At 41.5% G+C, this 57671-nt stretch carries 56 protein-coding genes and 1 pseudogene (1 of these 57 cut by a window edge); 12 read left to right on the top strand and 45 right to left on the bottom strand.

What is annotated here, in order from left to right; all coding sequences use genetic code 11:
• Positions 1-20: 20 nt before the first annotated feature.
• The 6 genes from ACPUYX_RS01755 to ACPUYX_RS01730 all read left to right on the top strand — a co-directional run bounded on the left by ACPUYX_RS01755 (position 21) and on the right by ACPUYX_RS01730 (position 5846).
• Positions 21-245, top strand: a complete 225-nt coding sequence (locus ACPUYX_RS01755; protein WP_426378026.1) for an acyl-CoA thioesterase — start codon at positions 21-23, stop codon at positions 243-245.
• Between the two features lie 377 nt (positions 246-622).
• The gene (locus ACPUYX_RS01750) at positions 623-2545 is read left to right on the top strand and encodes a sigma 54-interacting transcriptional regulator (RefSeq protein WP_426378025.1); all 1923 of its coding nucleotides are present in this window, start codon (positions 623-625) and stop codon (positions 2543-2545) included.
• 317 nt (positions 2546-2862) lie between these two features.
• Entirely contained in the window at positions 2863-3045 is a 183-nt protein-coding gene (locus ACPUYX_RS01745; protein WP_426378024.1) for a hypothetical protein, read from the top strand.
• Between the two features lie 219 nt (positions 3046-3264).
• Positions 3265-4545 carry an ATP-grasp domain-containing protein gene (locus ACPUYX_RS01740; protein WP_426378023.1) on the top strand — a complete coding sequence of 427 codons (1281 nt, stop codon included), beginning with the start codon at positions 3265-3267 and terminating at the stop codon, positions 4543-4545.
• Between the two features lie 4 nt (positions 4546-4549).
• A complete protein-coding gene (locus tag ACPUYX_RS01735; protein WP_426378021.1) occupies positions 4550-4843 on the top strand; it encodes a hypothetical protein in 294 nt (97 codons plus the stop codon).
• A 106-nt stretch (positions 4844-4949) separates the two neighbouring features.
• Positions 4950-5846 carry a succinate--CoA ligase subunit alpha gene (locus tag ACPUYX_RS01730; protein WP_426378020.1) on the top strand — a complete coding sequence of 299 codons (897 nt, stop codon included), beginning with the start codon at positions 4950-4952 and terminating at the stop codon, positions 5844-5846.
• Between the two features lie 245 nt (positions 5847-6091).
• On the opposite strand, the gene ACPUYX_RS01725 is transcribed toward ACPUYX_RS01730, so the two are convergent.
• The 6 genes from ACPUYX_RS01725 to ACPUYX_RS01700 all read right to left on the bottom strand — a co-directional run bounded on the left by ACPUYX_RS01725 (position 6092) and on the right by ACPUYX_RS01700 (position 11527).
• Positions 6092-6556, bottom strand: a complete 465-nt coding sequence (locus ACPUYX_RS01725; protein ID WP_426378019.1) for a glyoxalase/bleomycin resistance/dioxygenase family protein — start codon at positions 6554-6556, stop codon at positions 6092-6094.
• A gap of 12 nt (positions 6557-6568) precedes the next feature.
• Positions 6569-7345 carry an ABC transporter ATP-binding protein gene (locus ACPUYX_RS01720; RefSeq protein WP_426378018.1) on the bottom strand — a complete coding sequence of 259 codons (777 nt, stop codon included), beginning with the start codon at positions 7343-7345 and terminating at the stop codon, positions 6569-6571.
• On the bottom strand, positions 7346-8143 hold the full coding sequence (locus tag ACPUYX_RS01715; protein ID WP_426378017.1) for an ABC transporter permease: 798 nt from the start codon (positions 8141-8143) through the stop codon (positions 7346-7348).
• Between the two features lie 102 nt (positions 8144-8245).
• A complete protein-coding gene (locus tag ACPUYX_RS01710; RefSeq protein ID WP_426378016.1) occupies positions 8246-9256 on the bottom strand; it encodes an ABC transporter substrate-binding protein in 1011 nt (336 codons plus the stop codon).
• A 62-nt stretch (positions 9257-9318) separates the two neighbouring features.
• Positions 9319-10431, bottom strand: coding sequence for a histidinol-phosphate transaminase (hisC, locus tag ACPUYX_RS01705; protein ID WP_426378015.1), 1113 nt, complete (start codon positions 10429-10431; stop codon positions 9319-9321).
• A complete protein-coding gene (locus ACPUYX_RS01700; RefSeq protein WP_426378014.1) occupies positions 10421-11527 on the bottom strand; it encodes an iron-containing alcohol dehydrogenase family protein in 1107 nt (368 codons plus the stop codon). Before ACPUYX_RS01700 ends, hisC begins: the two co-directional genes overlap by 11 nt.
• A gap of 392 nt (positions 11528-11919) precedes the next feature.
• Between ACPUYX_RS01700 and larA the strand changes: the two genes are divergently transcribed.
• The 3 genes from larA to ACPUYX_RS01685 all read left to right on the top strand — a co-directional run bounded on the left by larA (position 11920) and on the right by ACPUYX_RS01685 (position 15074).
• Positions 11920-13197 (top strand): nickel-dependent lactate racemase, encoded by a 1278-nt coding sequence (larA, locus tag ACPUYX_RS01695; RefSeq protein WP_426378013.1) that lies wholly within the window; start codon positions 11920-11922, stop codon positions 13195-13197.
• Positions 13198-13408: 211 nt separating this feature from the next.
• Positions 13409-14830, top strand: coding sequence for a sodium:solute symporter family protein (locus tag ACPUYX_RS01690; RefSeq protein WP_426378012.1), 1422 nt, complete (start codon positions 13409-13411; stop codon positions 14828-14830).
• A gap of 70 nt (positions 14831-14900) precedes the next feature.
• Positions 14901-15074 (top strand): hypothetical protein, encoded by a 174-nt coding sequence (locus tag ACPUYX_RS01685; protein WP_426378011.1) that lies wholly within the window; start codon positions 14901-14903, stop codon positions 15072-15074.
• 27 nt (positions 15075-15101) lie between these two features.
• On the opposite strand, the gene ACPUYX_RS01680 is transcribed toward ACPUYX_RS01685, so the two are convergent.
• The 24 genes from ACPUYX_RS01680 to ACPUYX_RS01565 all read right to left on the bottom strand — a co-directional run bounded on the left by ACPUYX_RS01680 (position 15102) and on the right by ACPUYX_RS01565 (position 40404).
• Positions 15102-16235 (bottom strand): sensor histidine kinase, encoded by a 1134-nt coding sequence (locus ACPUYX_RS01680; protein ID WP_426378010.1) that lies wholly within the window; start codon positions 16233-16235, stop codon positions 15102-15104.
• Entirely contained in the window at positions 16183-16872 is a 690-nt protein-coding gene (locus ACPUYX_RS01675) for a response regulator (protein ID WP_426378009.1), read from the bottom strand. Before ACPUYX_RS01675 ends, ACPUYX_RS01680 begins: the two co-directional genes overlap by 53 nt.
• Positions 16873-16947: 75 nt before the next feature.
• Positions 16948-17565 carry a peroxiredoxin family protein gene (locus ACPUYX_RS01670; protein ID WP_426378008.1) on the bottom strand — a complete coding sequence of 206 codons (618 nt, stop codon included), beginning with the start codon at positions 17563-17565 and terminating at the stop codon, positions 16948-16950.
• A gap of 18 nt (positions 17566-17583) precedes the next feature.
• Positions 17584-18300, bottom strand: coding sequence for a cytochrome c biogenesis CcdA family protein (locus tag ACPUYX_RS01665; RefSeq protein WP_426378007.1), 717 nt, complete (start codon positions 18298-18300; stop codon positions 17584-17586).
• Positions 18301-18353: 53 nt separating this feature from the next.
• Entirely contained in the window at positions 18354-19004 is a 651-nt protein-coding gene (locus ACPUYX_RS01660) for a hypothetical protein (RefSeq protein WP_426378006.1), read from the bottom strand.
• A gap of 225 nt (positions 19005-19229) precedes the next feature.
• On the bottom strand, positions 19230-21299 hold the full coding sequence (locus ACPUYX_RS01655; protein WP_426378005.1) for a tetratricopeptide repeat-containing glycosyltransferase family 2 protein: 2070 nt from the start codon (positions 21297-21299) through the stop codon (positions 19230-19232).
• Between the two features lie 71 nt (positions 21300-21370).
• On the bottom strand, positions 21371-22489 hold the full coding sequence (locus tag ACPUYX_RS01650; RefSeq protein ID WP_426378004.1) for a polysaccharide pyruvyl transferase family protein: 1119 nt from the start codon (positions 22487-22489) through the stop codon (positions 21371-21373).
• Positions 22486-23985, bottom strand: a complete 1500-nt coding sequence (locus tag ACPUYX_RS01645) for a glycosyltransferase family 2 protein (RefSeq protein WP_426378003.1) — start codon at positions 23983-23985, stop codon at positions 22486-22488. The genes ACPUYX_RS01650 and ACPUYX_RS01645 overlap by 4 nt, the downstream gene beginning before the upstream one ends.
• Positions 23982-25241 (bottom strand): radical SAM protein, encoded by a 1260-nt coding sequence (locus tag ACPUYX_RS01640; protein ID WP_426378002.1) that lies wholly within the window; start codon positions 25239-25241, stop codon positions 23982-23984. The genes ACPUYX_RS01645 and ACPUYX_RS01640 overlap by 4 nt, the downstream gene beginning before the upstream one ends.
• Before the next feature lie 106 nt (positions 25242-25347).
• Positions 25348-25503 (bottom strand): hypothetical protein, encoded by a 156-nt coding sequence (locus tag ACPUYX_RS01635; RefSeq protein ID WP_426378001.1) that lies wholly within the window; start codon positions 25501-25503, stop codon positions 25348-25350.
• Between the two features lie 30 nt (positions 25504-25533).
• Positions 25534-25866: a class I SAM-dependent methyltransferase gene (locus ACPUYX_RS01630; RefSeq protein WP_426378000.1), complete on the bottom strand. Its 333-nt coding sequence runs from the start codon at positions 25864-25866 to the stop codon at positions 25534-25536.
• A gap of 68 nt (positions 25867-25934) precedes the next feature.
• Positions 25935-26213: a TylF/MycF/NovP-related O-methyltransferase gene (locus ACPUYX_RS01625; protein WP_426377999.1), complete on the bottom strand. Its 279-nt coding sequence runs from the start codon at positions 26211-26213 to the stop codon at positions 25935-25937.
• 552 nt (positions 26214-26765) lie between these two features.
• Positions 26766-27050, bottom strand: a complete 285-nt coding sequence (locus tag ACPUYX_RS01620) for a hypothetical protein (protein WP_426377998.1) — start codon at positions 27048-27050, stop codon at positions 26766-26768.
• Between the two features lie 79 nt (positions 27051-27129).
• Positions 27130-27951 (bottom strand): radical SAM protein, encoded by an 822-nt coding sequence (locus tag ACPUYX_RS01615; protein WP_426377997.1) that lies wholly within the window; start codon positions 27949-27951, stop codon positions 27130-27132.
• Between the two features lie 30 nt (positions 27952-27981).
• Complete coding sequence (locus tag ACPUYX_RS01610; RefSeq protein ID WP_426377996.1) at positions 27982-28803, bottom strand: radical SAM protein; 822 nt, start codon at positions 28801-28803, stop codon at positions 27982-27984.
• The gene (locus tag ACPUYX_RS01605) at positions 28796-29893 is read right to left on the bottom strand and encodes a polysaccharide pyruvyl transferase family protein (protein WP_426377995.1); all 1098 of its coding nucleotides are present in this window, start codon (positions 29891-29893) and stop codon (positions 28796-28798) included. Before ACPUYX_RS01605 ends, ACPUYX_RS01610 begins: the two co-directional genes overlap by 8 nt.
• A gap of 195 nt (positions 29894-30088) precedes the next feature.
• Positions 30089-31144 carry a glycosyltransferase gene (locus tag ACPUYX_RS01600; RefSeq protein WP_426377994.1) on the bottom strand — a complete coding sequence of 352 codons (1056 nt, stop codon included), beginning with the start codon at positions 31142-31144 and terminating at the stop codon, positions 30089-30091.
• 762 nt (positions 31145-31906) lie between these two features.
• Entirely contained in the window at positions 31907-33013 is a 1107-nt protein-coding gene (locus tag ACPUYX_RS01595; protein WP_426377993.1) for an FkbM family methyltransferase, read from the bottom strand.
• On the bottom strand, positions 33010-33981 hold the full coding sequence (locus ACPUYX_RS01590) for a glycosyltransferase family 2 protein (protein ID WP_426377992.1): 972 nt from the start codon (positions 33979-33981) through the stop codon (positions 33010-33012). Before ACPUYX_RS01590 ends, ACPUYX_RS01595 begins: the two co-directional genes overlap by 4 nt.
• Before the next feature lie 94 nt (positions 33982-34075).
• Complete coding sequence (gene rfbF, locus ACPUYX_RS01585; RefSeq protein WP_426377991.1) at positions 34076-34873, bottom strand: glucose-1-phosphate cytidylyltransferase; 798 nt, start codon at positions 34871-34873, stop codon at positions 34076-34078.
• 544 nt (positions 34874-35417) lie between these two features.
• The gene (locus ACPUYX_RS01580; RefSeq protein WP_426377990.1) at positions 35418-37322 is read right to left on the bottom strand and encodes an FtsX-like permease family protein; all 1905 of its coding nucleotides are present in this window, start codon (positions 37320-37322) and stop codon (positions 35418-35420) included.
• Positions 37309-38073 carry an ABC transporter ATP-binding protein gene (locus tag ACPUYX_RS01575; RefSeq protein WP_426377989.1) on the bottom strand — a complete coding sequence of 255 codons (765 nt, stop codon included), beginning with the start codon at positions 38071-38073 and terminating at the stop codon, positions 37309-37311. The genes ACPUYX_RS01580 and ACPUYX_RS01575 overlap by 14 nt, the downstream gene beginning before the upstream one ends.
• Positions 38074-38958: 885 nt before the next feature.
• On the bottom strand, positions 38959-39834 hold the full coding sequence (locus ACPUYX_RS01570; protein ID WP_426377988.1) for a hypothetical protein: 876 nt from the start codon (positions 39832-39834) through the stop codon (positions 38959-38961).
• 108 nt (positions 39835-39942) lie between these two features.
• Positions 39943-40404, bottom strand: coding sequence for a hypothetical protein (locus tag ACPUYX_RS01565; RefSeq protein WP_426377987.1), 462 nt, complete (start codon positions 40402-40404; stop codon positions 39943-39945).
• A 144-nt stretch (positions 40405-40548) separates the two neighbouring features.
• Here ACPUYX_RS01565 and ACPUYX_RS01560 point away from each other — a divergent pair, with 144 nt between their 5' ends.
• The 3 genes from ACPUYX_RS01560 to ACPUYX_RS01550 all read left to right on the top strand — a co-directional run bounded on the left by ACPUYX_RS01560 (position 40549) and on the right by ACPUYX_RS01550 (position 43174).
• Positions 40549-41415 (top strand): AraC family transcriptional regulator, encoded by an 867-nt coding sequence (locus ACPUYX_RS01560; protein ID WP_426377986.1) that lies wholly within the window; start codon positions 40549-40551, stop codon positions 41413-41415.
• A gap of 62 nt (positions 41416-41477) precedes the next feature.
• Positions 41478-42428: an ABC transporter ATP-binding protein gene (locus tag ACPUYX_RS01555; RefSeq protein WP_426377985.1), complete on the top strand. Its 951-nt coding sequence runs from the start codon at positions 41478-41480 to the stop codon at positions 42426-42428.
• Positions 42428-43174 carry an ABC transporter permease gene (locus tag ACPUYX_RS01550; protein WP_426377984.1) on the top strand — a complete coding sequence of 249 codons (747 nt, stop codon included), beginning with the start codon at positions 42428-42430 and terminating at the stop codon, positions 43172-43174. The genes ACPUYX_RS01555 and ACPUYX_RS01550 overlap by 1 nt, the downstream gene beginning before the upstream one ends.
• Here the strand turns inward: ACPUYX_RS01550 and ACPUYX_RS01545 are convergent.
• From ACPUYX_RS01545 to urtC, 15 genes and pseudogenes are all read right to left on the bottom strand, one after another.
• A pseudogene (locus ACPUYX_RS01545) lies at positions 43161-44334 on the bottom strand (ABC transporter permease). The gene ACPUYX_RS01550 and the pseudogene ACPUYX_RS01545 sit on opposite strands and share 14 nt — an antisense overlap.
• Positions 44335-44338: 4 nt before the next feature.
• On the bottom strand, positions 44339-45016 hold the full coding sequence (locus ACPUYX_RS01540; RefSeq protein WP_426377983.1) for an ABC transporter ATP-binding protein: 678 nt from the start codon (positions 45014-45016) through the stop codon (positions 44339-44341).
• Positions 45013-45927: an efflux RND transporter periplasmic adaptor subunit gene (locus ACPUYX_RS01535; RefSeq protein WP_426377982.1), complete on the bottom strand. Its 915-nt coding sequence runs from the start codon at positions 45925-45927 to the stop codon at positions 45013-45015. The genes ACPUYX_RS01540 and ACPUYX_RS01535 overlap by 4 nt, the downstream gene beginning before the upstream one ends.
• 394 nt (positions 45928-46321) lie before the next feature.
• Positions 46322-48994, bottom strand: coding sequence for a PEP/pyruvate-binding domain-containing protein (locus tag ACPUYX_RS01530; RefSeq protein WP_426377981.1), 2673 nt, complete (start codon positions 48992-48994; stop codon positions 46322-46324).
• A 40-nt stretch (positions 48995-49034) separates the two neighbouring features.
• Complete coding sequence (locus ACPUYX_RS01525; RefSeq protein ID WP_426377980.1) at positions 49035-49661, bottom strand: TetR/AcrR family transcriptional regulator; 627 nt, start codon at positions 49659-49661, stop codon at positions 49035-49037.
• A gap of 400 nt (positions 49662-50061) precedes the next feature.
• Entirely contained in the window at positions 50062-50937 is an 876-nt protein-coding gene (locus ACPUYX_RS01520) for an urease accessory protein UreD (RefSeq protein ID WP_426377979.1), read from the bottom strand.
• Positions 50937-51548, bottom strand: a complete 612-nt coding sequence (gene ureG / locus ACPUYX_RS01515; RefSeq protein WP_426377978.1) for an urease accessory protein UreG — start codon at positions 51546-51548, stop codon at positions 50937-50939. The genes ACPUYX_RS01520 and ureG overlap by 1 nt, the downstream gene beginning before the upstream one ends.
• A 74-nt stretch (positions 51549-51622) precedes the next feature.
• Entirely contained in the window at positions 51623-52303 is a 681-nt protein-coding gene (locus ACPUYX_RS01510; protein WP_426377977.1) for an urease accessory protein UreF, read from the bottom strand.
• On the bottom strand, positions 52300-52731 hold the full coding sequence (locus tag ACPUYX_RS01505; protein ID WP_426377976.1) for an urease accessory protein UreE: 432 nt from the start codon (positions 52729-52731) through the stop codon (positions 52300-52302). The genes ACPUYX_RS01510 and ACPUYX_RS01505 overlap by 4 nt, the downstream gene beginning before the upstream one ends.
• Positions 52732-52749: 18 nt before the next feature.
• Complete coding sequence (gene ureC, locus ACPUYX_RS01500) at positions 52750-54444, bottom strand: urease subunit alpha (protein WP_426378304.1); 1695 nt, start codon at positions 54442-54444, stop codon at positions 52750-52752.
• 60 nt (positions 54445-54504) lie between these two features.
• On the bottom strand, positions 54505-54858 hold the full coding sequence (locus ACPUYX_RS01495; protein WP_426377975.1) for an urease subunit beta: 354 nt from the start codon (positions 54856-54858) through the stop codon (positions 54505-54507).
• Between the two features lie 51 nt (positions 54859-54909).
• Positions 54910-55212, bottom strand: a complete 303-nt coding sequence (locus ACPUYX_RS01490; RefSeq protein ID WP_047809854.1) for an urease subunit gamma — start codon at positions 55210-55212, stop codon at positions 54910-54912.
• A gap of 27 nt (positions 55213-55239) precedes the next feature.
• Positions 55240-55932: an urea ABC transporter ATP-binding subunit UrtE gene (gene urtE, locus ACPUYX_RS01485; protein ID WP_426377974.1), complete on the bottom strand. Its 693-nt coding sequence runs from the start codon at positions 55930-55932 to the stop codon at positions 55240-55242.
• The gene (urtD, locus tag ACPUYX_RS01480; RefSeq protein WP_426377973.1) at positions 55920-56681 is read right to left on the bottom strand and encodes an urea ABC transporter ATP-binding protein UrtD; all 762 of its coding nucleotides are present in this window, start codon (positions 56679-56681) and stop codon (positions 55920-55922) included. Before urtD ends, urtE begins: the two co-directional genes overlap by 13 nt.
• A gap of 35 nt (positions 56682-56716) precedes the next feature.
• A protein-coding gene (urtC, locus tag ACPUYX_RS01475; protein ID WP_426377972.1) for an urea ABC transporter permease subunit UrtC crosses the window boundary here: on the bottom strand, positions 56717-57671 show its 3' portion. It continues 155 nt past the right edge of the window; only the last 955 of its 1110 coding nucleotides appear in the window; the start codon falls outside the window, past its right edge; it ends in the stop codon at positions 56717-56719.

Genomic DNA, 57671 nt, shown 5'->3' with positions numbered 1-57671 from the left:
TCTTGAAAGGAATTGAAGCTATGGCAGAAAGACCATTATCTGAAGCCAATTTAGTAATGAGTGTTGTTATGCAGCCCAGTCAAGCCAACTATGTAGGTAATATCCATGGGGGAGAAATAATGAAGCTAATGGATTCTGCGGCCTATGCCGTCGCCCGAAAGCACTCTCATACGAACGTGGTAACTGCAAGAGTTGATGAGATTCAATTTCATCTGCCTATTTTTGTTGGGGAATTGATTAGTTAGTTCAAACTGAAGAAGAAAAAGAACTATTCGAACTAGGTAAACGAAGATACCAATATTATAAGTCAAAAAAGGATGAAGTTTCCTAGATATCTCATCCATCCATGTATCTTTCTTATTGTAATCTATATTGCTTAATAAACAAAGCAGAAAACTATCCCCTTTTGTTGCTGCATAAGCGGTATTTCCTAAATACCTCTGTATGAAAAAAGGAAAAATTAATTATTGAAAAAGAATTATAGATATGATACTTTCAATTCATATCTATTTTTAATAGAACTGACGTTGTAGCCCATAATATGAGTAGATATTCAATTTGTATATTCGTATAATGAAACAACGTATCATAATGAGAAACATATGCTTTTGGGAGGGATTGTATGGATAATAAAAGTGATTTGGATCAACTCAATCTTGCCCTAATTGCTAGTTATCCAAAACTATCTAAGGTCTTCGAAAAAACAGCTAAACGCGAAGACATAAAGTATGTCAATTTATGTGCTGCCTTCGAGGAAGCTGCAAATCTTGCGAAGGAAATTGAACCTAAAGTAGATGCAATTCTGAGTCGAGGAGGTACTGCCGAGTATATTAGACAAGTGGTGGATATCCCTGTTATTTCCATTCCGATTACCCAGTTTAATATCGTTCGGTCTATGTATCAAGTTCCAAAAGAAGTAAATGATATCGCTTTTTTTAACTACGGGCGAAACATATATGGCATACGAGATATTGAAGCGATGTTCAACAAAACTCTCCATGAATATATATATTTGAATAGACAAGATATTATAAAGGCAGTAAGCGATGTTAAAGAGCGTGGTCTAAAAGTAATTATCGGCGGCAACGTTGCCGTTCAATTAGCTCAAAAAGAAGGTTTAGAGGGAATCGAGGTAGGTTCTGGAGAAGAAACTGTTTACCGCTCAATCCTTGAAACGAAACACGTCGTTCAAGTGCATCGACTTGTCAGAAACCAAGCCATTCGCTTAAATGCAGTCCTGAATTCTATCGCTGAGGGAATTATTGTCACGGATGAACAAAATCGAATTGTCACCTTCAACCCCTCAGCAGAACGGATTTTCCGTTTGCCTAAAGAAGATGCCCTTGGAAAACAGGTTTTAGACATCGTTCCCAATACCGGAATTCCTAATGTCTATAAGAATGGCGAGCCGGAAATCGCTTATCTCCAAAAGATCAATGGAGGGATAATAACGGCTACTCGCCAACCCATTTTTCTCGATGACAAGCCAGTCGGGGTCGTAAGTACATTTCAAGACGTTACGAAAGTCCAGAACTTGGAGCAACAAATTCGCAAGCGGATTTATCATAAAGGATTTATAGCTAAGCATTATTTTGATGATATTCTGACAAACAACCCCAATATGCTTGAACTTAAAGAAATGGCTGCATTGTATGCGACAACCCAATCTTCCGTCCTGATCGAAGGCGAATCCGGAACCGGTAAGGAACTATTTGCTCAGAGCATTCATAATTCAAGCCAACGTGCCAGTGGGCCTTTTATCGCTGTGAATTGTGCTGCTATTCCTGAACATTTACTGGAAAGTGAACTATTCGGTTATGAAGGTGGTGCCTTTACAGGCGCTAAAAAGGAGGGAAAGCAGGGTTTATTTGAACTGGCTCACAACGGAACAATCTTTTTGGACGAGATTGGCGAAATACCGAAATCATTGCAAGCCAGGTTATTGCGAGTCTTGCAGGAAAAAGAAATCATGCATATTGGCGGCGATAAAATTATACCTGTTGACATTCGAATAATCAGTGCCACGAATAAGAACCTCGAAGAAAAAGTCAAGCACGAGGAATTCCGCAATGATTTATATTATCGTTTGAAGGTTTTTGGAATAAAACTCCCCCCCTTAAGAGAGCGCAAAGAAGATATTCCTTTACTAACGGGGGTCTTCTTCCAAAAATTCAGCAAAGAACTCGATGCCAAAACCGTAAACGAGTTGTTGCCCTTATTGCTTGAATATACGTGGCCTGGAAATATCCGGGAACTGCGTAACGTAATCGAACAATTGTCGTTATTAGTTGATCATTTTAAAAACACACCTAGTTGGGTTGGAATATTAAACAAAGTATTAAATAAAGAGAGCAGGAAAGACAACGGTACGCTTTCGCTGCAAGTCAATCTTGATAATGGCCTTAAAGATGCCTTAGATCAAGCCGAAAAACAAATTATTGATTTGATGTTAGCACAGTATGCGAACGACCGAAATCTGGCAGCCCAAAAGTTAGGTATTGGGCGCACCACTCTTTGGCGAAAACGTAATGAATTTAAAGACTAGTTATTATTTGTTCCAAAGGTGAAATGACGAATTTCATCTTTGGAACATTTCTTTTTAATGGGGACATAAATCAGATCATTTTAAACTATCTATATTCCCCTGAAAAATATTATTTCTAATGAAAACTGTAACTAATGATTATCTCGCAACCTACGAATATCAAAGGATTGTAAGCTGCCCTATTGGAGCAGATGACCCCAATAGGGTTTTTGGGGGAAGTCCATTTAAAATTTTGGCATCAGAATTGCAATTCTTAAGCAGCAGTAATTTAAGTGAGTTATTCACTTATTAATACCCCAGAAGGAGGGATAAAGAAAATGAACTTCGATGGTTTCTGTCTTCAATGTCTATGTGCAAGTTGTGCAGACAGAGGTGCCTGCGAAATCCTTCATCCAAGTACGGAAGATTTTTGCATGTATTATTGTCAGGGCGGTGAATTTTCGGTCATCTCATGTGTCCACTACAAAGAAAAAGCAGCGAATCCACCGCCAAAAGAGTAATAGTATGTACAATCTTTAAAACGCTGTTTTGTTTTCACTTTAATAAACTATTTACTTCAACAAATTAACATTACTTTGATAAATGTCAGTTACTATCCAGTTTTAGAGAACATTTGTTCAATGATTTATGAAAGTTCCAATATTGTTCACTTATTAACAGTCAAGGGTATTGACATCGGAAAATCAAAAATCAAAATTATACGTTTTGGAGGAGAAATTATGGCAAGATTCTTAGAGTATCAAGGTAAGGAATGGCTTTCTAAAGCCGGTATACCTGTTCCCAAAGGCCGTTCAGCTGCTACGCCCGAAGAGGCAAAGCAAGCTGCCGAATGGATCGGCGGTCCTGTTGCCGTTAAAGGTCAGGTCCAGGCAGGAGGACGCGGCAAAGCAGGGATCGTAAAATTGGTGAATACTCCGGAAGAAGCAGCTAGTGCCGCCGCCGAAATCTTGGCTAAGACGGTCAAAGGATTACCTGTGCGTCAGGTACTTGTTGAAGAAAAACTTGATATCAAAAAGGAATTTTACGTCTCACTCGTGATTAATGGGGCGAGAGAAGCTCGATCCCCCATGGTCATGTTTAGTACCGAGGGCGGCATGGATATTGAAAGTGTCCCCGAAGAAAAGATAATCAAAATGTTTGTCAATCCAGTAAACGGATTGCAAACTTATGATGGAGTTGATTTAGCAAGTCAAGCAGGAATCCCGGCCAAAGACTTGAGTAAATTTGCTTCCTTCTTTGCCAAACTTTCGCAAACGTATAAAAAATACGATTGTCAAACTCTCGAAATTAATCCTTTAATCATGACAGGAAACGGTGAACTTATTTGCGCTGATTGCAAGATGGAAATCGACAATAGTTCAGTGAGCCGGCACCCGGAATTTGGGATTAAGATCGCCCGGGATCTTCCTGGAGAACCGACAGAACTTGATTATATTGGCTGGAGTATCGAGGAGACAGATGCCCGGGGAACAGGATTTCTGATGAATATGGGGTATGACGAAGTTAGTCCTTACCATATCGGTTATCATCCCATTGGAGGCGGCTCTGCCATGATGGGTCTTGATGTTTTAAATCAAGTTGGCTTAAAACCTGCCAACTATGCTGATACCAGCGGAAATCCCGTAGGTTCTAAGATTTACCGGGTGGCAAAATGCGTCCTTTCGCAGCCAAATATTGATGGTTATCTCCTTGGAGGCTTCATGATGGCCAATCAAGAACAGTGGCATCATGCACACGCCATCGTCAAAGCTCTCCGCGAGATTCTACCGCTTCAAAAACCGGGTCTTCCCTGTGTTCTTCTACTCTGCGGCAATCGGGAAGACGAGTCCTTGGAAATCCTCAGGACCGGCCTGGCAGATTTAATGACCCCGGATGGACCTGGAAAGAGAATCGAAATATACGGAAAAGAACACGTTACGGATACGAAATTTATCGGAGAACGGCTCTTAGCCTTAAGCCAAGAATACAGGGCAGAGAAAGATGCCAGGAAGGTAGGATAAAATCATGATGGAATTTGCAGAGAAAAGCTGTACGATTAAAATTGACACCAGTAAGTGCCCAAGTTGCGAAACAAAGGCCTGTGCCGAAGCTTGTAAGAAATTTGCCAGAGGCATATTAGAAATTGATGTTGAAGGCAGGGCCTCTGTCAGCCGGCGCAGTCAGGAAGAGATTTTGCGCCTGGGTACGGAATGCTTGGCCTGTGAGTTTGCCTGTCACTTTAAAGGCAAGGACGCAATTCGAATTGAGATTCCGATTAATGGATTCGATGAATATCTTCAAAAGCGTCAACAGGCCTAAGTGAACTCGTTTAGCTAAAGCTGAACATCAGGGCTTTAAAACTGAATAAAGCTAATCTAAAACATCAGACTTTGTGATAAGATTTTAGGAAAATGAGGGATAGAATATGGGCATTTTGATAAGTAACGATACGAAAGTCATTGTCCAAGGGATTACCGGACGTGAAGGATCAGTTCGTACAAAATATATGAAAGAATATGGAACTAAACTGATTGGAGGAACGAGCCCCGGCAAGGCGGGTGAAGAAATCCATGGAGTTCCCGTCTATAACACGGTCAAAGAAATTGCGCGTGAACACGGTGAAATAGACTTCAGCGTACTCTTTGTCCCTGGAAGGGGGCTAAAAACCGCTGTTATGGAGGCGGCAGATGCTGGAGTTAAATACATCATTCCTTGTGTTGAGGGAACGCCAATTCACGATATAATGGAAATGATAGCTTACGCTCAAATGAAAGGTTCACGCGTCATTGGACCGGGGTCTATCGGAATTATTACTCCTGGAGAGGCGGTTGTCGGTTGGCTCGGGGGCAACGTCGACTGGGCTAATAAATTTTTCCAAAGGGGAAACATTGGAGTATTTTCCCGCAGCGGAGGACAGTCAGGGACGATTCCCTGGGTCTTGCGGGAAGGCGGTTTTGGCGTAAGTACCGTGGTGCATACCGGTACGGAACCGGTACTTGGAACGTCCATGGCAGATCTTCTTCCTTACTTTGAAGCTGATCCGGAAACAGCAGGGGTTGCTGTCTATGCTGAAATTGGGGGATCACAAGAAGAGGAATGTGCTGAAGTAATTGCCTCAGGCCAGTTTACTAAGCCCTTCGTTATTTATGTAGCCGGTGCCTGGGCTCCAGAGGGACAGCGCTTTTCTCACGCCTCCAATATTGTCGAGCGAGGACGGGGTTCGGCCAAAAGCAAAATAGATGCAATTACAAAAGCAGGCGGCTATGTTGCTGAAACTCCAACGGATATTCCTAAAATCTTAAGGGAGAAGATTAAGGCTTAATGCTGCCCTTAATTTTCAATAACATCAACCACTACTACGAAACTTGAGATGTACAAAACCTTAATGTACAGGGGGGGTTAAACTGCATAAACGCCCCTCATTAAACAAAACCCTGCATAAATAGTGGTTCGAATCCACTTATATGCAGGGTTTCATTTATAAAAACGGATAGATATTCATTATGCAAGGGTCCCGTTCTTTATTTATAGTATGTTCCAAATAGCAAGAGGACGCCGTAGCGTCCTCTAAATAGTGATACATTTCTTTACAAACTCTCTAGGATGCTGAATAATTTTCGACGTTTCTTCAATTGAATAGCCCTTAGCAAGATAACGTCTGGCAATAACCGCCATGGACTCACCGATTTCAATCATGTGATAGTCAGGATCATATATACGAACTACTCTTTGCTGCCATTCATATTTCTTCGGCAGATGAACGTATTCAATTGACTCATAAGCACTAAGCTTAGCAATAAACTCCTCAAAATCCTCAACCTCAAAATACAATTCCATATTATTTGATTTTTTAATAACTGATCCTGACGATAAGTTCGTCAACCAGGCAAAATCCTCCTGAATAGCGAAACCGCCGCTAAAGGTTACATTTTTGCCCAAATCAAGAACAACTTCTTGATCAAATAGGTCTTTATAAAACTGTTTAGACTTTTCAACGTCCTTTACAGCTAGAAGAGCTAGCTTAAACTCCATCCCTATCACTCCCTACTTAAGGGCTTTTAAAGTTTCTTCACGTATAAGATCGAGTAACTGTGTTTTAAGATTTAAGAATTCTGAACTGCTCTTAATATTATAATCGCGAGGCCTAGGCAGATTTACAGGAATGTTCTCTTTTAAACGTCCAGGCCTGGCTGTCATGACATAAACGGAATCTGCCAAAAAGATAGACTCTTCCACGTCATGAGTAATAAAAAGAATCGTCTTCTTAGACTCTTCCCATACCTTGAGCAGGATCTCCTGCATAATGCTCCGAGTTTGAGCATCCAAGGCACCAAACGGTTCATCCATTAAGAGTATTTCAGGATCATTCGCTAGCGCCCGGGCAATCGCCACCCGCTGTTTCATCCCCCCGGATAATTGAATCGGATAGTGTTTTTCAAACCCACTTAACCCAATAAGCTCAAGATAATGTTGAGCCACTTCTTTACATTGTTTGCGCGAAGTTCCCTTGAGTCTCAAGCCAAACGTGATATTATCTTCCACGGTTAACCATGGATAAAGGGTATAGGACTGGAAGACCATACCCCGGTCAGAGCCAGGACCTTTAACCTCATGTCCATCAAGATAGACCTTTCCCGAACTTGGTTCTTCAAGGCCCGCCACAATCCTTAGAATGGTGGATTTCCCGCACCCTGAAGGACCAAGAATCGTGATAAACTCGCCTTCTTTTACCTTAAACGACGTACGATCGAGGGCAACCATTTCTCCACCTTTGGTCGAAAATACTTTGCCTACCTGGTCAATGACAAGTTTATGATCCAACTACACTCCCTCCTTTCTCATCCATGAAAATGAAGCCCGATAGATGAACTTGAAGATTATGTCCGTCACTAGACCTAGCAAACCGATAATTATGATTCCCACAAAAATTTTATCTGATCTTAAAAATCTCGAAGACTGCATAATCATGTAGCCTAAGCCACTCGATGCCCCAACAATCTCAGCCACGACTAAATACGTCCACGCCCAGCCAAAAGTAATCCGTAGAGTATCCACGATACCGGGAAGTGATGCCGGGAGAATCACTTTACTAAAGATTTTCGCTTTACTTGCTCCCAGCGTATAGGAAACTTCGATTAATTCATTTTGAACATTCTTAGTCACATCCATAACCATCAGCGTTAACTGAAAGAAAGTTCCAAAGAAAATAACGCTCATTTTTTCCCCTTCATCTAAACCAATCCACAAAATGAACAAGGGAATGAACGCTGAAGCCGGCATATAACGAATAAAACCCATTAAGGGCTCTAAAAATCCTTCCATAATTCGCAGCGTTCCCATCAGGATTCCTAAGGGAACACCGATAATTGCCGCCAACAAAAATCCTAAGGCCACCCTTGTAAAACTAATCCCAATATCCTTGAAAATATCCCCTTGAGAAAAAAGACTGATGGCTGTGTTGATGACCTTACCAGGGCTAGGAAGAAAGAGCGGATTCACAATTCCAGAATAACTAAGCAGAGACCAAGTCAAAACAAATAAAATAAATGCTAAAAGCCCCGCTGAAGAATATAACCCTTTAGAAATTTCCTTTTTCGGGGCAAAAATATTTTTCCACATCACTACTCCCCCTTTCACAGTATTTATCCAATCATAATGCTCCCACTTCTTAACTACATTAAATAAGGAGGCCCTTGCGGGCACTCCTTGTTTAATTCATTCCTATAGTCCTTCGACAAACTTGGAATTGATAATACTTTCTGGAGTAATGGCTTTATCGATTACCTTTTGTTCTAAGTAAAAATTAATGTCGTTCTTAGTAAACTGATAAATAGAACCGGGGTTTGCACTCGTTCCAAATAATTTTTTGTTGTCATCTTTGTTAAAGAACTTGAGTCCGGGAACTGTCGAGGTAAACTCTTTTAAATCGATTTTTAGGCCATCAGCCATGATTTTATCCGATTCGTCTTTGTGAGCTTGCCAATAGTCCATTGCGTCTGACATGGCAGCAACAAAGGCCTTTACATCATCGGGTCGTTTTTCAACGACATCTTTTCTAAAGCTAATGCTGTCCATAATAATTCCCGGAAGCTCCTTAGTAGTAACTAACAGTTTACCGTTGGCGCTTGCTCCTTTAGAAAGCCATGGTTCCCAAGTAACCGCTGCATCGACTTTTCCCGCCATAAAAGCTGCTCCGGCATCTCCTGCTGACATAGGTACTACAGTGACATCTTTATCTGTTAGACCAGCTTTTTTCAGCTCAGTCATCATTAATAATTGACTAGTTGAACCAACTTCGTAAGCGACTTTCTTACCTTTTAAGTCGGCAGGGGAATTTATATCTTTCTTAACCAGAATTCCGTCCCCACCGTTCGAATCATCGAGCATCCATACAACTTGAACAGGAATTTCAGATGCAGCTAAGGTAACCTGAACATCTTGAGCTGTCGCCATGCCATCAACCTTACCACCGGCTAAAGCTTGCTTACGCTCAGCTAAACCGTCAACAATGCTTAACTCAACATCAACTCCATGTTTTTTGAAAAGTCCCTTTTCCTGAGCCAGGAATAGAGGGCCATAACCGGTCCAGGTCGGCAAGGTTATTTTTAAGGGAGCTTTTTGGGCCGTTGCCTGCCCTTCTTCAGTTTTCCCATTAGAAGCGCTTGAAGCGCCACAACCTGCTAAACTCAGCATCAGAACCAAGGTTAAAACCAGAGCCATAATCTTTTTCATATCGTTTCTCCTTCCGCTTTGGACGTTTACTAAATAAAATATCATATTTTTAAAACTGGCATTTACACTTCGGATATGATTTCTTTTAAGGCTTTAACAAAAGCAAGGACTCCCTCACGCCTCCCTACAGACACCCGAATATATGTATCCAGCCCGTAACCCTTTAATGTCCTTATAATGACTCCATACTCAGCTAATTTTTGAAAGATTAGGTTACTATCCTTTTTGGTATCCACGAAGACAAAATTAGTATTGCTTTTTTGATAAGGTAACCCCAAGGATTCAAAGGCCTCATACATCAGCTCTTTTCCCTCGTTATTGAGGGTCCTTGCTTCCTGAAGATGTTCTATGTCCTCTAAGCTTGCTAAGGCTCCCGCCTGGACAATGGCATTGACATTAAAGGGCGGACGTACATGGTTAATGGCCTCAATCACTTCCGTTGTTCCAAGTCCATACCCAAGGCGCGCACCGGCTAAAGAATAAGCCTTGGAAAAGGTTCGGACTATAAAAAGGAACTTATGCTCCGTTAAATAACGAACGCCGGATTCAAACTCATGTGAAACAGCATATTCCTGGTAGGCTTCATCAATAACGACCAGAATATGATCTGGTACTTTACTTAAAAAATTCACAAAATCTATTTTAGAGATTATAGTACCCGTCGGATTGTTGGGATTGCACAAAAAAATAGCCTTTGTCTTTAAGGTTATTCTGCTAAGAATATCTTCTAAATCATAAGAATGATCTTCTTTCATTTCAGAAAAAACCGGTTTAGCTCCCATTAGATTCGTTGCCGCCAGGTACTGAATGAAACTCAATTTCGGGATAATGACCTCATCCTCAGGCTCCAAAAACGTTTGAGCTATAAGTATGATCATTTCATCAGCACCATTGGAAAGGATAACCTGCTTTGAGTTAATACCCTCGATCTCAGCAATCTTCTTCATGATCGATTCCCCTGCTGAGCTGGGATAAAGGTTTAAATTACTCAGAGAATCCGTCATCGCTTGAATCGCTTTGGGAGACGGGCCTAACGGGCTTTCATTAAAGGATAACTTATATACTGTCTCCCGACCAAGAACCGTTTTAATTTCTTCGACTGGCAAATCTGCCAGCTCGCACGTATAAGGTGTCAACTTAGGATATACCTTGCGGACGATGTTTTTAACATCCATTGAATTGTCTCCTCCTCCCCAGTTCATCCGCTCGGCGAATTCCAGCGATCACCATTTGGGGAGTCACTTCAAAGGGCATATTAGCCATATCCTCAATCTCGACAGTAACATTGCCAAGGATTTGCCATTGTTCTTCTGAGATATGAGAAGATTCAATTCCCATCTCGCCTAAGGTGCAGGGTAAATTTACCTGTCGAAGGTAAGCAATGACGTCCTGTATCTCTTCATCCGGACAACCTTCCATAGCTAACTGCGTTAAAATTCCGAAGGCAACAATTTCCCCGTGATACACCTCATGAATCTCCGGAAAAATAGTGAGTCCCGAATAGACAGCATGAGCTCCAGCAGTCCGGCAATCATCTCCGCCATAGTTACTGATACTGCCGCTCACAGCGATGATAGCATCGATAACATCGTCAAGTTCTTTGGAAACAACTCCCTTACGTATCGACTCGGTCGCTTGTTTTCCTTCCTTTAATAAAAGTTCATAAACAAATCGGGCTAACTCAACGGCACTACCATTAAAAGCATTTGGTACCGCTTTTTGATTTGAAGCCTTGGATTCAAACCATTTTGCTAACGTATCGCCGATCCCGGAAATCAGATATCGTACAGGTGCATTACGAATAATTTGAGTATCCACTAAGATCAGATCTGGATTCTTGGAATTACGACTGATCTCCAGAAATTCTCCCTTATCATCATAAAGAATGGATATACAAGTTCCTGCGGCGCAAGTCGAAGCAATCGTGGGAATTGCAATCACCGGAAGATCCAGCAGATATCCCAAAGCTTTAATGGTATCAAGTGCCTTACCGCCGCCAGCAACAAGAAGAACATCGGGATGAAACTCCTCAACTTGATTTTTTAGGCTGTAAATATTCCGCTCACTACATTCTCCACCATACCAAATAGGAGGAAGCATCTCAAAGCCATGCTGTGTTAGTTCTTTCGTTATCGGAGCAGATACGATCGATAACGATGTTTTGCCGCCAAACAAGCATACCTTTTTGCCAAAAGGACCTACATGGTCTCCAATTTGGTCGATCAAACCTTCTCCGCGAATATATTTACCATGCCCGAACACTATTTTCATTTTTATGTCCCTGACTTTCGCGAAATTTTATGCATTCGGTTGTATTTTTACTCGCATTCCATTTTAGGAGGATTCTGCCAGCCTGTCAACCATTAATTTGTAGTCTATGTCCAGTTTTAGCGATGGCATTGAACAACCGAGTAAGGCAGCCTCTTTACAGATCGCAACCCCCTCGGTTATCTTGTTATCTTATTATTTAGACGTTACCAAACCTTTGGCTTTAGAATTCTTTCTTGTGCTGATTTCTTTGGACAAAAAAGAATGAAATATGGTTTAATTTGCAACAAAACTGTTGTATAATAGCAATAATACTCATCAGTTATCGTATGGTAATTAAATTGACCGAAATCTACACCCTATGGGGTGTTATGTTTTTAGGAGGTATGGAGACGTTGCATAGCTACAGACTTAAATATGGTGAGACAGGAATTGAGGTTCAACTTCCGGAAGAAAATTTAATTAAGATTCTTAAAACACAGGACCTAACCCCAGTTAGTAATATTGATCAAGAAGTTAATAACTTGCTGGAACAGCCAATAGACTCTAAGCCCTTTAATGAGCTCTTCCAGGCAGGAGATAAGGTAACCATTGTTGTAAGTGACATCACTCGTCTTATTCGGCTCTCACAATATTTGCCTCCTGTCGTTGATCGACTTAACCAACTGGGAATTCCCGACAAAGATATTGTTGTCCTCGTGGCTACCGGAACTCATCGAGGAGGAACACCGGAGGAAAAGAAGCGAATTATTGGCGAAAACTTATTCAAGCGATTAGAAGTTATTGATCACGATTGTGATCATTCAGAGATGGTGTATGTTGGAACGACCTCCCGCGGAACTGAGGTAGAAGTGAATAAGCTGGTCATAGACCGGAAGGTCATTTTAACCGGTGGAATTGTCCACCATTTGATGGCAGGCTTTGGCGGAGGCCGCAAATCTGTTGTTCCCGGAGTATCAAGCCGCAAAACCATTGCTCAGAATCATTTGCATTCTCTTGACCCCGAAGCAGAACAATCCAATCCGCTGATCGGAGTAGGAGCAGTTCTCAATAATCCCTTACACTTAGATATGGTTGAATGCACAGAGTTTGTAAATCCTGATTTTCTTATCAATTCTATTATTGATACTAATGGAGATATCGCCAAGCTTGTCGGAGGGCATTGGCTTACCGCTTGGGAAGAAGGATGCCGATGGGCGGACGAAAAGTTTGGAGTTTCAATCCCTGAACTAGCGGATTTAGTCATTGCGAGCTGTGGAGGATTTCCTAAGGACATCTCTCTTTATCAATCAACGAAGTCATTATTCAATGCAGCTTTGGCCGTTAAACCAGGAGGAACTATTCTCTTGCTTGCTGAATGCCGCGAAGGAGCTGGAGCAGACGAGTTCTTTAGCTGGAGTAATCCTTTAAAAAATGGTAGTCTTGATCCCGAACTGCGCAGGAATTTCACCATACCAGGTTATATCTTCTATGCTGCTGTTGAATCTACCCGTAAGGCTAAAGTAATTCTCTATTCTTCAATTGCCCCCGAGCTTGTGGAACCAATGGGTATCCTTGGTACCAACTCTCTGGATGAGGCCTTTAAGCTAGCTGATATTGCAAACCCAAAGTATAAAACAATAATTATGCCTTATGGCGGAAGCACCATACCCTTAATTAATTCAAATGGTTAAAGTCACCTAATTTAGGGTACGGCGAAAATAAACCACAAACGGGCTTTAAACTTTCGATAATGGTTTGAAAATTTATCCAATTTTTTAAACCCCATTTCTATAAGTGGAGGTGGATTCTTCGTTAACTTCAGGTGAGGTAGGGTCCCCATGGTAAGGCCCCGATGTTCAGCTTAAGCTGACGAGTTCACTAAGATAAAGGAGGATGGTAGGAATGAACGTGCCCATGATTATTGTTGGACTCTATATCGTTGCTTTGTTTGCGATTAGTGCTTATGCTCGTAGACTTGCCGCAAAGGGGAAGGACGGGTATTTACTGGCAGGACGTCAGTTGACAACTCTTCTTGTGGCCGTATCGATTACTGGTCTCGCCATTGGGGGAGCATCAACGATTGGTGTTTCTGAACAAGCTTACTCAGTGGGACTAGCTGCAGGTTGGTACAATGTTGCTTGGGGACTCGGGGCTATTATTATGGGATTTGTAGCGGCGGGACATTATCGCAGGCTTAATATTACTACAGTTCCCGAAATGTTTGAGCGATTCTATGATGCTAAAGGCAGAGTCATTAGTGTAGCGAGCCAAATCACCATTCAACTCGTCATCACTTCACTCCAATACCTTGCCGGAGGAGCGATTCTTGCCTCCATGTTACCCTCAATCTTTACCCTGAAAAGTGGTATGATTATGAGTGCCATCGTGTTTATCGGCATTACCTTTGTTGGTGGAATGTGGTCTGCGGGGTTAGCTAATATTTTAAGTGTACTCCTCATATATATCGGAATTACAGTCGCCGCGATTTTTACCGTAATTAGTCAAGGAGGAATCCATCAGCTTGCCCTAAAACTTCCCCCAAATGTTCCCTATTTTCATCCGGTAGCAGGCCTGGGTTGGGGTATCATTGTTGGCTGGCTTGCTGTAATGATTACCATGGGGATGTCAACCCAAAGTATCGTCCAAATCTCTTGTGGAGCTAAGGATATAAAAACTGCACGCCGAGGCTTTGTCATCGGTGGGATGCTGATGATTCCAATTGGCTTTTTATCCGCACTTATTGGAATGGCTGCCAGAGTTGCCTATCCTTCGATGAGTGCTACCTTAGCGATGCCTAAAATTATTATGAGTTTAAACCCCCTTCTCGCTGGAATTACTCTTGCAGCATTATGGGCGGCCGATGTGTCGACGGCAGGAAGCTTGTTGCTTGGTTCGGCAACCTTATTCGCACAGGATATCTATAAACGTTTTATTAACCCCAATGTCAGCGAAAAACAATATGCAATGATCACTAAAGCATCGGTCATCATCCTTGGTCTCCTAACCTTCTTCTTAGCTATGAATGTCGCAGGAATATTAAAAACCCTCATGGTTGGCCTTAGTCTCACAACAGCCTTCACTGTGGTCTTCTTATTTACTATTTTTGCCCCAGGGCTTGCACGTAAGAATTCAGCTTTCTTTACCACTTTAGTTGGAATCATAGTCATTGTCCTATGGCAGCTGGTTCCGGCCATTCGTGTTGTTTCCAATGTCATTTATTTTGAGTGGATTGCCTGTGTCGGCACCTATTTACTTACGGCCTTAATCGATTCCAAGTCGGCAAATATAAATCCGGAATCCTTAGTGACAACTTCAAAAATGTAGCATTAAGAGACTCGAAACAAAACCTCCTATTGCAGTTTCTAATTCTACAATAGGAGGTCTTTTTCTTTCAATGTCCGTATTTAGGGGTTCAGTTCAAAACTGTCGGTCTGTTTATGTAAACAAATTTCTATCACTAAACCCTCAACATCCTAAACGTTTGCAATCAGGAAATAACCCCGCCACTTCTTGTAATACGGTTCCCATTGACATTCTCAGCGGACAAGCACCTAACGTAAAAGGATGATCTTCTAAGTTAAGAAATATTCATCGCCTAGTTCTCCTCTGCTTCATTTGCCAATTGAACCGTAAACCAGAAAGAATGTTCATCTTCTCTCGAAGTTAAACCGACCTCTCCCCGGTGTTGGTTAATAATTTCTTTAACGATCGCCAGCCCAAGGCCCACTCCTCCTGTCTTGCGATTACGTGAGGAGTCCAAACGGTAAAAACGCTTAAACACCTGATCAGCTTTGTCTTCAGGAATGGGTTGACCCAAATTGGTCACCACCACTTTATAAACATGGTTCTCTAGTTTCCCCGCGATTTTCACCCAGCCGCCCCGATCATATTTCTGAACATTTTTCAGCAGATTGGCGATAACCTGTTTAAGGCCCTCTTTATTTCCTAAAATATTGGCAGCTTGGATATTCGCTTCTACTTTTATTTGCCGCTGATCCAATTCAAGTTCAAAGCCTTTTAACGCTGAGGCAATAACATTTTCTACAGGAATTATCTGCAGTTCATTCCACCCCAGTCTTTTGGATTCCCAAATATTTAATTGATGAAGTTCTTCCACCAAGCCGGTCAAATGCAGTGCTTCCTCATGCAATGAATGGTATAGTTCCTGGTTCCCCTGAATCACGCCAGTGTCTAAAGCTTCCAGATACCCTGTCAAGTTAGTAAGCGGTGTCCTCAGTTCATGCGCTATATCGCTCACCATTTTCTTTCGAAGTTCCTCTGTCTGCTGCAGCTTAACAGATAAATGATTAAAGTCAGAAATAAGGCGGCCTATTTCATCATCCGCTGAGATTTCTGGACAAGGATAAAACTCCCCTCTGGCCATCTTTTGAGCAGTAACTCCCAAGTTCTGTAACGGTAAGATTAACTTTCGCACCAGAAAATAGTAAAGGATACAAGCCACGATGACTGCCAAAATAATTGCCCGTATTAAATAAAATTGCATAGTCTGGTCAAATAAACTACCTGATGCTCCGCCCATAACTTGATACTGCTTAGTCAGCAAACAGGCAAAATCCTTTACAGAAACGCCTGCCAGCCAAATAACAATAGCAATTACAAGCAAATTAATCAGAATTAACTTAAGCAGAATACTCCTTCGCCAAAAAAACAGGCCCTTAGTAGGCAACAAAACGATACCCCATTCCCCTGACCGTTTCAATGATTTCATGGTTACCATCATATCTGAGTTTTTCCCGCAATTTCCCGACATGCACATCGACTGTTCTTTCTGTAACGATTTTTTCCTGATGCGGATAAAGTTCGTCCACAATTTGTTCTCTGGTTAAGATCTGGTCGGGATGACTCATAAGAAAATACAATAAGCGAAATTCATGGTGCGTCAAAACAAGGGATTCTCCTTTGTAATGAATTTCTCCCTTTAACGGTTTCAGAGTCAGTCCCCTGTAAGATATTTTCCTGCAGTTCTGGGCGGTTCGCCGCAAAACGACCTCGACTCTTGTCACCAATTCTTGTGGACTGAAAGGCTTTGTGACATAATCATCCGCGCCCATTTTTAATCCCTGAATACGTTCTGCCTCTTCGACTTTAGCCGTTAACATAATAATTGGCACAGCGCTTCTCAAGTCTGTTCGGATCATAGTACAAACTTCTTCTCCGCTCAACTTGGGCAACATAAGATCGAGAATCAGCAAACAGGGATCTAATTGTTTAAACATTTCCAAAGCCTCTTCCCCGTCTTCTGCTTCCAAGGCTTCATACCCTTCTCTTTTCAAGTATACTTTAACCAATTGGCGGATTTTAGCATCGTCTTCAACAATAAGTACAGATTTCCCCTTTGGTGTCATGAACACGCCTCCATCCGTTCAGCAGTGAATCTTAACCACGATACTATATCTCTATAAGGCCTAAAAACAACTGCCTTATTTTATGGTACCCAACATTTCTTGCAGAGAATCATTGGTCATAGGTCCGACAATTTTATCACGGATTATCCCCTGAGAATCCAGGATGAAGCTGGCAGGGATTGACGATATATTATATAAGCGAGCTGCATCTCCGCTTTTATCCAGAAGTACCGGGAATGTTATACCATCTGCCTTCATAAATGAGGTAACCTCTGCCAGACTCTTTTCTGCTGAAGTTAAATTGACGGCGAGAATTTCAAACCCCGTATTTTTATTCTTGGCATAATAGTTTTCCATTTCCGGCATCTCCAAGCGGCAGGGGGGACACCAGCTTGCCCAAAAGTTGACAATGACCTTCTTCCCTCTCAAACTGGAGAGCTTCACGGTTTCCCCATTTACACTCTGCAGTTCAAAATCCGGTGCCAGGTTCCCATTTTCCAGGCCAACAGTCAACGACTGTCCTTGATGTGTATTTGTTGACGCTCCCGCAGAAGTTGAAGCGGACTTTGCGTTCTCTACACTGGCTGAATTGGCCGCTGGCGAATCTTGACTCTTATTCTTATTCCCTTCCACATCATACATCCCCCAAATCACTAATCCAATCAAAACTACAATCGCTAAATATTTTTTCATTGTCAATCTTCCTTCCAACTAATATATAAAAAAGCTAAAGCTGGTCAGCCAGGCACTAATCTTTTGCAGTTGATCTGTATATAACAATAGGCCCATACCAATGAGAATCCAACCATTAATTTTGGAAAGCAGTCCCAAACTCCGATTGATTTTTTTTACGAACCGTAAAGAATAGGTAATGATCACTGAAATCGCCAGAAAGGGAATGCCTAAACCCAACGAATAAACAAAAAGCATCATCATCCCACTATAAACGGTATTGGCAGAACCAGCCAAAAGGAGAATCGAAGACAAGGCTAAACCAACACAAGGGGTCCAACCAGCTCCAAATGACATACCCAAAATAAAAGAACGCCAAATATTTTTTTCCCCTGTTTGTTTAGCTTCCCAGCGTTTTTCCCTCATCAGAAAACGTAGCTTTAGAATTCCCGCCATTTGTAATCCAAAAATAATAATTAGGAGTCCGCTTATTTTTTGAATAATATCCCGGTTATGGCTGAAAATCTGGCCCAAGGCACTGGCCGAAGCTCCCATTATCACAAAGATTATACTAAATCCCAGAATAAAACTGAAGGAACGGGCCAGCAACAATCCCTTGGATACCTCGATCTTATTATTTCCAAGTGTTGAACCGGTAAGATTAGCGACATAAGCTGGAATCAGCGGAAATACACAGGGCGATAAAAACGATAACATCCCTGCCGTAAAAGCAAATAGCACTGAAACATTCTCCACAAAACTTCACCCCCATGTTGGTATTTATACAAAGATCGTCCCCTAATATTCATCTAGTTTAAAGAAAGCCTTTTCTTCTCAACAACCCAATCAATACTAAGACTAAGTATAGCGACGCTTAAATAGAGAATTTGCTCTTGAGAAAACCCCCGCCAATAATTATGGTTGAGCGGGTTCAAAAATTGAATAAACACTTGCCCCAGACTAAACCATAACAGACCCTGATTTAGCTGCTCAGGTTTGCCGATTGTCCTGCTCCTCCGAAATATTAGCAAAAGAATAAGTAAAGAAAGGACAAGTTTGCTCCCATGAACCCATGCCATTTGTCTAAGTAAAACCAAATCCAGCAAAGCATACATTGCTGTAGCAGCCAAAAAACCTATACTTAATAAATCCCCGTAAACCCAAATTGAATCGTGTTCCTTCTGCGCACGAAAATAAATATAGATACTTGCAATTGCCACCGCTAACCAGATTCCATGCTCCCCTCCCGAAAAATAGAGTAAAGCTAGAGGGTTGGTGATAACAGTTATCGGTTCGAAAAGAATCAAGCTTAATTTCCATACCACAAGTGCAATAATTAGACTGTTTTCAATAGTGTCGATCATCCGTTGAACCGGATACTCATCTCTAGGCAAACGGTTTCTTATAACAAGATAACCCACGAATATGGAAAAACTGATAATTAGCCATCGAGTTCCCATCGTTTCCCCTCCCTGGTATGAATAGAGCGCGGCTTTTATATGAATAAGCATCTTATGGATAAACTATACCATCCAATTTTAAAGATTGTATAAAGATTGAAAACGAGAAAAGCAACCGAAGTCTAGTAAAACTCGGTTGCTTTAGTCCATTTTAGGTTCAATCCTAGTTTGATAATGTTTCCATACGTCTCGTTATTCATAATAATTCATCAGTATTGAATTTCTTTAATCTAATTGTTTTGATTGAATTAATTTGATTAACTGTGTGATTTCCAAATCGTTTTCCACAATACTTTCATATTCTGTAATTAAGTTTTTGGCTTCGACTAAATATCCACAACTTATAAGCGTTTGAATATTTCGCTTAAACATGATCTTGAATTCTTCAAACTCATTCCTGCTTTTTTCCTGAACTTCTTGTTTGACCTTAATCTCCTCAAGCAGCAGTGTAATCCCTTTATGCATTACTGGGTATGACTTTAAGGCTTTTCTCATATAGTTTATGTATTCATGATCATCTTCTTGGTGATCTAAAGCATGACATAAATAAACTAAAAATATCTCCTCATCACTCTTAAGGTCGTAAATCAAATCATGCTTAATAACCTCTTGAGAATAAATTCTTTTAATATATTCAACGCCGTTTCTAATATAGTTTTTAAAAATAACTACAAAGTTTTCTTCAGAAACTCCAGAACACAACAAGTAGTGGGACAGAAGTTTTAGACCTCTGATATTATTAAGGCTGTCGTCAGCCGGATAGGCCATTAAATATTTTTCTAACTCGGTCTTAAAGTTTACATACCGTCCTTCTAAAACTGATAGCCACTGACGAGCTTTATCTTGACTTATCCGTGTCAATTCCTCCATAATGGATACTTTATATATTATGCGCAAAAATAGTAAATCACGATAAACATCTGGATCCGGATCGAGTTTTAAGGTTTGAAACTGGGACTCAAAAGACGAATCTTTACGCTTATAGGATAATAGCATTTTATTATATTTCGCATAATCGTATTTACCGCGGGAAAACAACTCAACGAGTTTCAGTTCTTCTTTCTTATCCATAGTAGCTTTTTGATCTTCCAGGAAGGTTAAAAATAAAGTAATTTTTTCCTCGCCCAAGGGTAATGCCTTTCTCTCAAAGTATTTTACAAGCTTATCATAATCTTTAGATTCGGTTAAAATTCTAATCATTAATTGAAAAACATCAGCCTGATGAACGCTACTCTTAACCTCTTCCAGATAATCTAAGGCCTTGTGATACTTTTCAAGTTCCAGGCACAAAGCAGAAAGTCCTAAATACGCCTCTTCTTTGTAGTTAAGGGTTAAGTATTTGGCCATTGAATTAAACTCGTTAACCGCTCTGCCATGATCTCTAACAAGACTTAAATAGATCAGATAATGGTTTTCGGCGTCTTGAAAGGATGATCTGGATGCCAATAGCTTTGCAAGCAGAAAATGGGCATCCATCGATTCGGGTTCGAGTTTTACCGTTTCTATACCTATTTTCTCTGCTTTTTTATTTAAATCCATATCCATATAACATATCATCAATTGATTGTAGACATAAAGATAGTTCTGAGGGTCTAAACCCTTTTCTTTAACCAAATTAAACGCCGCCAAAGCTTCATCCAAAGCTTCCCCAAAATTTCTATGCATTCTGTATGTAACTGACAATTGATACTTGTAATATATATTATCCGGATTTTTCGCAATTTCCGATTTCAGCATAGATCTATTTCGTTCAAATTTCTGTTCCATTAAATCTTTATCTGTAGAAACATAGCCATAGTGAAGGAAGGTAGTTTCTAAATAAATCGTTGTTTCCGTCTTTGGCTGCTCATGAATGGCTCCGGTGTATTTAAAATCTTCTTCTTTTCTAAACAGTCTTGGGATCAAGGCATCCATAAAACGGGTTATCTCTCCATCGGCCAGGATACTCTTTATGGTAATAGCTGCTGTTGAATAATTATTAACGGCAGTAGAGTTTAAAAATTCTATTAAACCCGCTGCCTCTTCTACCTCTTCATCTGCATCAATTATCAATATCCAATCTCCCTTTGAATATCCAATACTGATATTACGCATAGCCCCAAAATCATTATTCCATGGATGTTGATACACTTTGTTAGTGAATTGTTTGACAATAGAAACTGTTTTATCAGTAGACCCTGTGTCAACAATTATCAGTTCAGAGTTAATATATTCTGTGATCTTAGCCAAACTTTTTAAACATCTTGGCAAATTATTTTCTTCATTTTTTACAATCATACAAATACTAAGCAGCATAGATTTAGCTCCTTCAAGGTAATATTCTGGTTCCTTTAATCACCAGGAGTGCTCAGGGTTAACCATTCGATCTAAAGCGGAGCAAATTCTGCCTTTTCTTTATAGGAGGACATCTTATCTGATAAAATAACCTTTATCTTATGTTCATTACATACAACGTTTTCAAACATTGATAACAAACAGTAATCATCGTTTACGCTCTTAAGTGGCAAAACGTAATCCTCAAGTCCTAAATCTGTTGCTATACCTTTTGACTTCACCGAATACCCTATAACAATAGATGGTATACAAGAAGAATAAGCAGCGATGGACGCATGTGTTCTAGTGAATACTCCAAAACGACACTTCGATATTATATATTTGTATTCTGCTGCGCTTAATTGCTTATTAATAAAGCAAACTCTTTCTTTATTGTCAATCAAATCATAAATATTTCGTAATAACGTTAGATCATTATCTGTATCCATCAACACGTGAGGAACTAACACAACATTCATATCTGTATTTCCGATGATAGCCTTAATCAGATTTACAGTATTTCTAAGAATTATTCCGCCATTGTTCTCGCGGCGAATGACTAAGGGGCTTATATTTATCGCAACAGTATTGCCTATAATAAAATTATCAGGAAGAGTACACTCCTTTGCGTCCAATAAAAATGCTATATCAGCGCAGGGCATGACATTGTCAAGCCCTTTAGCCTTTAAGGCATTATATGTCAATGATTCTCTGGCTGTAATTATATGATGGGATTGTAGGGTGCTAACCATTTCCTCATTAATCATTGATGGTTCAATGGAACAGCTCCATAATATGCTCAAAGCTCCACGTTTAAGAGCAGTTTCATGAAACACCTTCCATTTACGCCAATTTTCATAACAATAGTTATCACCTCCAACTGACAGGCAAATTGAATCCTTGGTTATTTTATCGAGAGCGGATTTATAGATAAGCCCGTCATACACTCCTTTTTGTGAAGAATTCTTATCCGCTTCCAAATAGAAAAGATCACGTTCGCAATATTCATCAACGGGCATGTTGAACTCAACATCCTGGTCTTTGAAATGAGTAGAGAGAATAATTTTGCTGTCTGAATATAGTCTATTAAGCAATCCAACAGTGCATTTTACTATTGCCTCCGCACCATGGTTGTATGCGCCGCCATGTCCGTACAATAAAAACTCTTTCATTGCAAAAGTCGCCCTCTCAATTCCTTGAAATCCATATCGTTAGGCAAAATCTCATCCCAGTCGGCTAGTTCCTCTTTCGCATCATCTAGACGGAAAAAATCAATAAGCAATAAAATTTTCAGTTTCTTAAAGCTAATAAACCTTTCCGCATAATTCAATTTAGCTGAAAGGTTCACCCCAAGTGTCAAAAATTCCTCTATGTACTCGTCTGGTATATTTGTTTGTTTTGCAATAGTACTTTCAATTTGTGTTAATGCCTTTTTTTCATCCTGTTGCATAATTAAAAACACTATATCGCGAAAGTAAGTTAAAAACTCAACATTTAATCCGGCAATCAATGGCAACGCGGAAGTGATAGAAACAATCTGATCATCTATGTTAAGAACGACTCCCATTTTTGACTGCCTGTTCTTTAATGTTGTCAGAAGCAAGAACGTCCAGCAGTCCTGCCAACCGCTAATCTTGGTTGGATACACACCCATCGCTGCAAGTATGTCGGAAGCTATTTCCAAACCCTTTTCGCTGTAAACTTCCTTTTGGCCGAGTACCCAAACTACCACTTGATTAAACATATCATTTCTCTGTTCTTCCACACCAGGCCATTTGATAAGCTCTTGAGTATGTTTGCTTTGGAAGATATCCAGTAGTCTTTGAAGTTTATTTATAACGGGCATTTGTTCATTCTGAAGAACATTTACTGTATCCTGGATAGCATTGAGATACACGCGATATAGGAAATTCAAGTTTTCTTGACTGACAATGCCGCATTTTGAAATAAGAAAATCACGGGTGGCATCGAAAAGAGCATTGTCAGATGTGATACGATTTTCGTCTAACTGATATGAAACGGATTTTGGAAAAACATAATATCTATGCAGTGATTCTGCTAGTATCCCAACACGGGTCGCGTTATGGAAGGCTCTCATCGCGAAATAGGTATCGGACCCATATCCTGATATCTCATAGTCTCTGTAATTTGGTTTACGGAAAACTGATAACGAGTACACTTTACCCCATATAGAACGCATAAACTGATAATATTTAGAAAAATTCATTTCGAATTTATCGCCTTCTAAAATGAGGCTTGTATCGAGCTTTCGACTTACAATAAGCTTGTCTGTTGTTGCGTTAATAAAATCACTACCACAGGCAGCGATTTGTAGGTTATGCTCTGTCATAAACGCGAGCATTTTTTTAAGAAAGTCGGGTGTGTACTCATCATCAGCGTCAAGCTCGCATAAATAGCATTCGTTACTGTAACCTTCAATGACATCCAGAATCCAATTCCCAACCCAGTTTATCGCGTTACAAAGCGGAACAATTCGCTGGTCCCGCTTTGCATATTCTTTTATGATTTTACTAGTGTTATCAGTCGACGCATTGTCAAGCAGATAGTATACAAAATCCGTATGTGTTTGAGTAAGTACACTTTCGATTGTGCGACGGAGCGTCTTCTCGGCATTGAATGCTGGAGTATAAAAAATCACTTTACTCATCCCGCTTCCCCACTCCCGGTCAGAGATTTACTGATTACATCTGAAATAATTCGATACATTATTCCATTTTCGGTTAGTTTTTCTATTAAATACTTTGTCATTATTTTTGTACGTTGGGTCAATTCTTTGGGGGCGTACAAATTGTAAGAAACTTGGACAAGTTTCGTCCCAATATCTTTACAAAGTGAAACAAAGCCATCAATGTCGGCTTCATTATCATTGATTGTCGGCAAAATGATATACTTTAATCTAACTCTGCCATTGCTGTTGTACCGCCTTAAATTATCACATACTTTGTGAAATAAGTCATAACCTTTTACTTTCTCGAAAGTACTTCTTGTTCCAGCATCAACACTTACAATCAAATCAGTGTTTCCAAGTTCGAGCAGCTGCATTATTCTCTGATCCCAAATTGATGCATTCGTACAAAAGGTATTACGCAATTGACTGATAGAGTCATATATTTCAGTTCGCCGCGGATTAACGCAGATTTCGCCGCAGGAAATGATCGTATGCAGTTCTTGCGATAGAAGGTTGCGTGCTTTAAAGATGCTTAGCAGCTCTTGCATGTTTATATCATTTGAAACGTTCCTAGAAGTTTTTGCGGGTGATTTGCAATAACAGCAATTGAAATTGCAAATTCCTTCTTCTCCATCATTAAGAATAATTATTTTACGTTCAAGAGGATACCAATCCTCTTTTATACTGGGGCAACCATCACACGGAGTTGAAGCACCACTATTCAAATCGTTTATCAGCTGATCACGGTACGTAATAAACTCTTCGGCAGCTAATCCATAATCCCCTTTAAATACAATGGAGGGAGATTTGTTTTTACCAAAGTCCGAACAACAATAATTAAGCTTGTGCCCGGCACAAACTAAGTAGGATTCCAAATAAATGCACGATCTCCTTTTCTCGATCGGCTCATAATTAAGAATCCTGTCTGCAGAAACTTTTCCGCTTGATATCAGTATTCCTATTATTTGAAATTTATAAAAGCCACTTGCTATGAAGAAAATTGCGTCTGGAAATTTTGAGATTGCTTCATCTGGTGGCAGAATTTCAACGTCTAAAAGATGTTTATACCATTTTCTCTCATCACTGTCACAAAGACACGCCGGCTTTATATTATGGCGATGTTTAAGTGCTTGTACTATAAGTAAAGCATCAGCGTCAGCTCCATAGATGATAACATCCCTTTTTTCTTTAATTATTTTTTCTTCTATCATATCTATATAAGAATAATAACCCATAAAATACTATCACCCATTCCCTTAAGCATTCATGGATGAGATGTTATTCTCTACAGTTAAACGCTCATTCTCCCATCCATCCTGCATTTTTATCCAATCTTTAATTTCATACAGGAATTGATAGACCGAGTACCGTCGATCGAGCCATTATCTCACAAATAGCAAACCCAGTCTTGGTAATTCTACTGAGTATACTGTCAACGGCGCGCGCTAAAGTTTTTTCTGCGCTCAAAGCTTGAATATAGATTATCACTTTAGGCATTTTGAAAACTCCCATTCGTAATGTTATGGCTCACAATTTCAAAAACATCACGCTCAATCTGTCGGCAAAAGGCACAAATCGTAAGCCGTAATCCATAGCGAATTCATTACAGGCTTTGGCAATACCTGGACATGAGATGAACGGGTGCTTTCTTCCTTGTGTATCTCTGCATACTGTCGGAAAGTAATCGTGGCATAATATGATTCCACCAGTGGCCATTCTTGGCCAAAAGAATCGCAATGCCGCCTTGGTGGGTAGATAAAGATTAAAGTCAATATTTACAAAAGCGAAAGTATCGTCACACCCCTCAAAAGTGTCCGGCACATATCCTTGTCTAATCTCCAAGACGTCCGGATGCGGCATTATCGACAAAACCCTCTCAATAGAGGTCGCACATCCGCCATACGAAACTAAAGGCTCATTATTATCTTTTATCTTTTCAAATCCACATCACGAGAATCATAGCCTTCAAAAGTATCGAATAAATACAGCCTTCGTTCTGGAAAATGCGCGTTTAAGTATGCTGCGAATTCCCCTCTGTAAACTCCGCACTCCGCTATACTCCCCAAAATGTTTTGGGTCCGAAAATGAGAATCCATTTGTTCAAGCCAGTCTCGTCGAATCGACAAGCACTCCTCTTCTGGTTGAAATAAATCGCTGACAATTTTGTTCTCTGGAACCCCCAAATTCTCACGTAGGGTATTAAGCATATCGTCCTTATATGTCCGCGAGGCTATGAGGATTAAATCATAGTCGTGCAATAACACTTCACGAGGAGCGATGACGCGAATGCCGTGAAATAATGTTCCACATTCGTCATTTGCTCCGCCGCGTCATATCGCGGTAAGTTATCACGAAGACCATCACAGCGAAGGCAAGAACTAAAGTTTTTTTGATAAAAGCCTCTGATTTTTCTCCTTTTTTCATCTATCGTTTCGCTTTCATCAAATATATCAACAAATTCATCATCCTTAATTGAGATTCCGTTCTTTATGAGCCATTTGAGCCTTTCGCAAGGATATATCTTTCCGCCTTCTGTCAAAATTATATAGTTCGCCACTTTTGAGCGTCGGCACAATCAAGAAATTTCTTGGCTGCTTCCTCCTCTGTATAGCGCATCTCGAAATTCCTAAAATCAATCCAACCGCCAAAATATTTACCATTCGTTTGATCCCGTTATTCCGTCTTAATATCCTGAAGCGCCTCCATAATATCGTCAGTCGCAGGTGAAAGAGAAGCCCCATAATAATCAACGATTACCCTCACTTTGCCGCCAAATCTTTCAAGGCTGTTACCGTTTCCGCACTTGGTACAATACTGCCATTGCTGATAACAAGTATTTCCTTTAGGATGCGGTCGTTGTATCTATACAGATGTTCTAATATTGGGGCGGCATCCCGTCTAATAAAAAACTCCCTCCCGAAAAGCACAGCTGGTCGACGCTCGTAACAATCTAAAAAAAACGATCCATTTGCCGACACAATATCTCTGGCGACGGATGGTATGGCTTTTTGTAATATGGCGCGTATGTCTGGTACAACCGACACTTGAGATTACAAGCAATTGTCATGTTGATAGCCGCTTTTGCCATATGGAAACTCTCCTGTGTCATCATTGATTAGCTCCTTACCCTATTTGTTCCCCAGCAGGGTATCGATCGGCAGTCTCCGAACCGAAATCACCCGAACAATAGCCGCAACACGATATATATGGTTTCGCATATAGAGCCATCATTTTTTCGCGCTGCTGTCCGACTGTGAGCGAATTATCAAACAGGTCTATATAATCCGATGTGTCGTTCGGAGTTAGCCCTAAACTGATGCCGCTTGCGGAGCGGGTGCAACGATGTATCTGACCAAATCGGCAAGCCCATATGCCCCCAACTTGATTGACGGCGCAATCGTTAAATACTTTTGCCGTTTCCAGGGTTGTGCGATTCTGAAACTGATAATCGCCATAATCCACCCAACCCCCGAAATGCTGTGCTTCACCCGAATAGTCCTTGATGTCATAAGGCAGCCCCGCCTCGTCCAAAATGCTTTTCAATTCTTGAGCTTTGGGTGAGTGAACCCCATAATCCGAGATATAAAACATAAACTTTTCTGCGGAATTGTATTCAAGGATTTGGTCTATCAACTCTTGTGGCGGCATTATTGTCCCGTTGGTAAAAAGGCCCAAAAAGCCGAATTGATCAGATTTGGTCATCGCCTTGGTGATAACTTTATCTAAGTCGTGATGTAGGAAAGGTTCGCCGCCCGATAATTGGAAACGGTCAGCATAATCAACTATGCTGAAGCATTTGTCGATGCAATCTCGCAAATAATCCAACTCGAAATGCGGCTGCGGCTTATACTTGGAAACATCGGCAACGCAGAGCCGACAACGCAAATTACAGCGGAGTGTTACAGTTAGGTTGAGGATATGCAAATTGATTCTATCAGCAGTCATATGGGTCATCTCCTTCGGGAATAATTTTTGCTATGACAATTGTTCCGCTGCCGGGTAACGCCGTTGGGCGTTGTCGCCATCGCCATCGCAATAGTTACAGACCGAGATATACGGTTTGTTGAACAGAGATACAATCTTCGAGCGCTGTTGTTCAACGGAAAGCGCGTCGTCAAACAAATCGATATAGTCCGATGCCTCTTCAGGAATCAGCTTATCAACGACTAAGCCCTTGGCACTGCGAACGCACCAGTGCATAGTTCCGGCGTGAGTAGTGAATATCCCTTGCATTTTACTGGCACCACACCGCTTAAATTTTGCGGCTAAATCAGTTGGCGAGTCGTTACGTCTTTCCCAACTGCCATAATCAACCCAGCCGCCAAAGTATTGGTTGTCACCGTGGTACGATTTGATTTTGCAATCAATGTTCAGCGATAATAACAACTCTGTCAATTCTTTGACATTGGATGAAAGCTCACCGTAATCGCTGATAAACACCATTATATCAGCGGCGTGCCTTTGCATAGCGGATATAACCGCCGAATGCGGTAACAAGCTACCATTGGTGATAATCAGGAGTTTGTCAAATTGCTTTTTGAAAGACATAGCGCAGTCAATCAACTCTGCTAAATCGGGATGGATAAACGGCTCGCCGCCGCTGAGTTCATACCATTCCACATAATCAACTATCTTAAAAAAGCGATGCATAGTTTCAGCCAGATAGTTAAAGGAGTAATGCGGTGCTACTTTGTAGCGCGGACCGCCCGTTACGCAGAGCTTGCAGCGCAAGTTGCACCGATATGTTATATTTAGTACGGCACGGCGCAAAACAAACTTTCCCTCAGCGTTATACATTGGGTAATCTCCCTTCCAAAAAATCGTGCACCTTGGCAAAATGTTGGTCTGAGTTGTGCGAGGCGACATATAATTCAGCCTTCGCGGTTTCTATTGCCGCAACAATTTCCGCCACATCTGTCTGAACAAATTCGGTCAAAGTAAAGAGTTTGCCGTTGTAACCAATACTATGGAGATAATCAATGTGTTTGTTATTATAAGCAATACATATAAACGGCAAACCCAATGACAACGCCAAAACTAAACCGTGGAAACGAACGACGATTACTTTCCAACATTGGGCCATTTCACGCAATACGTTCCAGCGCTCCTCATAAATACACACACTTATCGGCATTGCATCACGTAGTTCTTTATAAATATTGTTGGCAATCACCACATCCGACTGAGCAATACCAGAATCAAAAGCAAACAGTACCGATCCGCGACCAGTATCCGTATGTATTTGCAAAATTGTTTGCATAAGCTTCTGAGTAGCCTGCTCACTCATTTGGCAATGCACAACCACTCCCAAAGGTGATTTATCGCTTACAGAGTTGCTTGTAATGCGATGACGGCTGGCAGTATCTGCTAATATGTCATCAAAAGACCATAGGTGGGTTTTTGCGGCAATAGCACTTTTAATAAAGGAATAAGATGGTTTATCTCGACAGGTTATGATGTGGGCACTGCGCAATTCCAGTTTGACAAAGGCACGGGTAAGTGCGCTTGAAAACGGCCCCACATTACAGCCAATAATAGCAAATTTTGTACCGAATATTGATAGTACGCCCAAATACAACCAGTTAATAAAGCGGTAATAACACCCTTTCATACGTCGACCGATAAGCGTAGAACCACCCAACGACACAATCAAAGCAAAGAAGCCCAACCCGAATTTGTGAATTTTTCTTAAAGGCAGCTCCGTGAGTTTCACTTTGTCACCTAACAGAGCGTGGTAATAATCCTGAAAATCCGCAGGACAACTCAAATACAGCTCATAATCAGAGCCTAAAGCTTCCACAAACTCGCAAATCATTAAATCATCTCCGAGATTCCTGTCGATATAGGCTTTGATGTAAATGCGTTTGCGCGGATTATCTCGTTCCATAGCCTCATCCTTTCAATCCACATTGCCACGAAGAAAATTGCATCTGGAAAATTTCAGATTGCTTCGTCAAATGACAGAATTTCAACATCTAAAAGATGTTTATGCCATTTCCTTTCATCACTGTCACAAAGACACGTTTTCTTCTATCACACCTATATAAGAATCATAACCCATAAAATGCTTTCACCCATTTCCTTAAACATTCATGGATGAGATGATATTCTCTACAGTTGAATACTCTTTCTCCCATCCATCCTGCATTGTTATCCATTCTTTGATTTCATACAGGAACTCATCTTTGTTGGAATAAATACCGACTTCATCCCAATATCTAAGAATATGCCTTGTCATATCATCAGAGAAAATTTCATTTAGACTTTTAAGCTTTTCTGACAAGTCAATGCTAGCGCCTTGTATTCTAGGAAGGATATACTTGATTAGAATTAAAAAAAGAACATCAAGATAGTCCTGATTCTGCTTGCTTATCTCACCATAATCGAGAAGAAATTCGACACTGATATTATGGAGATACTTACATTCCTGAAACCAATCGGTGTTAAATTGGTTTGATACAGTTTTGGGTGAAATATAATATCTATGCAAACTTTCTGCGAGGACTCCCGCGCGTTTTGAACGGCGAAACGCTTCCATGCAAAAAGCAGTGTCTGTAAAATACTTGGCATTGCGTAACCATACAAGATCGCATTTTTGTAAAAGTTCAAGAGAATAAACGCCCCCCCAAACTGTTACCATAAAGTTCCGATAAATCGGAAACTGTTCTGCAAAATCCTGACCATCAAGAATAATATTTTTTTCAAGTAGCTTATGCTTAATAATTTTACCTGATTTTTCATCTATCCAATCAGTCCCACACGTAGCGATATCCAGATTGTTTTCGGTAACGAAGTCAATCATTTTTTCAAGGAAATCCACAGAATATTCATCGTCGGCATCCAAATTCACAAAATAACAGGAACTTGGATATTGAAATTTGATTTGATCAATAAAAGTAATCAATGGCAAAGTTTTATCGGTATCAAGTAAATGATTTTTGTCCCTTATCATAGGTATAATACGATTATCTCGACCAGCATAATTCATTATTACTGTTCTTGTATCGTCTAAAGATCCATTGTCAAGTACATAAAGTGTAAAGTTATTATTTGTCTGGTTGAGAATACTTTCAATCGCACGATTTAACGTTTCTGCCGCATTATATGCTTGTATAAATATAATTACATGTTCACTCATTTTTGATCACTTCCAGTCAATATTCTCCTCAATTACCACAGCTTGGTTCCCTACCGCGGCACATCTTGACGGAACATCATGCGTTTAAGTATGATTGCATCAACGCCAATCCAAGCATGGTTTCCAATAATAACTGGTTCAGGCGGATTCAGTAGGTTGCCCTGCTCGTCGGTAATCCCATGGTGATTGCTGTCATAGATGAAAACCCCAGGTGCTATAACCGCACCGTCTCCGATTTAATACGATTAGCACAGGCTATCACACAATCTGAATTGATATATCCACTTCCGAGCGTTAAAACCCCTCCGAAAAATACCTCAATGCTTGAACCTTAGAAAACCTTGAAATGACCGTTTACAGTCATCCTGGATTTTGCATGCATCTTTAAATAAGTTTCCGCCTTTGAGTCTGAGCTCAAATTGTAACCCATGCATAATTCGGAATTTAACTCTATTGTGACGACAGGATTCAATTCAAAAATGACATTTCCTGAAGTTATTCGGTGTTCTTTTTGCTCATCCTTGATAATTATATATATATCTCCAACCATTACCTCTAAAAAACCTCGAAAATTTCCACCATATAACTCATCCTAAGGTTTCCGTAGCTCGCCACGTAGTCTTTCAGAAAACCATTGTCATAACAGATAAAATCAAAGTTGTTCACGGTTTTCTTTAAAAACCTGTACCCAAGGGTTACCTCGCGATTATATATGAACATTATTAGTTGGATTTTGGAAATTGCAAATTCCTAATCCTTTCTTTATACAGCATATAGCACGGTTTCATAAATCCCGTCAGCATACTGCTCTAAGGTAAATTTATAGCTTGGGTCCATTTCATAGATCAGTTTCGGCAATTCGTATATATCCTCCGGCTTGTGATAAACGCAAACGGCGAGTTTAGGATGCTTCTTTCTGATAATATTTCTCGCACCAATAAGAGCTTCTTTTTCCGCTCCCTCTATATCCAGCTTGATAAAAGTGGGCAAATCATGATTCGGTTTTCCCGCAAAAAAACTGTCAAGTGATGTAACGGGTATGGAAATCGAACAATTTCCGATTACGAAACTAGAACCGGCATTGCCGCCGTCACTGAAAAATTTAAGCTCTGTATCACAACTCCATAACCCTTTGCCAATCACATCTACATTGGTGTAATTTCCCAATAGGTGGGTTGCCTTTTCTCGAGCTACATTATCCGGCTCAAAAGAATAAATATAGCGATATCCTCGTGCCTTTCCTAATTTTGTGTGTCTTATAAATTCATCCGCCGTATCACCAATCCAAGCGCCACCATCAACAAATACCTCATTTTCTTCCAAACTAATAATTTTAGGTTCAAAATATTGCGGGGCGGTTGAAGTTTTAGTAATTTCAACTCCTGTTAAATACATCCTTATCCTATCGACCAAAAGTTTCTTCGAAACATCGTCGTCGAAAAAATTATATGCCCATTTATAACCTTCATAGTGTTGGTTCATTTGATCTATATCATAGAGTTCAAAATAACGCCTATAAATGTTTTCTCTAAGAAAACCCATGCCCAGAAGTTGATTAAAGATTTCATCATTCTGTTTATAATCCACCGCCACGATAACTATCGCTTCCTTATAACTTCGAAGCAACTCTTTAGGCGAGATAATCGGGAGCTGAAATCTTTCATTCATACCTTTCTTGTAATTGTCACAAAATGCAATTATTTGTCCGCCTAAACTAATCAAACTTCCCGCAACAGAACACCCAACTGCTCCCGAACCGAATATTACTGCGCTTCCTTTCTTGTCAGAAATTCTTGACAACAAATCATCTATGGGCTGGGAATAATACTCCCCCTGAATTGTTTTAAATTCAATGTCAAAATCGTTCATTGTGCTACCAAACCCCTATCGTTTAGAATGTACTTCTCCATCCACTCTTTCTCAAAATTCTCTATATATTTTCCATAAAAAAACTCATCCCAATTCCTCCTAAGTACACTACGCATAAACTTCAACGGTTCATCACAATTCGTCAGTTTAAACCTGTAAATTTTCTCTACCATCGAAATCATATACGACCACTCGCTGTATTGGGCTAAGTCAGCAAGCTGCGGCAGCATCCGGCTAATATACTCTGTTCGTTCACGGAACGCCGCTAGGTATTCGAAGAGCTGAATCGCGTTGAGTAAGTGGTGTTTTGTAGCCGCACTAGAGTTGTTCCCCGGGTGGCGGTAGAAGGTATATTTCGGAATACCATGAGCTGCAACTATCTTCGCGTTGGCAAAATAGCGATAGGTTGTCGAGATATCATCGTAGTTACCAGTATCTGAAAAACGGACTTTATCGAAAATCTCCCGCCGAATAAGCTTAGTCGGCATAGCTGCATTGTAGTATAAACGCCTCAGATATGCATCCATTGCCTGTTCTGTATCCATGACATAAAGTTCGTCATAGACATAAATGTTGTTTGGCAGCACCTCACCGTTTTCCTCTTTGTTCGAACCGCACACCGCAATATCTGTGTTATGCGACTTAGCAAGCTCGTACAAAAACTCCAAAAAATCAGGCTCTGCATAATCGTCATCGTCGATGAAGGCTACATATTCACCCTTGGCAACATCTAATCCAGCGTTACGTCCGCTGCCAATGTTTCCGCGTTTGCGGTGGATTACATGGATTCTTGAATCGTTTTCAGCATATTCATCTGCAATCGCACCGCTTCGATCGGAAGAACCATTATTAACAATGATGAACTCGAAGTCGTCAAGTGTTTGCATAAGAATGCTTTTAATCGCTCGCTCTATAAATTCCTCGCGGTTGTAAATGAGCATAATTATGCTAATTTTAGGTGTTGTCATGTCTTTAGGCCTTCTTTTTGCAATATATTGCACGAATTCACACATTCAGTCAGTATATACCTCTGCATGGTGAATTAAAGAATTAAAGAATTTATCACTTTCCGCTATTTTGCTTCTCCCAAACCTTCCACGGAGCCTTGCCTGAATTCCACATTTCTTCTAATTTTGCCTTGTCTCTAAGCGTATCCAAGCATTGCCAGAATCCCCTATGTTTGTACGCAACTAATTGGCCGTCTGAGGCTAACTTCTCCAAAGGCCCCTGCTCAAATATGAGATTTTCCGTATCATCCAAATAATCAAACACCTGAGGTTCTAAGACCATAAATCCTGCATTGATCCAACCACCGTCTTCTTTTGCCTTCTCAGCAAACTTATTAATCGTCTGATGTTCATCAATGTCCAAGACACCAAATCTCCCACCGGGTTGTATTGCAGTCATGGTAGCAAGTTTCTGATGTTTTTTATGAAATCCTAATAGTTTATTGATATCAACATTTGCAACACCGTCACCATACGTCATCATAAATGTTTCATCACCTATATATTTATGGACCCTTTTGATCCTTGCACCTGTCTGAGTTGTCAATCCTGTATCTACGACTGTAACCCGCCAAGGCTCCGCCACGTTGCTATGGATAACCATTTCGTTATTGTTGGAAAAATCAAACGTAATATCTGAACGGTGCAAATAATAATCGGCAAAATATTCCTTAATGACATATCCCTTGTATCCGCAGCAAATAACAAATTCGTTAAATCCGTAGTGGCTATAAGTCTTCAATATGTGCCATAATATCGGAGAATCCCCAATTTCAATCATAGGTTTTGGCTTTAAATGACTTTCCTCGCTGATTCTAGTACCCAAGCCGCCAGCTAAGATAACAACTTTCAAATATATCCACTCCAGTCTACGCATATTGCAACATTTGTAAGTTATCATGCATTATCAATGTATATTTGCCCACCTATAGCAGTACTGCGGCTTTCCGTTGACTTAGTTAAATTTTCCTACCCTCTAACTTACCTAATTATATAAACTTAAGTGTTTTCGACAATTATATATGTATTTTAGTAATCTACATACGTACTTATAGTATATATCGACAAAAAGCTTGCTTTTCTTTAGAGCAAGATGTTTCCACACAAAATGAATGTGGATGTCACATGATTCTCAACTAAAGTATATTTGAATATTTGACAGGCTGCTTATTCTTAAATTAAATAATCCGAGAATGATAATCATACTATCTCAATATAAAAATATCCTAAGATACTTTAGTAACTAGAAATTGGAGAAAAATGAGTTGCAAGGCGAATGATCATCTTGCAACTCATTTATTATACCTACTTAACTCCTAAAGAATATATTTATTTAGAAAGCACAATTCACTTACCTAAACTGAAATGCACCCTGAAGTTGACTTATAGCAATTATGCTATAGACCAAAACCCAGCAGTTCTCTTCGAGAATATCTCATTACAATAACAAATTGAAGCGCCGCTAAGCCTAACCCAATGAGCAGACTGTAACCGGCAGCCTGCCATCCATAGCCATAAAATTCATTGACAACGTAGCCATAAAAGCTCCCCATAAACAGACCGGCGATTAACTGAGGTATGAAGTAATAGATATTTTTATGACGTATCATTGTCAGCATCTCCTCTTCGGTTACACCCAGCCGACAGAGACCGGACAATAATCTCTGCTCTTCTTCCTCTTCGGCCTTAATTTTAAAATGAATCATTATATTGGAGGCAGCACAGAATAGAGCCTCAACAAAAAACATTACAAACAGCAAAAATTCTGCCGACTGTTGGGCCAAAGTGTAGGATTCAATTCTGGATGTTGCCCGGAAATAACGTTGTTGTTCCGCCTGGTCAACTCGATTCTTTTCTAATAAATAGTTCTGGACGGCAGCAATTCCTTTACCCGAATTCTGCCACTGCTTAAACGAGTACAATTTGAGGACCCCCGCCCAATAATCAGAGCTCTGCCCGGCTATTTCCCGATAATCAGCATCATTCAAAACCAAATTACGATCAGCCAGAGTCGGATTTCGATTGAATAAGATACGCACATCACTTCCTGCGGACTTTAATTCCATTGTCTCCTTGCCACAATCAAAACCGACCGTTGACGGTAAAGTCAGATCATGTTGGTATCCATCCTGAAAGTCAAACTGAAAAACCGTCAAAAACTCACCTTTGGGAATTTGATAGCTGGTGCCAAATTCCTTATTTACTCCGGAAAGCGGAAACAAATTATAGACTCCGTTTCGCAAATAGCCCACCTGCTTGACCCTCTGAACCGTCACTCCCTTTTTAGCCAGCAGACTTACGATCTCAGTATCCGTCGCCTGATTTTTGCCGAAGATCTGGGAATATTCCAAATCATAGGGGGATCTCACAAGGGCATCTGTGGTCAGGGCCGGATACATAATCCCCGTCGATCCGGCAAAAAAAATACAAAATCCAAGCAGCCAGGCAGCTGTTATACCAATCCCGCTTCTTGACCCGGCATGCTGCCTGTTAAAAGCGATCCCGAGAAAATGGTGCTCCCGAAACCCCGGAATTACTTTAGACCAAACGTTATCCAACGCCTCCACTTGGGCCAAAATAAAACCGGAGCCTGCCAAGATAACGCCAAAACTAATTTCCAGCCAAAGCACTGAATTAGCATGAACATAACCAATAAGCATCATCGGAACAGAAACGGAGACTAAGATCACGCCAAAGATAAATCGTCCTCTGCTTGATTTTCTTTTCCTTTCGCCTCGAAATTTATCTTTGATCAGATCGATAAGTTCCAGCTTTTTGAAGCCTATGACACTCATTACCAGGGTGAAAAGGATCGTCAGGCCATAGAGCAAAGACGTCCATTTATAAGAATCGGCGTTAAAATACCAATGCAATTCGGATACCCCGATTACGTGTTGAATTACGAAATAAAAGGCAAATGAGATTAACGTGCCCAGGAGTAATCCGGCGAGCAGTGATATCCCCGCAATCAGGCACTGTTCCAAGAGCATATTGGTTAGGACTTCCGTTTCGCTCATTCCCATGGTCATTAAAATGCCATAGTCATGTTGGCGGAGCTTCAGAAATTGCCGGTAAGAATAGGGTATAAAGAGAACAAAAAAAACGCCGACAAATAGACTTGGGGCATAAATATTGCTGGAAATATAGCTGTTTACGCTTTTAGGATTCATAAACGCCTGATTCGTAAAAATGGCGGCAAAACTATAAAACAGGACAAGGGCAAAGACATTGCATAAAAAATACAGCCTGTAACGCCGAAAGTTAGCCCTTAACATTTTTCGGGAAATATCAAAAAAGGTCATCCTGTTCACCTCCCATCAAGGTCAACATTTCTGTCAGAGAATCAAGGAATTCCTTGCGGCTGCCTTCCCGCCGTTCTTCGGCCACAAATTCACCGTCTTTTAACAAAACAGTCCTGTGACAATGGCTGGCAGCAAAGGTGTCATGGGTGACCATTAAAAGACTCGTGCCAAATTCGCGATTAATCCTCAGAAAATAGTTCATCACTTCCCGAGTGGACTTAGAGTCCAGATTTCCCGTCGGTTCATCAGCCAAAATAAGAGCGGGATTATTGATAAGCGCCCTGCCAATAGCTGTCCGCTGTCTTTCTCCACCGGATATTTCCGTGATACTTTGGTCCCGGATATCTTCGATGCCAAGAATGGTAAGGATTTTTTCTACTTGTTCTTCCTGCTCCTCCGCCGGCTTTTTCTCCAGGATCATCGGCAGCAGGATGTTTTCTTTCACGGAAAGGCTTTCAATCAGATTAAAGTCCTGAAAGACCATTCCTAAGCTTCTCCTGCGGAATAAGGCTATTTCCGCTTTATTCATCTCTGCCAGATACTGACCGTCAATCCAAACGCTTCCCTGATCAGAACAATCCACACCGCTGATGATATTTAAGAAAGTTGTCTTGCCGCTTCCCGATGGTCCCATGACAGCAACCATTTCTCCCTGTTTTACCTGCAAATTAAGACCTTTTAAGATTGCAATTTTTTTGCCATTCCTAGTTTGATAATGTTTCCATATATCTCGTATTTCCAAACTAATCATACCCTTATCCCCAATCTTTTATAATAAATCCGCACACCAAAATAAAGCCGGGATATCCGGCTTAAAAAATTGTTATGATTGGGCAGGGGTCATTCGTCCATACGAACACACAAAGAGACAAGTGTATAGTTTCTGCTCCAGAGCAATTTGCTCTTGTTTTTCCAAATAAGACATAGTAATGGCAAAGGAAAAAAAATATCAACTCTGCCACCAGATCCAATACCCTTAATATTGTCTCTGCTATAAGTATCTTTAATCTTCTCCCAGCCATATGTATCCGTTAAAATAGTATGATTTAGTACGATCGATTGGCTGCCTTTAATTCCTTCGTGATTGACACTGTTAGAAGAAATTCCGCTTGAAACAGTACCATTTACAGTCAAGAAAAGAAAAAAAACCAACGGAATCAAAGCGATTCGCGTTATACATTTTTTACTTCTGTAGAATAATATCATCCTAGCAAATTCCTTTAACTTAAACATAAATTCATTTACAACCATGGAAAGTCTAATTTCGCTTTTATTATATCATAAGCAAAAAATTTCAGTTTAAAGATACGTAATTGCTGCAAGATAATAAAACCTAGTGAGTGAACTCGTTCAGCTAAAGCCGAACATCGGGGCTTCAGATACAATAATGTCCAGTGGTCATTATTGCCGAGCCGCCTTTCCCAATAGGAATGAATACTTTGCGGCGAAGGAGGACTCTACCCCACCTGAAGTTAACGAAAGGCCACCCCCCCCTTATAGAAGTGGGGCTTAAAAACTGGATAAATTAGGGTACAGTCTCCTAAATTATTAGGCTACAGTACCCTTTCCCTTTTATCAGTAACCCGCAAACCTTATAGATAGAGAGACCTTTAGGCCTATTTTAAAGCTCTTCTTGCTAATGTTTATCATCTGGTATACCGCTGTAAAAATTGTCAATTATCAATACCGAAAGATACGTCCAACAAATTGCAATTGTTGAAACTAATACAAACCAACCTTCCCTAATCAAAATAATATTTAATTTATATCCAATATAATAGATTATATATAGAACGATTAACACTAAGGTTTTCCAAATCCATTTAAGTCTTAAAAAATATATCAGCATAACTGAACCGGATAACAAAAAGAAATGTCCCAACACTCCATAAAGGCGGCTAACTTCTGGGTCCGAAATTAAAGATGTGTTGAAATCCTGAAGTCTAAATAACATAAACAAGCCCCATACCAAAGTAATAACATTACATGTATAAAGAGCAAAAAAGATATATCCATAATAAAATACAGGCCCAATGCCCTGCATTGCTTTTATATACATTTTTTTAACTACCCAGAAGAAAAGCGGAATACCCATAACCGTCATCCAAGTTTCGTACCAGTTATGACGATAGATACCTAAACGTAAAAATAATTCCTCAATAAGGCCATATATCAGGCCAAATATAATAAACCAATAGGATTTTAAATTTAGAACTACAACCAATAAAGCTGAAGCTCCTACGGAAGATTGAGAAAACAAATTACCCGCCAGGACGTCGTCAAAAGGGCGCGGGGGATTTTTAAGTATCATTGGATAATAGACATATGCTTTTAGAAAAAACAGGAGTATCGTTTCAAATACAAGTACTATCCCAGTTATTGTCAGGTAGAATGCAATAATCACTCTACGGTAGTTTTTAGCCTTAATCAGTACGACAACTAATTCTATAATAGTAGAGATACCTAAAAGAATGTACCATATTGTATTACTCCAAAATATAGGGTCATACATAAGACCACCGAGAAAACACAAGTAATACTTTTAAAAGACGCTGATTTATAAGGCGAAGCGGTGAATTTGGTTTGGGATGACCCAAGTTTAATCCCTCCAAAAGTTATTTTACATAGCTTGCCCATGATCATTGGTTAGCTTTAGAAAACCCCAAGTAGCTATCGGAAACCAGATTACAAAAGGCACGATTGAGTCTATTATACCGTGTGTTAGTGTTAAAACACCCAGTTTGGTAATCGTTTGACAAAAGAACACACTGTAACCTATTCCTGCGATAGTGTACAAATAAATATATACTCTTTTATTAGGTAAAAAATAGAAATACATGATAAAGAAAATTGTCCAAGCAGTTGGTGCGACGATATGTATTCCCATTAAGCCAAACGGTTCGTAGTTAATATACTTAAATTCGCCCAGCAAATTAGCAATAGAAACAAATACAAAATCCAGCATCCCCCCAAAAATTATCCCGTAAAAGGCAAAACGCCGTATTTCTGGTTTAGGAACTATACTTATCAGAATTGCTCCCAGAACTGCAGTATATATAAAAGGGATGATGTTTATTGGCATTTTTTGCTGTCACCTCTAGACAATCGATCTAACATCTAGGATATCCTCTTTAGTTTGAAAAATTCATGGATTTACAAAAGAGGACAGCGAAAGCGAGGAATAAATTTCCTTTAAGTTGTATGATCTTTACAAGAAGGTGAAGAAATGGAATGGCTAAAGAATTTGAGCAACGCCATTGACTACATTGAAAGTAACTTAGCCGCTGAGATTTCTTATGACGAGGCAGCTAAAATCGCGTGTTGCTCCACCTATTATTTTCAGCGGATGTTTTCCTATGTAGCAGGTATTTCGCTTTCTGAATATATCCGGCGTCGAAGGATGACGCAAGCGGCATTTCAATTGCAGACGACAGACAGTAAAGTTCTTGAGGTGGCATTGAAATACGGCTACACTTCCCCTACATCCTTCAACCGGGCATTTCAGAGCGTACATGGGATCTCTCCGATTTCTGCAAAGGCACAGGGAAGCGTATTAAATGCATACCCGCCTATCCGGTTTTCAGTCAAAATTATGGGAGGTAATGTTATGCCCTATCGGGTCGAAGAAAAAGAAGCTATGCACATTGTAGGCATGCGCATTCCTTTGACATTAAATATGGAAGAAAACCAAAAGAATGTCCCTCCCTTTTGGGAAATGACATTAAAAAGCAGCAAATTTCCAGAAATTTGCAATCTGTCAAATAAGTCCCCGCAAGGTGTACTGGGAATTACTGCCTGTCAAAGCCTCGACGAAATTTATTACTACATAGCAGCAGCAACCGATAAACCTGTCCCCAAAGATATGTTCGAGTATGAAATTCCGGCAGCAACATGGGTAATTTTTGAGAGCGACGGATATTTCAAAGAATCCATTCAAAGCATTTTTAGACGCTTCCTCACAGAGTGGCTTCCCTTCTCAGGGTATGTTTACGCAGAACTTCCGGATATTGAAGTTTATCCAATCAGCGAGGCAAGGCCACAGGCGGGACACTCCGAAGTGTGGATTGCTGTAAAAAAAGAAAAGGGGAATTAAACTAATGGATTACCAGATTAAGTACCTGACAGAAATTCAGTTCCCGATTAGGGAGGACTAAAATGACTGCCATACTTGTTAAAGAATTAGTTAAAAAGTACAAAAACGGAGTGCAGGCATTAAATGGCCTCACTTTGTCAGTAAACGAAGGCGAAATTTTTTCTCTCTTAGGACCAAACGGCGCGGGAAAATCAACCCTTATCAACGTACTGACCACTTATCTGAGCCCTACATCCGGAAGTGTAATCATGTTTGGCAAAAATGTTGTTGATGAAGCGGCTGCAATCCGCACAAAAATCGCCTGTGTAGCGCAACGAACTTCTATTGATACGCATCTGTCCCTCACAGAAAATATGATGTTCCAAAGTAAACTTTATCAAGTGTCGAAAACAGAAGCACAAAAGCGAATGAAAGCACTAATTTCTTGCTTTGGCTTAGAACGATATTTGAAATACCCGGTTTCGTCTTATTCTGGCGGCGTGAAGAGACGCCTTGATATCGCGCTCAACCTGATGTCAAATCCCAAAGTCCTGTTTCTGGACGAACCGACCGTTGGCATGGATATAGGGTCCCGCATGGCAATGTGGGATATGATGAAAAAAATCAGAAACGATTTTGGAACTACGATTTTTTTAACAACTCACTATTTAGAGGAAGCTGACCAGCTAAGTGATACGATTTGTATTATGAAAAATGGGAAAGAGATCATCCAAGGTTCTCCGAACGCTCTCCGGGAATATTTGCACCAGGATATGCTGAAAATTAGCTTTTCATCGAATGAAGAAGCCAAAAGCTGTTTTGAGCTGTTAAAAAGCGCTATTGATTTGCAAGAATCGGATTTGCGCCGTAACAAAATTATTACCGAATTAAAAAACGGCCATCACGATTTGGAAAAAGCAACTCGCCGGTTATTGGAGCATAGTGTTTCTTTCCTGGGTATCGAGATTATGCAGCCCACCTTGGAAGATGTTTTTATCAGGCTAACCGGTATCGATGAAAAGGAGGCCAGTTGATGAGCGTTCTCACCTTACTTCAACGTGACATAAAGTGGCGTTTCCACAACGCTTTCACGATTGTGATTACTATTTTGCAGCCTATGCTTTGGCTGGTTTTATATAGCACCGTTGCCGGGCAATTTATGCAGGGTATGGGAATCAGAAACTATACGGCTTTTATTCTCCCTGGACTGATTGTACTGGTTACCTTTGGAACCTGCAGCAGCGGCGGAATTATGAATTACCTGATGAAAGCAGACGGCAGTTTCTACCGAATACTAATTGCCCCGGTTCGAAGAAGCTCAATTGTACTTGGGCAGGTATTGGAAGCGGTACTCTGCACTTTTATTGAAGTTGCTATTATCAGTGTTGTCAGCCTGGCTTTCTCAGTAAAAATCGCTTCGGGATTTTTGGGACTTCTTGTAATTATTTTGCTGGTATTTCTGACAGCGTTCTTTATAGCCGGATTAACATATGCAATCAGTCTTTGTCTTCCCAATGAAGTGATTTACGAAACCGTAATGAACGCAATTGTTTTGCCAATCTTCTTTTTAAGTACGGCGTTATTTCCGGGAGATAAATTAGCTGGTGGACTGGCAATAGCGATTAATCTCAACCCTTTTACCCATGTAATAAATACTTTACGGTCTTTAATTTTGCAGGGGAACATTGTAACCCACGAGGTAATCTTGGTTATTCTTTTGCTTGCCGTTATGTGCTCGATCAGTTTCTCATGGGCATTGTACCGCCTTACACGTGCCTAAGTGCATCAATTGGATTTAATCGACTCGCTTTTCTCGCAGGGGCTAAGCCGAAGATAATTCCCACAACTGCCGCAAATCCTACGGCCAGTAATACTGTCCAAGTTGTCAATATAAACGTAAAATTCATGAGTACAGATGCAGCTAAAGCAATCAAAATCCCAAGAAGCAATCCTAAAATGCCGCCAAATAAGGAAATAAAGATTGACTCGATCAAAAATTGTAACTGAATCTGTGCAGGTTCAGCTCCTAACGCCTTGCGCAGGCCTATCTCTGTAGTGCGTTCCGTCACGGATACAAGCATCATATTCATAATCCCGATTCCACCCACAAGCAAAGAAATGGAAGCAATTCCTGCCAATAATAGAGCCATCATGCCTGTTATATTACCAATCATATTAATGATATTCTGCATATTAATCACACTAAAGGAATCCTTATAATAATTAAATGCTGTGTTTAGGACGGTTGTAAGATCATTGGTAATTGCAACCGATTTACTGGAATCACTCATATAAACATCAACACTTTTTATGTACCCTACCGCCAACGTTTTCATAGCCGTAGTATAAGGTATCATGGCAATTTTGTTGGTTGAACCAGCGATTGTGCCGCTTGAAGCTTTTAGAACTCCGACAATCGTAAAGGTATTGCCGTTAATCAGAATCTTATGGCCAAGAGGATTAATTCCGAAAAAAAAAATCTTTGACAAGATCGCTGCCGAGAACAGCCACTTGATTTTTATCGTTCACATCCAGTATATTTATTCCCCGGCCAATCGCCATGATATCCGTTTCCTTTTTAAAGTATGTTTCATTTTTACCTTGGATTGAAACACCTGTTTCTACTTGACTATCTTTCACCAAAGCGGCACTACCTGAAACCGTAGGCGAAACACCGCTGACGTTATTGACCTGGGCAAGCTGCTTCAAATCCGCCTCACTAAGCCCTTGCTTTAGACGAGTGCCCATGGCCTGAATGGTAATTTTATCTGCTCCAAGAGAAGAGATCTGGCTGGTGATACTTCCTGTAGCACCTTGTACAATAGTAATTAGGGCGATGATGGAGGATACGCCGATGACCACCCCCAGCACAGTCAAAAATGAACGCACTTTATTATGCGTAATATTACTCCATGACATTTTGATGCTTTCTTTCAGCACTGGCTCACACCCCCTCGCTTAAACGTCCGTCGAGTATATTGACAATTCTTTTGGCATGCCCGGCGATATTTTGGTCATGAGTAATCATAATAATTGTTCTTCCTTCAGCATTGAGGTCTTCAAACAATTCCATAATCTGTTTACCGGTCTTTTGGTCAAGTGACCCAGTGGGTTCATCGGCCAGCAGGATAGCCGGCTCGGTTACAACGGCACGGGCAATAGCTACACGCTGTTGTTGTCCACCTGAGAGCTGATTAGGATAGTTTTTCATTCTTTCTCTAAGACCCACACGCTCAAGGATCCCTTCGGCCCTTTTTTTTCGTTCTTCCGGCGCTACTCTGGCATAAATCATTGGCAGCTCCACGTTTTCCAGGGCGTTCAGCCTTGGCAGAAGCTGAAAACTCTGAAATACAAAACCGATTAATTTATTGCGAATCCGGGCCAGTTCTATCTCATCCAAATCCTCAACATCATGGTCTGCTAAAACGTATTTTCCGACTGTAGGAACATCAAGGCACCCTATGATATTCATCAAGGTGGATTTTCCTGAGCCAGAGGGTCCTAATATAGAAACAAACTCTCCTTCATAAACTTTTAGGCTAACCTCTTTAAGTACCATAAACTCTTCAGCATCGAGATAATAGCATTTAACAATGTTTTGCATATTCAATATTTCACTCATTGCCCACTGCCACCTCCGGAGGTTCCTTGTTGAGCATTGTTCGTACCTTGACGCATCTGTGAGCCCGGACCGAAACCTGTGTTAGTGGTTGTCGCAGGTGGTATTAGAATAATATCGTTTGTTGTTACCCCGCTTTTGATCACAACATTGACACCGTCGTTAATACCAAGCGTAACCCCGACTTGTTTAGGCATATTACTGCTGTTTTTTAACAGAACATATGGATTATTATCCACGTCGAACTGAATAGCAGACATGGGCAAAATAACAGCACCGGAAACACTTTGGTTTTTGATCTTTGCTTGCGCCGACATACCTACCCGAAGATCGCTCTCCTTAGGCAGGGAAATGGTCGCCGTAAAGGTAGAATAACCGTTTTGATAGGTACCTACTTGCGAAACATCCGTTATTTTCCCAGTGACCTCTTTGTTCAAGGCATTAATGGTGACAGTGGCTTCTTTGCCAGTTGAAACGGCCGCTAAGTCGTTTTCATCAACCTGGGCTATCAATTGAAGATTTGAAAAATCAACAATGTCCAACAGTTTTGCCCCTGGCATCATTTGAGCATTAACATCTGCATAAATAGTTGTTATCTTCCCGGAAATATCCGGCTTTACTTCTAAACCATTTGTAGTCGTCATAAGTACAGTATCCGGCGTAACTTGGTCACCCTCGGCGACCTTTATATCCTTTATTTGCATAGCCTGACTCGCATAGACTGTCTGACTGTTCTTGGCTGCAACGCTGCCGGAAAAACTGTAGTAAGTCGTTAAACTGCCAACTGTCGGTTTAACCTCGGAATAGTTCAATTTCTTGGGTACGGCTAATTTAATAATAACTAAGGCAACAACCAACATACCTAGGATTGACCAAATAATTGCTTTTCGATTCGACCTTTTCTTATTCTTCATTATTCTTACCTCATAATTTTACGATCTTTATTTTATAACAATATTGCCTTTGTTCATGCCCCGGCTACACACGGACCGCTGCTCTTAAGCGCTTTTACAAGTTAAATTACTTGGAATGACGACTTTATACTATGGAAGATATTTTGTAGAGGATTAATTAAAAATATTCATGACTGCATTTACTAAACATAGTACGGTTTGTGTGGTGACTATCTTGTCGCTAATTTTGTCGTGCTTGGATACTATTATTTCTATCTATTTGGAAACAAAAGAAAACCGGTTAATAGCTTCTCTAAGCCATAACCGGTAGTAAAGGAGTTCGCCGCATTAAATGGTAATTTTGATGACTTGCATATCGAGATAATGAGAACTAAGAGTTTGACTGCTTGTTTACTTAATAATGTAGAAATATTTTACCTTCATCCCCATCGACATCTACTTTCCGGCCCTCTTTAATCAATTGCATGACTCCAGGTATATTCACGACAGCGGGAATGCCATATTCCCTAGCCACAATGGCCCCGTGGGATAAGAAACCTCCGGTTTCCATGATCACAGCACTCGCTTTTAAAAACAACGGCGTCCAACCTGGATCAGTGGATGGCGCTACCATTACATCTCCCGGCTGCAATCTGCTCCCTTCATTCGGATGACGGATCAATCGAGCCGGACCGGAGGCTCTTCCGGCGGCAACAGGCACACCTGCCAGGAAATTGTCGGAAGTCCGTGCAGCAGGTTCCGAATACTTAGGAGTGTCTCCCATAATAATATCCGGCGGTGCAATAGCCTTCATTTCATTCATAAAGATTTTTCGTTCGGCAACAAGTGCCCGGAGCCCATCACCGTCCCACTCGCCATCTAATATCGTTACCAGCTCAGGCCAAGTACAGAAGTAAATATCGCCTTGTTTTTCTAGAATACCCCGTTCGCAAAAACGAGACCCCACCTCCTGGGCTAACATCCGGTAAGCCTCCATCAGTACTGCCATCACTGATTTGGTCTTTTCCCGAACGGCAGCTCCTTCCTGAGCTCTCCTAATTAATTCCTTAATAGAACGATGTATATTAGAGGGTACTTTTTTTTCAATTTCCCGCCAAGCTTGTTCTAATTTTTCCTTTTGCTTTGCCTTCAATTTAGCCAGATCAGCGGTGTTCATTGTACTACGTATAATATCCATCAGATAAGAAGGGTCTTCCTTCCACCTGGGGTTAATAATATCCAGCTCGTAGACTGCCCGGTGCCCAAATTCTTTTAAAAACTCCCGGAAGGCCTGCTTAAAAGGTGATCGTTCAGGTAACTGCTCTTCCCAGCCCGTCGGGCCAAAGGCTGGGCCGGTTAAAAATTGAACAGCATCATTATCCTGGCGAGCAATTTCGGCCAATTCCACAAGTTTGTAGCCGTGATCTGCGCTCGTTATGTCCACCGTTCCACCAACCATTAAGCCATTGATAATCATCGGAGTCCCGTAAGCGAAAAATTCCATTAGGATATTAATGAGTCCCCCTATGGCCATAGAAGCCGCTCCGCTTAAAAAGGTGAACTCCCCGGCAAATCCTAGGGATATCTTACCCAGATCGTTATACAGTTGAATAAAATCCTTATCTGACAAGTGCCCAAATCCATCCTTTGTTAGGTCGTTGATGGAGCCTAGGACCCGTGCATGAATTGCCGAGGCATTTTTTGTTGCTTCATTAACTAAATCGTTGTATTTTAATCCACGCTCTGTTCGTTTCAAACCAACAGTCCCCTCAAAAGGTTTGGGGTCCTTTAGCTCAATTTCCGGCTGGTGTCCCCCCCATCCGGCATTAAAGTCACGGGGCAATGACCCCATCGCATCAAACATAGCCCATTGCAGTGCCGATAGATTACAATACAGACGACCGTTGAAAAACCTGGAGAATTGTAATCCTTCCGGCAAGGGATAACCGGTTTCGGTAAAATTAAATTTAAGAATTGTATCGATGGTATTAATCGCTAAACGTCGATTGAGTGGTGACAGAACCATAGGCACAGCATCCCTATAATTTCCATTAGACCAGATATCAGCTTGGTTCTTTAAAGCGTCAAAGGTCTTACGAGGTAAGGAAGTTACTGGTCTGGCCTGAACTAAAACGAAATCCCGGCCATCAAAAACCCATTCCACATCCTGGTGCTGATCACAATCCCCAAGAGCTTCGAAAACCCTTAAAAGCAGTAAACCTAACCTCTCAATTTTCTCATCCGACAACACCCGTCTGTTATAATATTCAGCCTTCAGCACAAATTGAGTTCCTCCACCCTCTTTAAGACAGGTTACTCCTTCCTTCTGCCCAGTTTTTCGTTCAATTAATTGAGGTACTGCGCGCCATGGACTGGCCTCTAGATAATATGTATCCGGCTCTACAATGCCCGCAACAACGCTTTCGCCCAGGCCAAAATTCGCATTGATAACCAAAATATCCCGACGTCCAGTTTGGGGATCACAGGTAAAACCAACTCCAGCTGCATGGGCGTCCGCCATCTCCATCACGACCACCCCAGTAACTACCTCATCATCACTGATTGTTAGTTTCCTGCGGTATACTATAGCCTGAGTCGACCAAAGTGAGGCATAACACCCTTTTATAGATTCAAGGATGTTACTCAAACCACGGACATTTAGAAACGATTCATGGATACCCGCAAAGGATGCCTGTGCGGAATCTTCCGCTGAAGCGGACGATCTTACAGCCATTGGTCTTTCAAGAATACCCAATCTGTTGAGCATGGTTCTTAATTCTTCCATGATAAGCTGTGGTATAGAGCCAGCTTTGATTTTTTCTCTTAATTGACTCAATTTGTCCTGGTTTTTAGGTTCCTCTATGCTTCCGAGAGTTACTGATTCAGAAATGGTTTTAACCCTGTCCTCTAATCCGTTGTACTTGATAAACTCATCGTAAGCACGGGTAGCAAGGACTCCTCCCATGGGAATTTTGAAGCCATACTGTGCCAGACGTCCCAAATTCCAGCCCTTGCCGCCGGCCTCATTAACTCCACACTGGAAAGCTTCATCCCACGTTAAAAAGTATTTGTCTGCGGATTTAATCACTTAAACCACTCTCCAAAAAATATTTATTGCATGTACTGCATTATATCTTGTACCCTCCTCTGAAATTGGCCCCCTCTAGGAATAGATCGACCATATTTACTATCTCTTTGCTCAGTTCTATCTTTGATGAGTCATTCAACCACTCCATTACAATAAAGCCGCGCAGAAAATCCAATTGTTTGACCAACAGTTTAGCCGAAATATCTTGCCTGATTTCACCTGCCTCCTGGCCTAACTTAATAATCTCGGCAAGAAGGCTATGGGTACCGCCGCTTTCGTATCCCGCCCCCTGAGACATGTTTTTGAAACGATAGCCTAAGCTAATTCCTATAAGCTCCTGGTTAATTTCTACCTCTTTATATACTTTGCCCAGTGTATTTAGCAGACGCGACCTTGTATCGGGTAACTCAGGCAGAGTGGCCAAGGCCTGCTGAGTAAATTCTTTGGAAATACCTCTAACATAGTCGTCGACAATAGCCTCTTTAACGGGAAAGTGATTGTACAGTGTTTTCCTGGCAATATCAGCTTCTTCGGCTATCTGTTCCATAGTCGTATTGTTAAAGCCCTGGCTTTGAAATAAATCCATCGCGACTTTAATAATCTTCTGCTGTGTTTCCTTCTTCTTCCTTTCAACCCTGCCTTCAACTGGTATATCTCTTGGTTCCACGCTACGCCTCCTCTGTATATTTGATAAACTAATGTTAGCGGAAATGTCATTACACATTGAGTCTATTTACACATTGTGTATATAATTATTATCTCTATTTACTACTAGTGTGTCAACACTTAGTTATGATTTTTCTTAAAACAAATTTTCTCTACGGACGAAAAAAACCGAGGTCAGATTTTACCTCGGTTTTTCCTACTTAGTCGCAACTATATGCATTTGACTCGTTTGATTGCATAAAACATTTCTTGAATAAAAATGAAAGCGTGGTGTTAGCACTATAAATCGTTCATGAATTTAGTGGAGCATTTTTGCTTTAATATTGTGTATCATTTGCGTTGGTTGAACTTATGAATTTCCAGGTGAATCTGTCAATTAGTTAGATTGATTCTCATCAAATCTAAAATTTTCTCCACGGCCACTCAGGCTCATTAAATAATCTCAAACGCAAGACTTTCCAAATCTCTTTGAAACCCTCTTGAATATCTTCCGCACTATGGCCCAAGGCCCGGAAACAATAAGTCTGTCTATTAATTTCAGTTCCGGCGATTAAAATCTTATAGTGTTCAGTGATCTGTTCCAAAAAGCCGTCTTCATCTTCCGTGTGGCGCTGCAAAAGTTCAGACATTACCCGCGGCAGATGCTGATCAATGGCCCAAAAGGTGCCATAATGCGTATAGCCATGCATTGGGCCAAGAGGGCTCCAAGTGTGTAAAAATGGAGGTAGCTTTTGCGGCTCCAGCTGAAACCGGTCACAGCAAATCAATTCACCATCCAAAAAAATTCGGGTCTGCTGATCCAGCAAATTATATTTAAAAAGCTCCTGGCGGGCAACCCGTCCAGGAGCCGTAATTTCCCAAAAAAAGACCGATGCTTGACTTGAAATCCAGAGATTAGTGCGGCTGAATAAACATGCTTCGGCAAAGGGTATGACCACTTCCGGCATATATTCGAGTCTGGCCCCTTTCTCTACAATCAAGGTTGTTAATTGCCTGGAGAGATTTCCTTGCGGTGAGCGAAAAACCTTGGTCGCCCCTTGACCAAAAACAACGGCCTGCGCATCCTTCTTTACCCGTACGGAAATACTGTGCTGATCTCCTTGCAGAAGGCCGGCTGCGGGATTCATTATAAAGAAAAAAACCGCTCCCTGCTCATTAGCATAGAGAGGGGTTGAAGCTCGCAGCGGCATTCTTTGACGCAAAGAGCTGATATAACTCCGGCCGTTTTCCTGCTGAACCTCAACTTGCAGAATACCGTGTTTTAAACTTGGAATCATTAAGTAATATCCTCCATGATCACGTTTTTCCGTATCCACATTAATACTTGATCTAAACCTTCTTCAGTTCTCAGATTGGTAAACAAGAAAGAGCGTTCACCGCGCATGCGCAGCGAATCTTGAGCCATCACTTCCAGACTGGCCCCAACATATGGAGCAAGATCTGTTTTATTGATGATCAAAAGATCGGAGCGCGTAATTCCAGGGCCCCCTTTGCGGGGAATTTTTTCTCCCTGTGCCACATCAATAATATAAATCGCAACATCGACTAATTCCGGACTAAAGGTCGCCGCTAAATTATCCCCGCCGCTTTCCACAAAAATAAGTTTTACATCTGGAAATTTCTCTTTAAGTATCTCAATCGCTTCCAAATTCATTGAGGCATCCTCCCTTATGGCTGTATGAGGACATCCTCCCGTTTCCACGCCAATGATTCGATCCTCCGGCAAAACCCCATTGCGGCAAAGGAATTCCGCATCTTCTTTGGTAAATATGTCATTGGTTATTACAGCAACACTATAATCTGTCGCCAAATAACGAGTCAGTTTCTCTACAAGGGCTGTTTTACCTGATCCCACAGGCCCCCCTACTCCGATGCGAATCGGCCACATACCAAAATCCTCCTTTTTTCAAATTCTTTTATTAAATTTTTATAAAGCTCTTAAAACCTTTGAACCTAAGAAGCCTAAGACATAAAGATCCGGGAATATAATTGTTCATGGGCCATAGCGGCCCAATCTAAGGCCGGTGCACTGCCGCCCCAATCCTTTTCCGTAGCGGCAACTGCCCATTGGATGCAAGTATTGAGCAAGGGTTGAAGCTGCGCAAGCACCTGCTGCCCGCTTGTTTGTCCCAACGGGATAGCCCGTACACCGTTGGCAATCAGAGATGCAGTACTCATATGCGCAAAAGCAGCCAGCAGCAAGGGTAATTCGATTTTAGCGCTGGCACCATAATGTCCCAGAATAATAGCATGATGACCAAAGGGGAAACTTACGTCAATAGTGTAATCAGCATCAATTTCCATAAGTAATTGGCGCAGCCTCTTCCCCATCTTGTGACTGCCCGCACGGCTTTCCGAGGGCAATTTCAGAGCATTTAATCGTCTGTCCAATAAAGCAAGCCGCTGCCCATCAGATTGCCGGGCAGCATCCCAAGCAAGTTTTACGGCGAGTAAATCCGTAGGCCGCCAAGTGTAATAGAGAAACGTCTGCATAAAGCGGTTTAATTCTTCCTTGCTATTAATGTCCCCGCGCTGAATCATAGTTTCCAATCCGAAAGATTGGGTAAAGCCTCCTGAAGGAAAGGAGGAATCCGCCAGCTGCATCAAGCGCAGTCCCTTTTCCAGAGAAAACTTTTCCATCATGGTGCGAAAGCCCGGTCCTCTTTGACCGGGGATAAACCAAGCTTGGTCAGCTGTTCAACGAGTACCGAATTATAAGGAGTCAGCAAAGAATCGCTCTTCACCTCGATAGGCGCATGCATATTGCCGATGGCATGGGCAGCCAAACCCATTTCCTTCATATTCCGGACCGGAACAAGCAAGACCGCTTCTTCCTTTACCCTTACGACAATGACGTGGTTATCTTCCCGGTAAAGAATATCTCCGGGATGCAGATGCCCGCTCTCCAGTTGGATTCCTATATCCCGGCCCACATCCGATGTCTTGCGCAGAATTCTCTTCTGAAGTTCATCCCAGGAAAGGAAAACCTGTTCAATGGTTAAAGCCTCTTTTCCATGCTGCTGATCTTCTTCCAAGTCTCTCAGTTTACCAACCACTTTCGTAACTATCATAGCTTAGAACTCCTCCTCCTAAAACATAAAGTAGCGCTGAGCCAGAGGCAGAACTTCAAGCGGCTCACAAGTCAGGTTCTCTCCATCGGCAGTCACTTGATAGGTTTCAGGGTCCACTGAAATCTGCGGTGTCGCCGAGTTATGTTTCATGTCGGCCTTCCCAATATTGCGGCAGTTCCTCACCGGAACAAGCTGTTTAGCCAGCTTTAACTCCCTGGCCAGTTTTTCCGAATCCGCTGCCTGAGATATAAACGTTAAGGAACACGCAGCGATTGCTTGCCCAAAGGAAGCAAACATCGGCCGTTGGATCACCGGCTGAGGTGTGGGAATAGAAGCATTAGCATCACCCATGGCGGCATACATAATAAACCCGCCCTTGATCACCATACTTGGTTTTACCCCGAAAAACTTCGGATTCCAAAGTACCAGGTCCGCTAATTTACCCTTTTCAACCGAACCAACTATATGACTAATTCCGTGGGTGAGGGCAGGATTAATGGTGTATTTGCTAATATAGCGTTTTATCCGGTTGTTATCGTTCTCTCCGCTGTCAGATTCTAAGAACCCCCTCTGCAGCTTCATCTTGTGCGCCGTTTGCCAGGTTCTGATGATCACTTCGCCAACCCGTCCCATGGCCTGAGAATCTGAAGACATCATGGAAATGACACCCAGATCATGTAAAATATCCTCAGCAGCGATAGTTTCCGGACGGATGCGGGAATCAGCAAAAGCGATATCTTCCGGAACCCGTTTATCGAGATGATGGCAGACCATGAGCATATCGAGATGTTCTTCCAGGGTATTCACCGTAAACGGCCGGGTAGGATTCGTTGAAGATGGCAGGACATTAGGCAACGAGGCTACTTTAATGATATCCGGAGCATGGCCTCCTCCCGCTCCCTCGGTATGAAAGGTATGAATCGTCCGCCCGCCAATGGAAGCTACGGTATCTTCGACAAATCCCGCTTCATTCAGGGTATCCGTATGGATGGCGACCTGAATATCATATTCGTCGGCAACCTTGAGGCAGCAATCAATAGCGGCAGGAGTCGATCCCCAATCCTCATGCAGTTTAAGACCCATGGCCCCGGCTTTTACTTGGGCTATCAAAGGTTCGGGCAGCGAATTATTCCCTTTTCCGAAAAAGCCCATATTAATTGGAAAGGCTTCAGCAGACTGCAGCATCCGGTACATATTCCATTCACCCGGCGTACAGGTGGTAGCATTCGTTCCGGCTGCCGGGCCGGTTCCGCCTCCTAGCATGGTTGTGACGCCGGAAGCAATGGCCGTCTCAACTTGCTGCGGAGAAATAAAATGAATATGGCTGTCAATTCCGCCTGCCGTAACGATAGAGTTCTCTCCGGCAATCACCTCGGTCCCAGCCCCGATGGGAAGGTTAACTCCCGCCATTGTCTTAGGATTTCCTGCGCGGCCCAGGCCATAAATCCGGCCTTCTTTAATCCCAATGTCAGCCTTGATAATACCCCAATGGTCGATGATTACGGCATTGGTAATCACTGTGTCCATAGCCTCATTCAAGGCTTGAGGGTCCTGACCCATCCCATCACGAATGACCTTGCCGCCTCCAAATTTGGCCTCATCACCGGGGCTGGTCAAATCATCTTCTACTTCCAACCATAATTCCGTATCTGCCAAACGGATTTTATCGCCAGTGGTTGGTCCATACATATCGGCATGCTGACGGCGGGACATATTCAATGTCACAGTTCCATTCCTCCTCACATTTTCAAGTCGGGTCCCAAGAATAACCCCTTATTTAATAAACCCTTTCTCTTGAGCCCGCTCTATACATGTTGACTTGTCCATACAGCCGGCACTTAAGTTATTGGCTCCCAACCAAGGCCCCTTACCCGAAAATTGAACAAGTTTTACCTTTCGGCTTTCCCCAGGTTCAAAGCGAACTGCGGTCCCCGAAGGAATATTTAAACGCATTCCCCAGGCTAAAGCCCGCTCAAAAATCAAATACCTGTTTACTTCAAAAAAATGAAAATGCGATCCCACCTGGATGGGCCGGTCACCGGCATTTTCTACAACCAGGATTTCTGTTTTTAAGCCTTGATTGGCCTCGATAATGCCTTCGGCCAATTTAACCTCTCCCGGTATCATTAACTTTTACCTCCTTTAGCAAAGAACCTAGTCCCATCTCCAAACCCGAACCTAAAGGATCGGATGATGAACGGTCACCAATTTCGTTCCGTCGGGAAAGGTTCCCTCAACCTGAATTTCCTCAATCATTTCCGGGACTCCTTCCATGACCTGGTCACGCCTTAAGATCTTTAGCCCCAGTTCCATGAGCTGGGCGACGCTATAACCCTCCCGAATTCTTTCCAAGAGTTCGGCGCTGATCAAGGATACAGCTTCCGGATAATTCAATTTTAGGCCCCGGTTTAAACGGTCGCGGGCCACCTGTCCTGCAGTATAAATTAATAATTTATCTTTTTCAGCCGGACTAAGATGCATCCCCTAACCCCCTTTCCTGATCTGAATTTAAATGGCCAGGAGTTTCTGAATTTCCTCTTTTTTGATTTCCCGAGTGAAACCTTTGGCCACGATGCGTCCTTTTTCCATGACGTAATAATAATCGGAAACCTCCACGACAAAGTCCAGATACTGCTCAACAATCAGGATCGTTAAGTTCTCATCCTGTTTCAATTGTTTAATGACCCGGCCGATTTCCTGGATCACAGAAGGCTGAATTCCTTCCGTTGGTTCATCGAGGATCAGTAATTTTGGCTTAGCTACCAAGGCCCGGGCAATCGCCAGCTGTTGCTGCTGCCCCCCGCTTAAGTCTCCCCCTTTTCGTTGCAGCATGGTTTTTAAAACCGGAAACAATTCGTAAACCGTTTCATCAATACTTCCCTTGCCGCCAAGGGCCTCAAGACCAAGCAATAGATTTTCCTGAACCGATAACTGGGGAAAAATATCCCTCCCTTGAGGGACATAACTAATCCCTTGCCTGGCCCTAAAATACGTAGGTTCCGCAATAATTTCCCGTCCGTTAAACTTAATGCTTCCCTTAGGGGTACGAACCAAGCCCATAATACTTTTTAAGAAAGTCGTCTTGCCCACCCCGTTGCGTCCGAGGAGGCAGACCACCTGTCCTTTAGGAACCTCCAAATTGACATTATTTAGAATGATGCTTTCTTCATAATTGGCCTCAAGTTTTGTTACATCAAGCATTCGCCTTCCCCACCCCGTCCAAGGTATACATCGATTACCTTTTGATTGCTCTGAACTTCAGAGACACTTCCCTCATCCAATATTGCCCCTTCATGCAGGACCGTAACCTTCGTGGCATAATCTCTGACAAATTCCATATCGTGTTCCACAACGATGATGGTGCAATTTTGAGCTATTTTTTCTAGAAGTTTCCCGGTGGCATCCGTTTCGGAACGGCCCATACCGGCAACGGGTTCATCCAAAAGCATAAGCTTGGGCTCCTGGGCCAGAAGCATGCCAATCTCCAGCCACTGTTTTTCCCCGTGAGATAAGGCTTTTGGGGTGTTCAAGCGTTTTTCATATAAACCGATCGTTACTAAGATATCTTCAATTCTCTCGTGTTGCTCTTTGTTCAGTTTGTGAAAAACAGACGAATATAAAGACCTGTCTTTGACCACCGCAAGTTCCATATTTTCGTAAACGCTCATATGCGTAAATACGGAAGGCACCTGAAACTTTCTGCCAATGCCGATATTAACAATCTCGTGTTCCGAATAGCGAGTAACGTCCAGATTGCCGGAAAACAAAACTTGTCCGGATTGAGGCTTTACACGCCCGCAAATTGCATCGAGCAACGTTGTTTTGCCGGCACCGTTGGGGCCAATAAAAAAACGAATCTCGCCTTTCTCGATCTCAGTCTTGACATGATTAACAGCCCTGAATCCGTTAAAGCTGACCGTCAAATCATCAATTTGCAAAATGGAATCCATGTCCCCACCGCCTTTCAATTCTGTTGTTCCGCGGGTTAAGCCGCTTTATCTGTGCTTAGGTGCTCTGTATGGTTAGGGGTTTGCCGAAATTTCCGGGCCATTTCTTTGACCAGCCCGACAATCCCCTGGGGCATTAACAAGACGACAAAGACAAAGGCTAAGCCAATGAAGTAAGACCAGACATCCGGAAAACTGTCACTGATTCCGCTTTTCAAAGCATTTACCAAAATCGCCCCAATCACAGCGCCGATTAGTGTTCCGCGGCCGCCAATGGCCACCCAGATAACCATTTCAATCGAAGGCACTATCCCCATCTCCGCTGGGGAAATAATACCGACTTGAGGCACAAAGACAGCGCCGGCAAGACCGGCAATGGCCGCAGACAAACAATAGACAAAAATTTTATAGGTTGCAGGATTGTACCCTGAAAACCTTACCCGGTTTTCCCCGTCCCGGATAGCGACAAGGATCCTGCCGATTCTTCGTTTAACGAGAAAGTTGCAGAAGAGATAAGTCAAAACAAGAAGAGCTAAGGAGATGTAATATAAAACAAGCTTCGTTGCGTCGCTTGACAAAGAGAAACCCATAATACTCCTGTAATCTGTCAGACCGTTTGTTCCGCCGGTGTAAGCCTGTTGGCCAACAAAAAGCACACTAAAAATAATGGCTAAGGCTTGAGATAAGATAGAGAAATAAACTCCCCGAATACGATTCTTAAAGGTGAAAAAGCCGATTACAAAGGCCAGCACAGTTGGAATCAGGATGGCCATGGCGAGGGCCAAAGCGCTGTTTGTAAAGGGTTTCCAAAACCAGGGGAGAGATTCCAAGCCGCTCCAAGACATAAAATCCGGCAGTTTCCCCCGGGCGGCTTCTAATTTGAGATACATGGCCATACAGTATGCTCCAAGTCCAAAGAAAACACCATGTCCCAGACTTAGAATTCCGGTAAATCCCCAGATCAAATCTAAACCAATTGCCAAAATAGCATAC

This window comes from Desulfosporosinus sp. SYSU MS00001 (assembly GCF_049943955.1).
GTDB lineage: Bacteria > Bacillota > Desulfitobacteriia > Desulfitobacteriales > Desulfitobacteriaceae > Desulfosporosinus.
Note: the sequence above shows the minus strand (reverse complement) of the source record. Positions and strands in the feature narration are given on the sequence as shown.

Bases quoted from the DNA above. Each gene is read 5' to 3' on its own strand.
- ACPUYX_RS01755 (WP_426378026.1), top strand. From the start codon at position 21: ATGGCAGAAAGACCATTATCTGAAGCCAATTTAGTAATGAGTGTTGTT.
- ACPUYX_RS01750 (WP_426378025.1), top strand. From the start codon at position 623: ATGGATAATAAAAGTGATTTGGATCAACTCAATCTTGCCCTAATTGCT.
- ACPUYX_RS01745 (WP_426378024.1), top strand. From the start codon at position 2,863: ATGAACTTCGATGGTTTCTGTCTTCAATGTCTATGTGCAAGTTGTGCA.
- ACPUYX_RS01740 (WP_426378023.1), top strand. From the start codon at position 3,265: ATGGCAAGATTCTTAGAGTATCAAGGTAAGGAATGGCTTTCTAAAGCC.
- ACPUYX_RS01735 (WP_426378021.1), top strand. From the start codon at position 4,550: ATGATGGAATTTGCAGAGAAAAGCTGTACGATTAAAATTGACACCAGT.
- ACPUYX_RS01730 (WP_426378020.1), top strand. From the start codon at position 4,950: ATGGGCATTTTGATAAGTAACGATACGAAAGTCATTGTCCAAGGGATT.
- ACPUYX_RS01725 (WP_426378019.1), bottom strand. From the start codon at position 6,556: ATGGAGTTTAAGCTAGCTCTTCTAGCTGTAAAGGACGTTGAAAAGTCT.
- ACPUYX_RS01715 (WP_426378017.1), bottom strand. From the start codon at position 8,143: ATGTGGAAAAATATTTTTGCCCCGAAAAAGGAAATTTCTAAAGGGTTA.
- ACPUYX_RS01710 (WP_426378016.1), bottom strand. From the start codon at position 9,256: ATGAAAAAGATTATGGCTCTGGTTTTAACCTTGGTTCTGATGCTGAGT.
- hisC (WP_426378015.1), bottom strand. From the start codon at position 10,431: ATGGATGTTAAAAACATCGTCCGCAAGGTATATCCTAAGTTGACACCT.
- ACPUYX_RS01700 (WP_426378014.1), bottom strand. From the start codon at position 11,527: ATGAAAATAGTGTTCGGGCATGGTAAATATATTCGCGGAGAAGGTTTG.
- ACPUYX_RS01690 (WP_426378012.1), top strand. From the start codon at position 13,409: ATGAACGTGCCCATGATTATTGTTGGACTCTATATCGTTGCTTTGTTT.
- ACPUYX_RS01685 (WP_426378011.1), top strand. From the start codon at position 14,901: ATGTCCGTATTTAGGGGTTCAGTTCAAAACTGTCGGTCTGTTTATGTA.
- ACPUYX_RS01680 (WP_426378010.1), bottom strand. From the start codon at position 16,235: ATGAAATCATTGAAACGGTCAGGGGAATGGGGTATCGTTTTGTTGCCT.
- ACPUYX_RS01675 (WP_426378009.1), bottom strand. From the start codon at position 16,872: ATGACACCAAAGGGGAAATCTGTACTTATTGTTGAAGACGATGCTAAA.
- ACPUYX_RS01670 (WP_426378008.1), bottom strand. From the start codon at position 17,565: ATGAAAAAATATTTAGCGATTGTAGTTTTGATTGGATTAGTGATTTGG.
- ACPUYX_RS01660 (WP_426378006.1), bottom strand. From the start codon at position 19,004: ATGGGAACTCGATGGCTAATTATCAGTTTTTCCATATTCGTGGGTTAT.
- ACPUYX_RS01655 (WP_426378005.1), bottom strand. From the start codon at position 21,299: ATGCTGCTTAGTATTTGTATGATTGTAAAAAATGAAGAAAATAATTTG.
- ACPUYX_RS01650 (WP_426378004.1), bottom strand. From the start codon at position 22,489: ATGAAAGAGTTTTTATTGTACGGACATGGCGGCGCATACAACCATGGT.
- ACPUYX_RS01645 (WP_426378003.1), bottom strand. From the start codon at position 23,985: ATGAGTAAAGTGATTTTTTATACTCCAGCATTCAATGCCGAGAAGACG.
- ACPUYX_RS01640 (WP_426378002.1), bottom strand. From the start codon at position 25,241: ATGGGTTATTATTCTTATATAGATATGATAGAAGAAAAAATAATTAAA.
- ACPUYX_RS01635 (WP_426378001.1), bottom strand. From the start codon at position 25,503: ATGCCTAAAGTGATAATCTATATTCAAGCTTTGAGCGCAGAAAAAACT.
- ACPUYX_RS01630 (WP_426378000.1), bottom strand. From the start codon at position 25,866: ATGCCGCATCCGGACGTCTTGGAGATTAGACAAGGATATGTGCCGGAC.
- ACPUYX_RS01625 (WP_426377999.1), bottom strand. From the start codon at position 26,213: ATGCTTAATACCCTACGTGAGAATTTGGGGGTTCCAGAGAACAAAATT.
- ACPUYX_RS01615 (WP_426377997.1), bottom strand. From the start codon at position 27,951: ATGACTGCTGATAGAATCAATTTGCATATCCTCAACCTAACTGTAACA.
- ACPUYX_RS01610 (WP_426377996.1), bottom strand. From the start codon at position 28,803: ATGTATAACGCTGAGGGAAAGTTTGTTTTGCGCCGTGCCGTACTAAAT.
- ACPUYX_RS01605 (WP_426377995.1), bottom strand. From the start codon at position 29,893: ATGGAACGAGATAATCCGCGCAAACGCATTTACATCAAAGCCTATATC.
- ACPUYX_RS01600 (WP_426377994.1), bottom strand. From the start codon at position 31,144: ATGAGTGAACATGTAATTATATTTATACAAGCATATAATGCGGCAGAA.
- ACPUYX_RS01595 (WP_426377993.1), bottom strand. From the start codon at position 33,013: ATGAACGATTTTGACATTGAATTTAAAACAATTCAGGGGGAGTATTAT.
- ACPUYX_RS01590 (WP_426377992.1), bottom strand. From the start codon at position 33,981: ATGACAACACCTAAAATTAGCATAATTATGCTCATTTACAACCGCGAG.
- ACPUYX_RS01580 (WP_426377990.1), bottom strand. From the start codon at position 37,322: ATGACCTTTTTTGATATTTCCCGAAAAATGTTAAGGGCTAACTTTCGG.
- ACPUYX_RS01575 (WP_426377989.1), bottom strand. From the start codon at position 38,073: ATGATTAGTTTGGAAATACGAGATATATGGAAACATTATCAAACTAGG.
- ACPUYX_RS01570 (WP_426377988.1), bottom strand. From the start codon at position 39,834: ATGTATGACCCTATATTTTGGAGTAATACAATATGGTACATTCTTTTA.
- ACPUYX_RS01565 (WP_426377987.1), bottom strand. From the start codon at position 40,404: ATGCCAATAAACATCATCCCTTTTATATATACTGCAGTTCTGGGAGCA.
- ACPUYX_RS01560 (WP_426377986.1), top strand. From the start codon at position 40,549: ATGGAATGGCTAAAGAATTTGAGCAACGCCATTGACTACATTGAAAGT.
- ACPUYX_RS01555 (WP_426377985.1), top strand. From the start codon at position 41,478: ATGACTGCCATACTTGTTAAAGAATTAGTTAAAAAGTACAAAAACGGA.
- ACPUYX_RS01550 (WP_426377984.1), top strand. From the start codon at position 42,428: ATGAGCGTTCTCACCTTACTTCAACGTGACATAAAGTGGCGTTTCCAC.
- ACPUYX_RS01540 (WP_426377983.1), bottom strand. From the start codon at position 45,016: ATGAGTGAAATATTGAATATGCAAAACATTGTTAAATGCTATTATCTC.
- ACPUYX_RS01535 (WP_426377982.1), bottom strand. From the start codon at position 45,927: ATGAAGAATAAGAAAAGGTCGAATCGAAAAGCAATTATTTGGTCAATC.
- ACPUYX_RS01520 (WP_426377979.1), bottom strand. From the start codon at position 50,937: ATGATTCCAAGTTTAAAACACGGTATTCTGCAAGTTGAGGTTCAGCAG.
- ureG (WP_426377978.1), bottom strand. From the start codon at position 51,548: ATGTGGCCGATTCGCATCGGAGTAGGGGGGCCTGTGGGATCAGGTAAA.
- ACPUYX_RS01510 (WP_426377977.1), bottom strand. From the start codon at position 52,303: ATGATGGAAAAGTTTTCTCTGGAAAAGGGACTGCGCTTGATGCAGCTG.
- ACPUYX_RS01505 (WP_426377976.1), bottom strand. From the start codon at position 52,731: ATGATAGTTACGAAAGTGGTTGGTAAACTGAGAGACTTGGAAGAAGAT.
- ureC (WP_426378304.1), bottom strand. From the start codon at position 54,444: ATGTCCCGCCGTCAGCATGCCGATATGTATGGACCAACCACTGGCGAT.
- ACPUYX_RS01495 (WP_426377975.1), bottom strand. From the start codon at position 54,858: ATGATACCGGGAGAGGTTAAATTGGCCGAAGGCATTATCGAGGCCAAT.
- ACPUYX_RS01490 (WP_047809854.1), bottom strand. From the start codon at position 55,212: ATGCATCTTAGTCCGGCTGAAAAAGATAAATTATTAATTTATACTGCA.
- urtE (WP_426377974.1), bottom strand. From the start codon at position 55,932: ATGCTTGATGTAACAAAACTTGAGGCCAATTATGAAGAAAGCATCATT.
- urtD (WP_426377973.1), bottom strand. From the start codon at position 56,681: ATGGATTCCATTTTGCAAATTGATGATTTGACGGTCAGCTTTAACGGA.